Below are 53556 nucleotides of genomic sequence, written 5' to 3' on the forward strand. Positions count from 1 at the left end.
CTGAAGGAGAAGTTTGCTGAAGTGTAATCGTAATGGTCCCTAGTGGGTTGTTCACTTCGGACACAACCACATCTCCCTGTGCTCCAACCGATGCCGCGAAGTTGTCCTCGTCCTTCTCGCCTTCAACCATAGACCCCTCGGCAAAGCCGGTAATAAATGTCCCATCGACCGTGACTGTGACATCCATTGCATCATAATTCGTTGATGCTGCCATCTATCCTCACCTCACCCTTAAAATTTGATAGAGCCTTTTATTTTCACACTGTGTACCGCTCCGGCCAGTTCAAACTCAAAAGAACCCTCGTTGTATTCCCGCGTTGCCGAATGTCCGCCGGATCTCTTCGCGCTTTTTAAAATACACCGAATACAATGGCAATCCATTCTCGTCCGCCGCGATGATCCCGTTGTTGAAAGCATCCTTCAGTACGCTTGTGCATTGTCCTTCAATAAGAGCAATGCCCGCGTCCGTGAATGGGATTTTCGGCGTATTGTTGAGCAACTGCTGTAGCTGATACTCCATATTAAATTTCACGTAATCCTTGGCGTGGATGATATCAATGTATACCCCCGTGGATGTCTTGCCCTCACTTGTCCCGCCACGCCCGGCCTTTCGAACATATGCCACGGCTCCGGCGTCGTGGATTTCTTGAAGCTCCGTGGCTGAAATTTCAAGAGGGCTCAATCCTTTGATCTCTTTAAACTTCCATGTCACGGAACCAACGGGAGCCGCCGCAACTGCGCCAATCCATCCGGCCTCCGGGTAGGCATTGGCGCAGTTGTGATAGAATACAACGGTCCGCTCCATGGCTGCCGCCTGGATCGCCTTGGCGTCCTCGATATTGTCCGTCCGGGTGAAAAACATCTTCGAGCCATCCAATTCGATGACATCTGCGATCTTCAACACCTCTTCCCGGGCGTTGCTGGTACATATCAGAAAATACCAATCTTTATCGAGCAGCTTGGCGAGGTGGTCTGCAAAATACTGTTCTTCTTCGTTTGCCGTATCTCGGCATGCAATTGCGATTTTATCCGGCCGCTTGTCACCCTGAGCAAAGATCGACTTTGCGGCCAGATATTCCGGGGAAGTCTCCTGGAAGTCCTTCAGGACCGCATCCAACTCGTAATAATACTTGAAATCATGCCCCTTCGCCTTGGCGCCATAAATCAACGGCGTACCAAAGCCCAGCCGCCCAATCGGCTGGACAAGGTCAATAGTAACCGTTACATCCTTCAGTGCGCTCATCCGCCTCACTCCTTCATTTTGATTTTTTCGATCATGTCTTCGTCATATTCGATTACATCCACCATTCGCAGATGCACATCGAAGCCTATCCTGCGCTCGTAATCATAAGTAAGCAGCGTGTCACGCGCTGTCGTTGCTTCCAACTTGACGACGACAATGCCTGCATCCTTTAGCAGGTTGCGCCCGATACCCTGAAACCAGTCCCGAGCCTGTCCTGATATCCGGTAACCGTCTTGACTCGACTTTGCATAGCAGGTAATGGAGATGGTTACCCTAGCCAGTTTTTCGATCCTGTGCCTATCCTCGCGGATTGAATGAACACCATATGGCGACTGATCAACGTATGGCGCAACGAAAGTGAATCCGATGAATGGGTATGGAGGTTGCGGCACCGCCTGATCCTGCATTTGAACCGTCACCCCAAGATAGTTACGCAGCGGCCCCACGAAGGCGGTTTTAATCTGTTGATGGTCTATCAAATAAACTCACCCGCTTCAGCACGTAACGATTGATCGCCGTATACTCGGCGTAATCGTTTTTATCATGCACTTTGTACTTGAGCCCTCCATGTAGCACCTCCGTTTGTAAGGGGAGCTCGCGCTTCGTATACAGGTGTCTATCCTCTTCGGTGTACATGCCCCCTGATTGGATCACGGTGCGTTGCGGAAGGGCCACAATTGCCCCGTAGTCCGTGACCGTTTCCGACTCACCGCCGGGAATCCAATCCCCCGTGGATTGATCCAAGTGCCACTCCGTCTTCACAATCACCTGAAAAGGCTTCGAAAAGCGACGTAACAGCCCTTCAAACTGCCTTGGATTCATTGCATATGCACCTCGTATTCCAACGTGTCCATCAGCTTCTTTTCGTCTATCAGAGGATGATTCCCGCCCTTCAGCTTTTGCGTTAACTCCGAATTGGGCACGAAGGATCCTTTTTCAATGTGCGCCTGAATGTGCTTTTTGAGTTCCTTTGCTGCCCGCTCCAAAGCCCGCTCTGGCGTGATTGTGCCGGCCAAAGCTTGCCCGACAAGAGACTGCATAAGCCTCGCAAGCGCCCCTTCGTATGCGTCATATCCCGCACGTAAAAACGGCCGCTCAGGAATAGAAATGAAATGGGTGTCATCGCGTAGATGAACACCCATGGTAAGTAGTTTTTTTCTCATTTTGTCGGTTACCGGTATGTTAGCGCCGTACTCGTTAAATATCGCCTTGAGCACCTGTTCGCGGTCGCCTATCCAACCAACCTCGGCACGGGATCGCGAGAGTCTTTCCGCTTGCTGCTTATGCTTTCGAAATTGCTTCTTGTCCTCTTTTACCTTGAGTCGGATTCGCATCAGTACCACCGCCCAACATATGGGGAGATAAGCGCAGTTACTACAGGCGGCATGTCCTTTTCCGTCTGTTGTTGAGCATAGGTAACGGACATTTCCCCTAACTGCTCTTTCTGGATACCGACCGGGATGAATTGACGTTCATGAAGCGACTGAGCATACATCATACAAGCAAGCTCCAACGTTTCAGGCAATGTTCGCGGTTCCTCTTCCTTAGCATCTCCAGGCAATACATACCCACCAATATAGGTAACGGACAGATTGTGCTCGCCGCTAGGCCATCCATATGACCGATACAACCTTCCATCACCGACACTTTCGTAATCGGTAATATCACCGCCGCGAGAGGTTATGGACTCCACCTTGTGAATGGGATAGTTTCGCAAATTGATATACGGGGAACTGTCATACCCACTCAGGATCTCCGTGTAGGCCTGTTTACGAAAGGAGCGCCGGCAGTAATTTTCTATGCCTTGACTGGCGACCATCAAATATAATAGCAATTCATCGTCATTGGCTACATCGCCCATATGGCTCTTAAATCGTTCCAAGGTGCAAAGCATGGCTTATCCCCCTTTGCCAAGCTCTTCCCTAAGCTTTTTGATTTCCTGATCCACATAGGATTTATCAACCAATTCAATAGCCTTTCCATCTTTAGTTATCTTGCCGTCCTTGGTTTATCGCCAGTTCCCCGCCTATATATAAAATATCGCCGGTTGAATAGTTTTTGGTCATGTACCCCATGATGATTGCCCCTTTCCGGGAGGGCAAGCCCTCCCCTTATTTATTCGCTGACTGGTACATCGGTCAAGATAACAATTGCATCCTCGTTTGCCGGCTTTCCGTCGAATCGCTGAATCACGCGGGTAAGTGTTGTGTCATTTTCAAATGCATCGCCGCCCACGTCCGTCGTCTTAGCTTCTAACGACTTTCTATCGAAGAAATAGTAGCCGACCTCGAAATTGCCGAATGCAATCTTTGTCTTTCCGTTTTCATTCTTGATGTCGTCAAAGATCTCAACCTGGAAGCCGAACAGCGTAAATACATCCGCCTTCGTTGGATCAGGCACAAGGACACTTTTACCATCCGAATACTTAATGTCTGCAAGCGTCTCGGTGGCCGACGTGTTCATTACAAACTTAGCACCTGCACGATACGAAGCATCGACCATGTTTTTAAGCTTGCGGAGTGTTTTCACGTCAACCTCTGCAGGGCATTTCAGTGTACGATATTGCGTCGAAGTGAAGATGCCTTCGCAGTCGTCCTCACCGCCTGGGCCGTAGAAAACTTCGGCGTTTTTCGGTGTTAAGTGAAATCTCGCTGTACCAGTCCCGCAACTCCTCATCAATGCTTACAGCACTATCGGCCATAAGTTCGTTCGTCACCTCAAAAATACCGGCATACTTACGAACCTTATAGTTAATCTCACTGTATTGCGGCGTGTCCATTTCGTCAATTTTGGTCTTTTCTCCAACCTTCTTCATACGCATGTCTGTGCCGCGACGCTTCGGCCGGCTACCCGAAAGAGTGCCCACTGTCTTGACTCCAACTAGATTACGAACGGATCGCTTCGTCTTTTTCTGCTTGATAATATCGAACGAAATATCTTCCGGTACGAGAATGCCCCCACTTGCCTTCTCACCTTCCGACATCGAGCGAGCTTGAGTTTTCATTTCCTTCAGCGCTCGTTGTTCATCATCCGTCAGCTCTGCGTCTTTTCCCGTACTTGATGTACTTCTGGAATGCGCTGCGATACTCTTTTTTAATATCGAAAGATCGCTCATCATCGGCTTTTGGTTCATCGATAGGTGTAGTTTTTTCCGCCGGTGTCTGTTGCTCGCAACTCTTCATGTAGGTCAATTTGCTTTCGTAGTTCTTTGGCGGCATCCGCAGCAGCCCGGGCTTCCTCCAACTTCCCGCCATTCGTCAGGTTGCGGGCTTCATCCAACTTTGCCGCCAGTTTTCTGGCGTAACTCGCGTTCTTTTTCGTCCATTTCAATTCCTCGCTTTCTGATTTTGGGTATAAAAAAAATCGGCCCTTTAGATCCCCAAAAGGTCGATTTCAAGAAGTAACTTTTCTTGTTCTTGTTTCCTGCGTAGCTCATTTTGGTAACATTCCAAACTGCGGTTGGATACTAGCGATTCAGCTTGCACATAAGCCGCGTATGTGACGACACTAACATCAAAAACACGTTTTATTTTACGAATGGTTCGATTGTACAATCCTGATTTTTCGTCATAAATCCACTCGTCACCGTCATTCTCATAGTCGATCCTGAATGCGAAGCTTGACTGGTTGATATCGCCCCGCTTCATCACCTTGATAAGGTCGCTTGCGTATGTTGTATCTGGCGGATCAACCTCATATCGCAGCCCGAAGTCATCAACGGCCAGTCTCAAGGTGCCGGATGTTGTTCGCCCGAGGACTTTGCCGCTCTCATGGTCAATCAGACAGCGGACGTCGGACATGTCTGCCTCATTAATGGCCTTGGGATCTATCCGTTCGACAAATCCGCCAAGGTCCTGCGACCAAACATTGAACCGCAACCCGTATCCAACGATTCGCGGAGCTGATTCTTCATTATCTGCTCTTAATTCAACCTTGTTCGTCAGCATCCGGCGTTCCTTTTCCATCGTCCTCACCATCTTCACCTCCCCCCCTCTGTATCTTCGCTGTTCTTTATTCCTGCTTTCATGAGCTGGTACTGTTCTAAAATATCAAGTGTTGTGTAGTTCAAACTCATATAATGCTTGTCGCCTATAGGGCCGATGCCGTCTTCATCTTCCAATTCCAGCACCTTATTTATTGAATAAGGCCCGATCTGGATCATGTTCTTATAAAATTCTGCCCGACTCTTCGAATCGCCTCGCAGCTCACTGGTTACGTTGAACTTCGTATAATAAACCCGCCGTTCTGTACCAGTGAATAGCTTCCAGTCAATTTCCTGCTCCCAATTCGCAAAGATAGGCTGGAGAGTGCTTTTTACATACTCCAGGGAGAGGTTTTCCATATTGCTATATTTAGTGTCCGTAATCCCTAATTTGTAAGGCGGCACCTTATATATCTTGGCAACCTCTTTTATCCCTAATTGGGCCGGTCTCAATGAATTGAGCATCCGCCAATGGCATACCTAAGCTTTGATAGTCGAAGCCTGCATCCAATATCGCAATACGATGAGCATTAGTCAGCCCGGAATTCGCCTTCTGCATTCGTCTCGAACAACTTCCCGGGCAGGCTTATCAAGCGGCTTCGGAGTTTTGAGAATGCCCCTCGTCGTTGTCCCGCTGCTGTAAAAGCTGCCGATGAATTTTTTCTGTGCTTGCTGTACACCAATTTCCTCCCGGATGACTTGTATTGGAGTGATCCCCTGAGCCCCGACTTACTGATCGACTTGAAATGCAGTACATCCCAATGCGGCAACTTTCTCGTTTCTCCATTCGGCAAGGTTGTAATGTACCATACTTGTCCGGTTTGGGGATCAACGTGAACATCAGTTTTCGACGGGTTAAGGGGCCACAACGCCTTGGGCATGCCATTATATGGGCCGCTTGTATGCCACTCAATGTTGGCATATCCATTTCCCCAGGCCACAAACATGTACCATCATTAGTTCCTTGAAGATGTAAGCCGTCATGTATGGGTTGGGCCTGCTGCCAAGCAGTTCAGCGACGGGTGACTGCTATCCTTTTCGCGCCCGCCCTTCTTTTTCCGGTAGACATGGATCGGAAGTTTGCCGATATCACCGCCCAGGATGCTTGCACAGGTATAAACATTACTATTCATTAGGGCCGATTCGCTGGTGACACGCTCGCCGCTGGCCGTTTTCTTTCCCCCAAACAGGTCCAAAAACCATGACTTGGGATTCTTCAAGTCCGATGTATCTTCTGAACGTCTGTGAAGGAATTGAAACCAGCCCATACGAAAGAATCTATTTCGCCGCAATTCTTCACCCCCTCCCTAGAACGAGAAATCTTCACTTAATACATGCTTGTTCAAATCTTGCTCGTTACCCGAAATGTATACTCTGACATGTGCATTTATTAATGCGGCTGCCGGGTCGATACGTTCAACACTCTTTGCTTTGTCCAGCATTATATTATCCTGTGCATCCACTTTAACAATTGCGTTTGCCATCGCCCAACCAAGTACAGGATCGTTTTCATGAATGACCTGCCCCATGTAGACGCGCTCCTGAAATTTTGGTCGGAGCGTTCAGCGTTTTAATGCCCTGCCTAATCTCGATCATTACAAATCCTGCGTTTGCCATTGCCGTAGAGAATTGCGTTGCATTGTATGGGTCATAACATATTTCTTTGATGTTCCAGCCTCGCCGCTCTGCTTCTTGTGGGATATAGGCCATTACAAAGTCATAATCAACTACCGCGCCAGGCGTCACCGTTAGCCACCCTTCCTTTATCCATAGGTCATATGGCATCTTGTCCGACTGTTTACGTTCAGCCAGCTTTTCCTCTGGAATAAATGAGTGACTAAAGACGGCTAGACGTCCGTCCGGCAATTCTATGTCAAAGCTGCAACTGGTTAGGTCAGTTGTACGTGACAAATCGATTCCAACAACCGCATCTAGTCCGTTAGTGTCCGGCATCGGATTGTCCTTCGTGGTACCGCATGCTTTCCACTTGCCCATGTCCATGTAGCCGGATTAGTTTGGCGTCTACCCATACGTTCATGTTCTTAATTTTTGAACGCGACCATCTTTTCAGGATCTGCCAAGCGCCATTTTCAACTCGCTTCGCAGCATCTTGAGTCCAGCCGGGTAGCTTGCGACAATAGGGTTTGCTTTAATCCAGTTGCGTTCATCGGTAATGTCGTCATCTTCGTCCAACTCATTGACCATAGCAAAGTATTCGTCATTTTCTAGGTCAACATTTGGATCGAGCAGCTTTGATACAAAGTTGTACTCTATTCGATAACATGGATGGTTCAGATTTCGTCCCGCGGTCGTGATAATCATGAGTAACGGCTCTTCGCGGGCTATCATACCGGATGCTAAGACGTCGTAAAACTCCGTGGTTTTGTGTAGGTGATATTCATCCACAATCCCACATTGTACGTTTGTCCCGTCACCTTCTTTGCCATCCTCTTTCGAGAGAGCTTCCATAAAGGATTCTGATTTAAGGTGCTGGATCTGCCCGTTAGCTATCTTGATGGTTCCTCGTCTAATGAGTTCAGAGCAACCTTTTAGCATTGCGGCAGCTTCGTTCCAAACAATCTTGGATTGCTTCTTTTTCGTGGCAGCACAATAAACCTCGGAGGCATATTCCCCGAAGGCGATGGTTTCATATGATCCAACGCAGGCCAGTGACTGCGACTTGGCATTTTTTCGCGCTACCTGCCAGTAGGCTTTATTAAACCGCCGATATCCAGTATCGCGATGCACCCAACCGTAGATATTTCCGAATACAAACTTCTGTATGATATGCGGTTCAATATGCTGCCTTGCTAACGCGCCTTTACGGTGTTTGAAAAGCCGCATCCAGTCCAAAAAACGCTCCGCGTACTCTTCGACAAAGACATAGGGAAAATCGCCTGTATCTTGTCGTTCAAGGTCGCGCAGGAACCGCCTACACGCCTGTTTATGCTTCTTGCACGCTACTATTTCACCGCTTATGACTTGCTCGGAATACGAAACTAGCTCATCAAGAATCATATATCCACCGAAACGATCCGTCACCGGATCAGATTCTTTGGGCTTCTCGTCTTTAAGAGCTATTTTTGTTCTGTCATAAACGGTTAAACCGAACTTACTTTCATATGCTTGGAGTAGCTTGATGGTAGAATTCAAGGCCGTTAGCGCCGGATTCGTGACGTAGGTTATACCTCCGCGCGAATTTTCATTTACTAACGTATATCCCTTTTCCTCCACTTCGGTTCGAAGCTCCAGCATTCGGGCATGTAAGTCACAATATTGAGCAAGTCCATTTACATCTAAATTCGTCAGCAATTCGGTTTCTTCAAGCTGCTTTACCAAGTCTCGGAACATTTTTTTTGCCTTATCATTCAGCCAAGCAGGCGCTCGGATGCGATCCCTTCTTAAGCGGCTGCTTATTTTCTGTTCCTTGTCCTGTCGCTCAAACTTCTGCTTTTTCGTCAGATGTCCTTTTATCAAATGCAGCGGTTTCGGATTCCTCCCCATCGTCACGTCACCTCCTTGCGTACCCTAAATTTGATTTCAGGAAATTTTCGTGCGCTTGAGGGGGCAGCGCTCAACGCCTCATAGCCTCACGTTTTTGACCCTAGGGGGGCGTCATCGGAACCACGACGGACTGTATCAATCGCGGTTGGTCCCCCACACCTAGGACACCTCAAGCCATCTCGTACCTTGTGACTTCGTTCGACGTAACCACAATCCTTATCCAAGCAATAGTGAGTCGTGAGTTTTGTTTCACAATGTCCCTCCTTCCTATAACGCTCGTCTGCTTTCCTCCCGCTTTTCAGTAGCTCCTATCAAGTCAGTAACCCCTATCCTTCCATCACTACATGAATGCATCCCTATTAAGCCAACACTACCACCCCATTCTTTAGGTAGTGGCTCACCCATCGTTATGTTCACCAACGCAATCATGACATCAGGTACATGTACATTCTTTTCAACAACGCCGCACTGCCTGCACTTATATAACAAGGATCCCGAACTCAACCCCTAATCCCTCCATCCCCTCGAATAAAGAAGCTCCATTCAAAGCGCGTATGATGCTATGAGCAAGGCTGTGATCGCTGTTATTCTAGCTGCCCGCCCATAATTACGGGCATCTATTTGTTTTTCCAAATAGCGAGCATTGATTAATATAAGGATCACAATCGAAACCTTAATAGCAATCGTTGTATAGTCCATGACCGAAACCTCCGTCCTCTTTGGCCGTCTTCCTATCATGACATCGCTTGTTCATTGGTTGGTGGTTCTCTGGGTCCCAGAACAAGTTGTAATTGCCCTTGTGTGGTTTAATATGGTCCACTACATCAGCAGCCAAAGGAACCTCTTTCCCTTTGCATTCATCACATACACATAGCGGATGCAGGGCGAGGTACTGTTCCCGGTATTTTCGCCAGCGCCGTCCGTATAGTTTTGGCATATGAGCGGCTTGGCATCGCTTGTGAAGCTGCTGCCTTGTGCTTCTCGCAGCAGCGTTCTGTCGTCAACTCCGGGCACCCCGGCTTGCTGCAGGGTCGCTTAGGCTTGGGCGGCATCTTCATCCCTCCAACATCTCAGCGGTATCAGGCATGTTTGTGCCACTCCATCCCACTTGCCCCACGCGCAGCGCCGACACTTGTCTGGCTGTTCCCGCTCCGATGCACAATCAGGACAGTTCAGCTTTTCAAAGAATCGGATCTTCTGCTTCTCTTCATCTTCTCCCCTGAATATCTCAGTACGGTACTTCGTGTGTCCGCAAGCGTGTGTTATTTTGACACAACGCTGCAGCCTGTCATGTCTCTCTGCCATGTCTGCGTTCACCCCGGTTCCTTGGTGGTTCCGTTTCTCGATATGCTGTTACTCGTACAAGCCATTTAAGAAACTTCATACTCCCATTCCTTTCTATGCATAATAAAAAGCCGCTGAATAATCAGCGACCACGGAATCATGTAATGCTTGTAAAACGTATTCTCATATATAAGTGGCTTTTGTATGGGGTGAAAATCACCGTCTACTTATATGTGGCGATCGCACGACAAAAACACGGTTCCCGCTTCCACCACGACAACACGTGTAAAAACATTTGTTTTATTCTTTACACGTGTAATAACATGTGTTATAATATAATCAGAAAGGAGGTAAACATGGTCAACCTTGATAAAGCGTACTCATCAAGAGAAATAATCAAAATCCTAAAATCAGATGGTTGGGTACATAAGAATACAGAAGGTGACCACTGGCACTTTGTCCATCCAACCAAAAAGGGAAAGGTTTCTGTACCTCATCCCAAGAAAGATCTAAAACGGAGAACGACAAAAAGCATCTTCGAGCAGGCGGGGCTGATTTAAGCCCTGCCTCTCCCAAGGAGGTTAATCATATATGAGTAAGTACATTTATCCCGCTGTGTTCCGCCCAGGCGAGCCAGACGAAGGCGGATATACCGTGACGTTCCCTGACTTGCCGGGCTGCATTACCGAAGGTGATACCCTCGACGAAGCCTTGCATATGGCGAAGGATGCCCTTGGTGGACACCTTTACTTGATGGAAGAGGATGAAGACGATATCCCGCAGCCATCGAAGCCGGACTCTATCCAATTAGAAGCCGGTACATTTGTGTCTCTTATCCAAGTGAATACCGATTTCGTCCGCGAGCGTATCCGCAACAAGGCCATTAATAAGACACTCACAATTCCAAAATGGCTAAACGATGCTGCTGCCGAGGAAGGGATCAACTTCTCCCAGACACTTCAAGATGCATTGAAGGAGAAACTTGGTGTTAAGGACTTCTCTTAATGAGGAGTCCTTTTGATTGCAACAAAAAAAACACCCTCTCAGGTGCTTAATTCATTACTATATTCAGCCGCTTACTTTCCCTTGCTGGAACAAGTCGTATTTGCTTATGAAGTCTGTCCAGTACGACTCATCACCAACGACTGATTGGTCGTGCATCCAGATACGTCTTGAGTCACTTTCAACCTTAGTTACGTTTCCGAGATTTACTATTATTTCATCTGACACCGCAACGAATCTAGGATCATTCCTCACGTACATCATTGTCATTTCTTCATCCGGAATTAGTTGAAATAATCCCATGCTGGTTACAGCCATTAGAGCGCCGTCCACATTGATTAGATCCTCTATAATCTTGCCTGCAATCTCGCAAGGCTCCCCATCTTTAGAAATGGCCAACGTGTACTCCTTATTTGTTACATGGTCTTTATAGCGTGCCATTAGCTCTTGCTCTGTCATCCCCGGCATGATCTCACCTCTGATTACTAGATAGTATCAGTATAACCAAGAATGAAAGAGTTAGCACTTTGATTTGAGGCATATCCCGCTCCATCAAGCAACCACCAGAGCGGGTACATACCGACCAGGATTGCCCAATCCTTCCACAACCGTCAGATTGACGGATTAGGTTATCCCTTCCATGCCTACATATCGGCGTTTCCGCTGCGGCCTCTTTGTTGTGGCTCGATAATGTAGGGCTTACTGATCACCGCTGATTATGGGGGCTCAGTCGGCCAGCCTTTGCATACCGCATACTATGAGTACACGGCCCGGCGGACTCCGAGAACAAAGCTCCTTCAAAAGATGCTGTCCGTTTAATGGACATCATCAATTTGGGCACCCTTGTTTTAACCTCGCGCACGTCCGCACGGGCAGCGCCTTTACGCTACTGCCATAATACAATCATACAGGCTTTTTCTCCTAATGAACTGCAAGATATCTGCAAAATATCTGCAAAAAGTCTGCAATGATTTTTTACGGCTCCTTATAGACTTCCAACCGAAGCGCGAAAGCAAGCCGGTGCATTGCTTTGGACTTGGCGAGGTAATAGCTCCGCTCTGGCATTCCCATTTCGACATATACGTTAATGTCCGTTACTCCCTCATCGGTCAGATAACGCTGTTCTATGATTTCACGTTGTGTGTCTGACAACTGCCCTACGGCCCGCATAACTTGCTCGTACTCCCGCTGCAGCTTTTCCTCCCGGTCTACGTTGTATGTGGATAGGTCGCCTGTCTGGTCGCTTGTTACATTGGTGTTGCTTCGCGGCATGTCGCTGTATGTGGCCGTTACCTTGGCCTCGCGACGAATAAAGCCAAACCGCTTATAGAGCATTGCCGACTCCAACCGTTCCTCTACTCTTCTCCAAGTCTCATTTTCATCAAGAGTGAACATAGCGAGTTGTCCCATGCTCCCCTTTTCCGTTCCTTCCCGCTCCCTATTCGGCCCACTTTTAATCTTTATCTCCTCTCCGCCCGCACATTCCATGCATTGAAAATCATGCGGAGACTGGTTCCCAAACGTATACTTTGTTGCAGGTTTGCCGCATGCACACCACAGGCGAGAAACATTGTCACGTAACTGCTTTGTCCCGCCTTCTTGAGTCTCGTATGTGATCGGGCCATGTCCCATTTCTGGAATGGCGGACGTAATGACACGATCATTTTTCATCTCGTTCATTTATCCTCTTCCTTCCCATGGTAATGTTTATTGATTGTTACGAAGTTGAATCCATTCGTCAGGAATGCAATGGCCAGAATAATCAAAGGCCACTTCAACCATTCATACATCCCTTAGGCCCTCCAATTCTTTCATCTTGTCATACCACCAGTTCTTTACCTTCCTGTTCAGCGATCTTTGTTGTTGTGTATCTATAGCTCCATGTTCCTTCATCTGCTTTATAGCCAGCAACCAATAGTCTGAGTAATTGCCGATAACTTCACTATTCTTATAGACAGGTCCATTACTCATCCCCTGTACCTCCTGCGGTAAGGCATAAAGCGAACGGGCCAATATAAAATGCATGTTGTCGTCTTGCGCCGAACCCAAGCATCCAGTATCCGATGATCCAACGGAGAAGATTAAAATCAAACTCTACTTTCATGTCCGTTTCACTTCCTCCCGTATCAACTCTATGTCGGCCCCGAATCGCTTTTTAATCGCATTCACGAAGCCTTCCAATTCATCAAATGACCAATTTTCTTCTTCACGACTATTGATTGACTCCCATTTAACGCGGGTGCCTCTGCGGTTGGGTTTCGCCCACGAGACTGGTTTCATGCCGTTGTTCAGCATTTGTAGCCAAGCGGACATCTTCAAAGCAGAGTATTGCAAATCATCAAGTGCGACCTTATCCGTCATCGAGGAAAACCGCATTTCACCGCTCATCCGCACTAAATTTAACTCTCCTGTTGCGCCCATCTTATTCACCCTTCCCCTCAATAGCCCAATCAAAATTCGTCATTCTAAGCTCGTTCTCATCGTATCTCTTTCGGGCCTCCGTGATTCTGGCCTTTATCTCATCCACTCGTTCTTGTGCCCAATTCAAGTCCGATTCAAGTTCCATGATTTCATCAGTTATGCGGCCTTCTTCTTCCTCCAACGAGGCGAACTGTTTACTTTTCTGCTCCATCTTTTGACAATGATCGCACAGGTCCAAACCTTCTAAGGATTTCATTTCTTCTGCCGGCCGCTTCTCTCCGCATCCTTCGCACTCTTTTGGTTCAACGGCTTGTTGCCTCTTTATCCGTTCGCGTTCGTGATACTCACGGTACCACTCCCGCCACTCTGGGTTTTCTGTCAATCGGCCCCGACACTTAAAACAAACTGCAAATGTGATCCCTGGTAATTTGATCGACTTGGTTTTATTGCTGATAAATCCGCAGTGTGTGCATTTATATTGCTTCGGTACTACTACCCTAGCCATTGGCTTTCCCTCCGTCCTTTTGACTCAAGAATATTTCAGGAATAATTCACGTCGTTTTTGACAAGGAGGGCGAAATATAACCCTCCCCGCCACTGCCCACAAAATTGTGGTGAGTAATTTATCCATTCACTAGGCGATCAGCAATATAGAAGTTCCCCCATTGATCCCGCTCCGGGAGCAGCGTCTTAATATCCTGATATTCGCCCGTAGCAAGCCGTACAGCCAATTTTTGACCGCACTTGCGACAGCGGATCTCTATCTCGCCCCCACGGATATAATCACTTCCCTTATCCCGGCAATTCGGATTTTTACACCAGTACCGGCAGCGGTAGTGCGGCACCCCGTTCTTATACTTGATCCCGGTCTTCCACCATTCTGGCTCGTCTGCTGGAGCCGCTACAGCTTCCCCAATCGAAACACTAAGCGTGCGTTCCGAATGAAGCAGAGGCGGCTTGCTGACTTCTATCGAATCCCCGGCCGGCTCTTGTGGTTCGCTCCTTAGAACCGGCGCTGTCCTCGGCTTCGCCTCTGCCTTTTGCAGCAGAACATCAGGTTCCCGCCGGACTGCCTTCGCCTTTGATGTTGTTGGCTCCGCTCCCCCGGCCGCTCGCCCTGGCACTAGGCTGCTGAATATTCGCATGAACCCGCGAATCAGGGCCGACTTGTGCTCATGGCTCGCGTCCTCCATTTCAATCTGTCCGCTGGCTGCTCCGTTTTGAACATTTACTTTTATCCGACTCATTCAATACCCCACCTTTTCACGAATATATGTTCGATTCGATGCATGTGCGTATGCGCGCTCTACGGCCTCGTAGAGCCTCTTTGATGTCTGGATGATAATTTATACTAGATTGGATTTTAAATCGCTAGGATGCCCGCTCTCGTTAGCGTGGGCATTCATGTGTGGCTCTCACGCTCCCTACCTCTCTCAATGCTTGCCCGGAGCTGGTTGCAAAGGTCATCGTATTTTTGCATGGCCGCCTTATACTTGGGGTGATCTTTGCCTATGTCTTCTATGAACTCGGCCCCCTTAATAATTCTTTCCGATAGTCGATCTTGGAGATAATCAACCAATTGGCCGAACATGTCATAGAAATGGCGGTATACATCGTCAATTTCCTCGGCAGTACATGAATCGCTCATGAACCTTCGGTAAGCTGCTTCATCTATTTCGCCAAGTTGAAATCCAAGATTCACCTGACGGCTGAACATTTCCTGATAACGATTAATCAACTCCAACCTATCGGGTAATTTCGTAGATTCGTTGGCAGCTTCGGTCATATAACAACTCCACCGTTCCTAATTTTCCGTTTCTTTGCTTGGTAAAGTTCACTTCAAGAATGCTCTTCTTCTCCGTGTCACGATTGTAATACTCATCCCGGTACAACATTGCGATCACATCAGCAGATGTTTCAATCCCCGTACTGCCCGCAAGGTCTGCATTACCTGGCCGCTTATCCTGCCGATCATCTACGCCCCGGACTACCTGAGACAAGCCCATAACGTGACAATCGCATTCTTTTGCTGCTGCCCGCAGCTTGCGGCACACCCGAGCCAATGCGCTGCCGCCATTATCGTTCTGTTCCCCTCGTTCTTTAACATCCTGCAAGTAGTCGACGACAACGAAGTCTAGCCCTTGAGTTCGTTTAAGCCTGCGCATCGAATCGACAATATAATCAGCGCTAACACCGCGTGTGTCGTCTACATAGATGCTCTTTAGCTCGTCTTTCTTCTTCATCATCGTTTCGTAATGATTCCGGGCAAGTCGCCCAGTTCTGAACTGTTCGAAATTGACTTGCATGATACTGCTCATGAACCGGTTATAAAGCTGTCTTTTCATCATCTCTAGCGAGAAGATTCCGCACTTGTAACCACTTGCATTCAGGCGCTTAACTATCTCCAAAGTAAAGGCAGTCTTACCCATGCTCGTTCTTGCCCCTATGACCGAAAAGTATTGTCTATGAAATCCTGTTGTTATTGAATCAAGCGGCTGCAGCCCTGTCATAAGTCCGTACGCCTTGGAAGGATCATCGACTATGGTCATCATATACTCTGCCCACTCATCTACATCCTTCGCCGGGTCATGCATGCCGCTGCTCTCGCTCGTCTCAAGCATGAACACCTTGCTTTGTATGTCCCTTAGAATCTCGTCGCTGTCCTCACCATCTTGCACCTTCATGTATGTTTCATGCGCCAGATTAGTGATGTTCTCGGCCAGCTTCTCCTTCTTCAATTGGCGAATAAGCATGGGCACGCGGTTTTCGTTAAAGAAGGTTTTTCGCAACTCATGTAATATCGGAATTTGCTCAGTCTCACATTGGTTCACAATCCCTTTGAATGTCAGCCCTTCACTATCATGAACCTGCAGCAAGATCCGATAAAGCCATGCGTATTCTTGGAACAAATCAGCTGTTAAAACATGCCTGTTTGCTTCAAAGAGTGTTGGGTCCGTAAGAAAACCACCAAGCAACTCCTCATGCGGTTGTGTTTCTCTCGCGTTGCTTTCTGTGTAGCTGCTCAAGGTACTCCCTCTCTTCCTTACTTAGTTCAACCTTATCGATCTTTGTTTCGACTCTCTTAACCAAGTCAGCAGGCCGCGGCATGTATTCTGATTGCTGTAGGCACTCAATAAGAGCCTTCTTTGCAACTTCATAATCCATGTGCCCTATCACTTCGTGCCACGCTTCGAGCTTATTTCGTGTAATGTCTATAGCGTAAAATTCCCCGATTCTCTCGAGCAGCGCATTCACTTCTGTGAGCTTCAATCCTTACTGCCCCCTTTCAAGAGCTTGGAGTTCTTCCGGACTTAACCGCCCTCTTGCTCTTGGTTGTTGATTATTCATCCTCTGCAACTTCTGCTTGGCTTCCTCATCAGTTGCCCCTCTTAATATTCCGAAGGTATAATCCTCTTTCGCTTTACTCAATTTCTCACTGCCCATATGTGTCTTTATTGCATATTCAACTCGGATAGGAGAATAGCGGGCGAACTGCTCGTAAACTTTTATGAATATTCCATCGCTTAATTTCTTCCCTTTCCTCATGTTCGCTATAAACTCAAAATAGCTGTCGATGAGTTCTAGCAATTCCGGGTTGTAGCGGGAGCGGAAATTTTCAATTTGCGCGGATATATTATTATTCTTTTCATTCTTATCATTCTTGTTTATATCCAACGACTGTTTCCCGACTGTTACTTTCATGTCATCATCAGCCTGATAAATGTCCCATGATACAAGGGAAATCATTGTATATTTCCTGTTACCCGAATCGACCGTTATCATGCCCTCTTTCTCGAGCCACTCCAGGACCGATGAGACAGTTTTAACGTTGGGTTCCTTCCATATGCCGCGCTCATACCAACCAACACCCTTGGCAATGTTTCTGAGGGATGTCATATGTTGCCCAGGGAAAACTTTGACCCTGTTTCCGTCCCTCATCGGGATCTCGTTTTCGTGATGGTTAACCATGTATTTCAGGTATTGCCATATCCGGTGATAGAGAGGGGGCATTGACCAAATATCACTTTCAAGCTCCTGCCTGTAATCTTTAATCCACCCCGCCATTCAATCACCTTCTGTCCCAGTTAGATTTAAGTAGAACCCTATTCACTTTATCCTCCAAAGGCAGCTTCAAATAAGCGCTCCATTGCGCTCTCGTCCTTGTCCAGGATGCGATACACGATCTGAGTGAGCATAGAAGTCGTAACATTCCTCTTTATCAACGCCTTGCAAGGCAGAATAGAGCCCGTTTGCAAGAGACTCAAGATCCCCCTTTAGCGGGAAGGCTCGCCAATTGAATCCAAGGTGATGATACTTGCCCTGGAACTCTGCTGTATCCCGCTTCGGATATGGGTTCATGAAGTAGAGAAGCTCAATTGTTTTTGCCCGCTCCAGTCCCGCCGTCATTTCGAGGTTCCCCCTTCATCGGCAGTCGAGAGAAGGGCTGCTTCCTGAGATTTCATTATTTTCCTTAGATAGAAATACCCTTTAACAAAACCATTTACGAAGTATTCCTCGTGTTCAAAACTAGCGAGATTGTTTATCTTGTCCTCTAGATCAAAAGATTGCTCTCCAATATCTTTGTCCACTAAATTAGAGAGATTATCTAAAGCTGAATACAGTTCAGCCTTCGCTTCTGCAACGGCTGGACATGTTCTTCCTTCTACCTTTCCTACATCTCGAAACATTGCTGTAGCGATTTCTCGAATCAACATTTCAGTTTCAAAATCTATAATTACCGAATTATTCCCCATTATCGACACTCTCCCGTATGGGTTCCCCTTGCACAACATGAAATGATTATGTATAATGTTGCGCAAAGGGATACCTTGATTATTGTTCGTCGCCTTAACGTCCCGCCAAAGACAGGTTAAGGTGATTTTTATTTTGTGCTGGAAGCACGCCAATATAGATATGATCAATAGAAATCCTATACAGTTCGCACAATTTTCTGAATGTAGGGTAATGCATTTTTCGGTTATCTTCCTCGTATTTTTCGATACTGCTTACCGAAATGCCGGTCTTCTCTGATACCTGCTTGTAACTCAGGCCCACGTTTTGACGCGCTTCGCGGAATGTTATCTTGCCTTTCGGAATGATTCTCGCCCACTCTTTCAATTCCGCTTCCAGTTCTGCAATATCCCTGTCTATCGTTTCCGGAGATGTACCCAGAGCCTTCATGTCCTTTATGATCTCATCAATGGATCGCATCGTTTTTTTCTTCCTCCTCCTCGTTAATGCCTCGTCATACCATCTCTTCAGGACGACTAAGGGTAAAGTAAATATTCCCGTCATTGTCTCTATTGTCGCAAAATTTATCAAATTCCCATCCGTCATGCATGAGATCCGCCAAAGTTTTAAATCTTTCCGCGACATTCTGGCGTATATCAATAGCAAAATTCATGTACTCTTCTTCCGGGCAGATATGATTACGGAAGTCCTTGTTTGCCTCTCCCAGAACATCAGCAAGATGCAACAGGTTTTCGGCTCTTTCTTTAAAGTCGGTAGAGTTGATTGTCTCACCTTTTTTCGAAGCAATTATTGCCTGTTCAGCTGCTTTTTCGCTTTCTTTTCTGATCCCTTCAGTGGCATCTAACAAATCCTCAAAGCATAGTCCTCTTACAAGTTCAATCAACGCACGTTCTTGTTTAGTCAGTTCCATAGGTTTCATTTCTCCTTTTATTGCGCAGCTGCTTGCTGCTGATTTTTATTGCGAATATTGCGGACGATAATTGCATGCTGCATAGGGCTACGGTTGAACCAAAGGCGGGCCAACTCTTGTAAAGTCATGACTGCTCACCGTCAATATAACCTACTGTCAACACCTGCTCGCCGCCGCCCAAGACTTTTACGTTCTTAACGACTCTACCTTCCTCGATCAGTTGTTTCATGTAGTCTAGTTCTTCATAAAAATCCGGTGATAATACGTTCAACTCAATAACCTTATCTTCAAATTCCCCGGAAGTATCATCGTAGTCCTTAGCCTTTTCAATGGCTTCTTGCGGTAAAGCATCGCTGTTGAACCATGCGGCGTAATCGTCGCCCATGATGCAAATCAGAATCTGACAGTCAGTGACCTCCTTAGCAAACGAATGAAAAGCTAGGTCAAACGATAATTCAGTTTCCCCTAGAGTCACAACAAATGTGTCTCCCTCTTCTCCTCCTTCAATATAGTCTGTAGACACGTCCCCAGGGCCGGACCCGATAAAAGGATCGCTATATCTGGTCATGTTTAATTCCAAACTGCACTGTACGTTGTATTCCTTCATCACTTCAAACAAGTGCATAACTTCGCCAGCATTTGATTCTTTCAATTGAATTGTCGACATGTGAAAACCCCTTTTCCGTTTATTTGTAGATGGTAATCAAAACAATGTTTGCCCATTTGTTTCCTCAATTTTTCGCAAAAGATTATTTGAAGGAGTCCACAAAGGAACATATTTTAATCCTCGTTCAAAGTCCTTTAGGTAGGTGTTGCTATAGGAATTTACTTTGAAATACTCCTTATAATCGTTCCATAAAGCCGTATATACTTCGCTTCTCAGACTTCTATCACGGTATGCGTTTGACTTCTTACCGCCTATGATGTTTACGACTCTAGCGTTACCAGCCTTCTTTAACTCTTGTTGTTTCGCATAATCAATGGTTGTCTTGTTCTCCAAATTATCAACGCGAGCATCTAGCTTTTGAATCTTTACATCTTGAATAAAAATGGCTTGCAGCTCAGGGCTTAGATTCTCTGGTCTGAAAGCATCCGGCAAGAAGGCTTCAGCAAGCACATCCTTAGCTCGTAGTTGGTATTCGATTAGACGCCGTGCAACTTCTGGTTGTCGTTCCTGTATGTTAGGAGTGATTGAAATCTTAGCAAGCCACAAAGGAAGGAAATCAAGTTCAATGACTAATACTTCCTGCAATCCGCCATTGGTAGGGAGCGTCATATTTGACGCGCCTTGATTCAGCACGACATCAGATTGTATTTTTTTGACTTGAGTATCGGAATGATTCTTATCAAACCCGATTCCACGACAGACCCATTTAACCCCTATATATACCTTTCCATCATTTGCTCTAACTCCCAAAATCTCAGCCCCGTGAAACGGAACCATCTTTTGTTCTACCGGGTAGATACTGCTTGCTTCTTTTTCCTGCTTGTCCATCCAGTTATTCATGGACTCATTGAATTGATCCTTGTTCAATTTCCTCTCCCCTTTCTATTTAGTCCGCGATCGATTAGGTCGATAGCGAATTAATTTCAACTCAATTTTGAGTTCAACGCCGCCTCATTTTTCGATCTCATGTATCTTTCAGGCGGTACAAAATGAGAAACCCCTCCGGCTCTTCGCTTTTCGGCCTTTATCTGCTTGAGAATGCATGAAACCCTATTGCATACCAACGCCGGGCCGATTTCCCATACCTCCTGACCGAATACAATAGCCCTGCCGCATGCCGGGCAGAAGTCGATTATCTCTTCTACGACAGCCGTATCCTGTACATCTGGCAACTGCATCATTTCTATAGTCCTCCCATCGATTGAATTAGGCGCTCAACCAGCCCGCATAGGCTTTCCGTTAAGCTCCTGAAAATGCTTGTCCAAGAATGCCCTCATTCCTGCAGCCCTGAACATCCAGCGGCCGTTGTCGCAGCCGTTCGAGATTAGCTTCATCTCTTTCTTGAATCGTGGGTTAAGCAGAATGTTCTCGATAAGCCAATCTCGCTTGCGGCATGTTTCGGCTTCAAGCCGTTTTAGATCCCACCATGTACCGCCGCCAGCTTCTTCAACCAAGCGTTTGACCTCTTCTTTAGCAAGTCGCTGAACAAAATCTTTGTCTACGATTACTTGGAATAAAGGGGATGATTCCACACTATCTCCTCCCTCAGCACACTCTAGAACCATGACAACTTTCCACGAATTGCGTCAGAGGTATATCAAGCCCAATCGCCAACTTCTCCAATATCTCGAATGACGGACTGTGTTTATTCTCTTCCAATGCTGTTAAGTATGAATAAGAGACCCTGCTTTTTTTGCGAGTCGATATCGAGACATCCCCCTTTCTTCGCGTAATTGAACTATCGCCTTACCCATTGTTTGACTCATATCATCGCCTCCACAGTGTCACTATATAACGATTTATTGTCATATTCAATCTTCGTTATATTTTGTTTTCGCCATAAAAACATACGTTTGCTTTTGCTCTCTTCGAATATCTTGACATTTCGCTATAATTTAGATACTATAACGATATAGTGATATACCGAAATAAAATGATAATGAGGGATTTCCATGGATATCATCCAAAAAATCGAAAAGTTAATGGACCAACGGAAAATGACAAAATATAGGTTGGCAAAAGAATCAGGGCTTCCTCAATCCACAATTACATCTATAATGAGCGGGAGAATTAAGAATCCTTCGATTGAATCCTTGACTAAAATAGCGGATGCATTAGATGTTCCAATATCTCATTTTCTTGGTTTTGATCAACAATATTTCGAAATAGTTGTTCCTAATCCGAAAGATGATCTATCTGAAATCGACGAGGACGTTCGTGCATTAGCTCGAGAGATTCAGGATTTAGATTCCGGGGATAAAGATTTATTGAAAGCAATGATTAAGACAATGCGCGACCGCGGGAGAGAGGCGAGAGATAGATAATGTCTTTTCCTAAATCACCACGATATAAAAAAGTGATGATGTCAGTACAATCTTTCATGGTAAAGGAAAAAATATGCGAGTTCCCAATAGACCCTCTGGAATTTATTCAAAAAAATAAGTGGGGATTAATAACTTACACCGAACTAGCAAGAATGCACGGTGTAACCATTCCCCAAGTCATAAACGCCTTTCAAAGTGAGGATGGATACACAATTGCTGACGAGGTTGGCTATACGATTGCATATAACGATACAATTTCCAATAAGGCCAGAATTAGGTTCACTTTAATGCATGAAATAGGGCATATCTATTTAGAGCATTTAAAAGAATTTGATGAAACCATATTGCGGCGAAGCACATTAACCGAGCCCCAATATAGAGTATTAGAGCAAGAGGTTAATTGCTTCGCTCGCAATGTCTTAGCACCAGCTCCAATCATCAAAAAGCTGGGACTAAAAAAAGAACAGGAACTGGTACATCATTTCGAAATTTCTTTTCATGCTGCTGCCGTAAGGTTGCAGTTTTTGGAATGGGATTTAAAAAGGTCACTGAATTATCTTTTAATACAAGCCAAAGATTACATATACAGAGCCCTGAATGAAAGAAGTTGCCCTCAATGCAGCCATTACTTCATTCAAGGCTCAGCAAAATTCTGCCCGATTTGCGGAAATGATGCTCTTTTAAAAAGAAAGGTGGTTGAGCCGGTGATATATCATTCCTATACATTGGACGAAAATGGAAAGCCCTCCATTTGTCCTACCTGTGAAAATGAGCAGATTGATATAGAAGATATTTTTTGTGCAATTTGTGGTACCGAACTTCAAAATAGATGCACACGTATCGTTGACTGGAATCAAGTTGGTTATCGAGAAGAACCTATATATTGCGATGGAAAAGTATCTGGATATTCAAGATATTGTACAAAATGTGGAGAAAAAACGACCTATTTTGAAAACGGTCTTCTTCTCCCCTGGAGAGAAGAATATAAAGACAATCGGAAGGCTGAGCGGAGGCATGAGCTTGAACTAATCGAAGAGGAAATAGAGGAAGAGCTTGAAGAAGAGCGAGAGGAACGAAACAGGGAAAAGCTTAGGGCAATGGCAACTATGTTTTCGGATATTTAATCAGTTTTTCACACCCTTGAACCGAACATACATTCTGTTAAAGGGTTTTAACACCATAATTAATATCATAAATATTGAGGAGGGGCCGTAATGGCAAGTTTCCAGAAGTACAAAACTAAAGACGGTTGGAAATGGATGTATAAATACTATTCATCCATTGATCCACTAACCGGCAAAAAGAAGCCATCAACAAAGAGGGGGTTTGACACAAAAAAGCAAGCGCAGCTTCATGCAGCGCAAACAGAGCAAGACATAGCAAATGGGACATTTATAGAAGACTCAAAAAACCCGACCTTTGAAGCTGTATATAAGCAGTGGTATGCAACACATTCATTAACATTAAAGCCACCAAGCAGGAGGGCGGTTCGTTCTAAGTTCAAGCAACAAATACTTCCCCACTTCGGAAAACTAAAAATGAAAGACATTACTAAGCCCTATTGCCAGGAAGTTGTGAACAAAATAGCTGAAAAAATAAAATCAGTTGATAATATGCGAATGTATGCCAATCAAGTTTTTGACTATGCGATAAAAATGGACATTATTCAAGCGAATCCAATGGCGCATGCTGTAATCCCAAGGAAAGATACAGAGTTTGACGCGGAAGCCGTAGAACTTGCTGAAAAGCGCGATTATTGGGAAAAGCACGAAATCAAACAGTTTCTTAACATTCTAAAAAAAGACTACCCATTAATGGACTATGTAATGTTTCACTTATTGATTTACACAGGTGCCCGGAAAGGCGAAGTCTTAGCGCTGCATGAGTCTGACATCGATTCCAAGAACAAAACCCTTACCCTAAATAAAACATTGTACCAAGAGAATAACGTATATACCTTTCAGACGCCCAAAACGGCATCTTCTAGGCGTTCTATAAGCTTGGATGAGGTAACATTCAAGTTACTCAAAAAATGGATTACAAGCGAAAAGAAGCGGTTTTTAGAGTTAGGTCAAAAATGGAATGATAAGCAGCTGCTTTTTACCCGACAAGACGGCACGCCGTTAAGACTTGCATACCCGAACGACAAGCTTAAAGAAATCATTAGAAAACATAATATTCACCCAATAACGGTACATGGCCTACGCCATACACATGCATCTTTACTCTTTGAAGCCGGGGCCAGTATAAAAGAGGTTCAGGAGCGTCTAGGACACTCTAATAGCAAAATGACGATGGACATCTATACCCATCTAACAAAGACAGTCAAAGAAAGAACAGCGACGCTTTTCGGGGAATTTATGAGGTCATGACCTTAAATCCCAAAAAATATGGTCAAAATATGGTCACGGCAGTTCCTTTGATAAAATTAACGCCCCTGACCAACAAGGGCCAAGGGCGATAATCGTTGATATAACAGGCTTCTTAACGCTTCGAGAACTGAGGCGCGCGGCGAGCCGCTTTGAGGCCGTATTTTTTACGCTCTTTCATGCGCGGATCGCGAGTCAGGAATCCGGCTTTCTTCAGCGAAGAACGGAGTTCCGGATCTGCTTTCAACAGCGCACGGGAAATGCCGTGACGGATAGCTCCAGCTTGTCCGGAGATTCCGCCTCCGTGAGCCAATACGATTACATCATATTTGCCAAGAGTCTCGGTAAGGTTCAGCGGCTGCTTTACAATCAGCTTCAACGTTTCCAAACCGAAGTATTCGTTAATGTCACGTTTATTAATCACGATGCGGCCTTCGCCCGGTACGAGACGAACACGTGCTACCGAGTGCTTGCGACGACCTGTCCCATAGTATTGTACTTGTGCCATGAAACTGTCCTCCCCTTTCTATTATCCGCGAAGTTCGTAAACTTCAGGTTGTTGTGCTTGATGCGGGTGTTCTGCGCCGGCATATGCTTTGATGCGAAGCTTCATTTTGTTGCCCATGCGCGTCTTAGGCAGCATGCCTTGAACCGCAAGTTCAATCATGCGCTCAGGCTTCTTGTTCAGCATTTCCTGTGCGCTTGTCACTTTCAGACCGCCTGGATAGAGGGAGTGACGATAGTATTTCTTGTCTTGCAGCTTGTTGCCGGACAAGACGATTTTCTCTGCGTTGATAACAACGACGAAGTCGCCGCCGTCAACATGGGGTGTAAATGTCGGCTTATGCTTGCCGCGGATAAGAGCCGCTGCTTCAGAAGCAAGGCGACCGAGTGTCTTGCCAGTTGCGTCGATAACGAACCATTTGCGCTCAACTTCAGCTGGCTTCGCCATATATGTGGTACGCATGAAACATCCTCCTCTGATGACCTTCGATACAGTGTGAACGGCACACTGCGTCATATCACAATCATTATTGATTTACCATCGTTACGATAGTTCGTGTGTATATTCGTTCAGTACGTTCGTTCTCTTGATCTGTGAAAAAATCTGCCAAAAACTGCCCAGAGGCAGCGTGATTTCTTTGCGGGGCCGTGGGAAAGCCTAAAGAAACACAGATGTTATTTTACCGTATTCGGTTCTATTATGCAAGGTCTTTTTTCCCTTCGGCAAGAACCGGCGCGGCCTTATCCATCCGGTCTTCTCCGTCATATTCAACACTCCACAGCGTCAGGCCGTGGGGCACCGCCGTCGGTCCTGCGGCCTCCCGGTTTTTCGCTGCAAGAATGGGCACAATATCATCAGGAGAGAACTTGCCTTCGCCCACCCAGATCAAGGTGCCCGCAATGATGCGTACCATGTTGTACAAAAAGCCGTTCCCCGTCACGAACAAATGAATCCGGCCCCGGCCGGGCTCCTGGTTCGCGTTCGGCTCATGCTCCAATCGCGCCTCGTAAATCGTGCGCACATTGGTCAGTTTCGGTGATTTGGGCGATGCGACTGACGTAAAATCATGCTCTCCGACGAAGTGCTGAAGCGCCTGACGCATCGCCTCAATATCAAGCGGTGCGGGATGATGGAATTCCACATTGCGCCGGAAAACATCACGCGTCCGCTCCGCCAGGATTGAATAACGGTACGTCTTGCGCTTCGCTGAGAACCGGGCATGGAACGATTCGGGAGCTTCCCATGCATCCCGGATGACGATGTCATCGGGCAACCGCGAGTTCATCGCGGCGCACCAACGTTCGATGGGTATCGATGACTCGGTCGCGAAGTTAACCACCTGCCCAAGCGCATGCACGCCGGCATCCGTACGCCCGGAAGCCGTAACGGCCGCATGCTCCTTCGTTAACATGTGAATCGCTTCTTCGATGCGTCCTTGTATCGTGTCCCGACCCGGCTGCGTCTGGTAACCGCTGTATGCCGTGCCGTCATAGCTTAACAGCATTCCAATGTTACGCATAAAGCACCTCCGTGGTGAACCGCATGCATGGCAGCGGGGTGCCTGGTCCACTGACGACCGCGTCCCGAGGCGATTAAAAAGAAAAGCTCCTCATGGGAGCCTTCTTTCACGCCGCTGCTGCGTCGTTATCGTATCGCTAAACAGGACCGCGAACTTACGCGCGGTCAACCAGTTCCAAGTACACCATAGGCGCAGAATCGCCGCGGCGCGGTCCCAATTTCATGATGCGGGTATATCCGCCTGGACGTTCTGTGTAGCGTGGAGCAATATCCGAGAACAACTTCTGGATTGCATCCTGTTCTCCGTTCAGAGTCTCGCGGCGAACGAATGCAGCCACCTGACGGCGAGCATGCAGATCCCCACGTTTCGCCAGCGTAATGAGCTTCTCCGCGATGGAGCGAACTTCTTTCGCTTTCGCTTCCGTCGTCTGAATGCGCTCATACAAGAACAAATCAGTTACCAAGTCGCGGAACAGTGCTTTACGGGCACTGGAATCACGACCCAACTTTTGGTATGCCATTGCTATTTCCCCTCCTTCTAAGCCAAGTTCCTGTTAGTCTTCCATGCGAAGGCCCAAGCCGAGTTCTTCGAGCTTCTCTTGAACTTCCTCCAAAGATTTGCGGCCCAGGTTCCGGACCTTCATCATATCTTCTTCGGTCTTCGTAATCAGCTCTTGAACCGTATTGATGCCTGCACGCTTCAAGCAGTTGTAGGAACGAACGGAGAGATCGAGCTCTTCGATTGTCATCTCAAGCACTTTCTCTTTTTTGTCTTCCTCTTTTTCAACCATAATTTCCGCGTCTTTCGCTTCATCCGTCAATCCGACGAACAGCATCAAGTGCTCCGTCAAAATCTTCGCACCGAGGCTCACCGCTTCTTCTGGTCGAATGCTTCCATCCGTCCACACTTCAAGGGTTAACTTGTCGTAGTTCGTCACTTGGCCGACACGCGTATTCTCCACGTTGTAGTTCACGCGGGAGATCGGCGTGTAAATCGAGTCCACCGGGATAACCCCAATCGGTTGGTCTTCCCGTTTGTTCCCGTCAGCCTGCACATAGCCACGACCACGATTTGCGAAGATTCGCATATGGAGTCTGGAACCTTGCGCTAAAGTTGCAATGCGGAGATCCGGGTTCAAAATTTCCACATCGCTGTCCGCTCGAATATCGCCAGCCGTTACAATCCCTTCGCCATCCGCATCGATCTCGAGAACTTTCTCTTCATCGGAGTGGATTTTGAGCGACAGGGCCTTCAAGTTCAAAATGATTTCCGTTACGTCTTCATAGACTCCCGGAATCGTCGAGAACTCGTGCAGGACACCGTCGATTTGGACGGACGTCACCGCAGCACCGGGCAAGGAGGAGAGCAGAATACGGCGCAAGGAGTTGCCTAGCGTCGTTCCGTATCCTCGCTCCAGCGGTTCTACGACAAATTTGCCGTATGTGCCTTCCTCATTGACGTCCACGGTCTCAATTTTCGGCTTTTCGATCTCAATCACTGTATAACCCTCCTTCAAACGTCGCTGGCGTTTTCCAACGTCAAACACCTACGGTCGGTCGATTCATGCAGTATGCCTAAACAACCATTATTCCCAACAGGCGCTAGCTTAATACTACACGCATCGGTGTGCCATCATTATACGCGACGACGTTTTGGCGGGCGGCAGCCGTTGTGCGGGATTGGCGTAACGTCTTTGATCATGCTGACTTCCAAGCCTGCAGCTTGCAGAGAGCGGATGGCAGCTTCACGACCTGCGCCAGGACCCTTAACCATTACCTCAACCGACTTCATGCCGTGTTCCATTGCCGTTTTGGCAGCGGATTCCGCAGCCATCTGCGCTGCGAATGGCGTCGATTTACGGGAACCTTTATAGCCCAAATTCCCGGAACTAGCCCAAGAAATAGCGTTGCCGTGTGGATCCGTGATCGTTACGATCGTGTTGTTGAACGTAGAACGAATGTGAGCCACACCACTCTCGATATTTTTACGGTCACGACGTTTTGTGCGTACGACTTTTTTCGCTTTAGCCATTGCTAGTTATCCCCCCTTATTACTTCTTCTTGTTCGCTACGGTACGACGAGGGCCTTTACGCGTACGAGCATTTGTCTTCGTACGTTGCCCACGAACAGGCAATCCGCGGCGATGGCGGATTCCGCGATAGCATCCGATTTCGACCAAACGTTTGATGTTCAAAGAGATCTCGCGGCGGAGGTCGCCTTCTACTTTCACATTCTTGTCAATCGCCTCACGGATTTTGTTCACTTCGTCTTCCGTCAAATCGCGAACGCGAGTATCCGGGTTGACACCTGCTTGCGCAATGACTTTCTGAGAAGTCGATTTTCCGATTCCGAAAATGTATGTTAAGGCGATCTCAACGCGTTTATCACGTGGCAAGTCCACACCAGCTATACGAGCCATTAACGCTACACCCCCTTCTTTTATCCTTGTTTTTGTTTATGCTTCGGATTTTCACAGATTACCATAACGTTGCCTTTGCGTCGAATGACTTTGCATTTCTCGCAAATCGGCTTAACAGAAGGTCTTACCTTCATGCTGAATACCTCCTAGTTATCAAGTTGCACCCGTCTCTCCAGCCCGCGTCTGACGGCCTGCAAGTGCATGCAAGTGCTCCTCGGCGATAGCCGGGCGCTACTTCCGATATGTGATGCGACCTTTGCTCAAATCGTATGGCGAAAGTTGCACGACCACTTTGTCCCCTGTCAGAATACGGATGAAGTGCATCCGCAGCTTGCCGGAAACATGGGCTAAAATTTGATGACCGTTCTCCAACTCAACTCGAAACGTTGCATTCGGCAACGGCTCAATGACCGTGCCCTCCACCTCAATTACATCTTCCTTGGCCAACGTCATTCTCCTTTCTGTTCAACATCTGCAGCGGCTGACTCTTCCGCAAATTTCGTCAGGACGTACCGGAGCTTACTGTTCGTAACCCGGCCGCTCTCCTGTAAACTTCGGACAACTTCATGGCTGATCTCGGGTAGCACCTCGAGATGAAGCAAGTTTTTTCGCTTAGGCTGGTCAAACTTCCGTTTGTCCCCATCCGCTATATTGACGTAGCGCGATTCTTCAATGCCGATGATGACTGCGAGCTTGCCCGCATCACGACCTCGAAGCACCTTGACGAATTGGCCGAGACGAGGGGTTGATAGTTCATTCATCTTCCATCACCTACTCAACCAGCTTCGTCAAAATTTCGCAACCTTCCGGCGTTACGGCTACCGTATGCTCGAAGTGAGCGCACAGCGTTCCGTCCGCCGTCACTACCGTCCAGTTGTCTGCGAGCGTCTTGACATACCGCTCACCGACAATGACCATCGGCTCTATCGCAAGCGTCATGCCCGGTTTGAGACGCGGGCCGCGGTCCGGAATCCCGTAATTCGGGATTTGCGGTTCTTCGTGAAGATCCGTTCCAATCCCGTGCCCAACGTATTCTCGCACGACCGAAAAACCTGCATCTTCGATTACGCGCTGGATCGCATGGGATATCGTGTAAAGACGCGTATCCGGCTTGACCAGGGCGAGCCCTGCATAGAGCGATTGCTCCGTAACCTCGAGCAGCCGCCGGGCTGTCTCCGAGATCGTGCCGACGCCATAGGTCCAGGCCGAGTCTCCATGATATCCACGGTATTCCGCACCGATATCGATGCTGATGATGTCGCCTTCGTTTAACTTGCGTGTGCCGGGAATGCCGTGCACCAGTTCTTCGTTGACTGATACGCAGATGCTGCCGGGAAATCCGTTATAACCTTTGAACGAAGGTGTCGCCCCTTGGCTGCGAATGAACGTCTCTGCAATAGAATCGAGTTCACGAGTCGTGATCCCTGGCTTAATGGATTGGGCCAGAAGACGATGCGTTTCCGCTACAATTCGCCCAGCTTCTCTCATGAAGCCTAATTCTACTTCGGACTTACAGATGATCATCTTTTTAACCTCGCAGTAAAGATACGATTTCAGACGTCACCGTATCGATTTCCTTCTCCCCGTCAACCTGACGCAACAAGCCCTTGTTCCCATAATATTCGAGTAAAGGAGCCGTTTTGTTGATATATTCGTCAAGGCGCGTGCCGACCTTCTCCTCGGTATCATCCGAGCGCTGGTACAGCTCGCCTTGGCACTTATCGCAAACGCCTGCTTGCGTGGGCGGGTTAAATATGACATGGTACGTCGCGCCGCAAGACTTGCAGATACGTCGTCCCGTAAGACGAGCCAGCAATAAATCGCGGTCAACGCTCAGATTAATGACATGGTCCAGCTTGCGGCCCAGCTCCGTCAGGATGCCGTCCAGCGCCTCGGCTTGCGCCAATGTGCGCGGGAAGCCGTCCAGCAGGAAGCCGGCTTCGCAATCCGGCTGCGCGAGCCGTTCGCGAACGATGCCCACGGTCACGTCATCCGGAACGAGCAGACCTTGATCGATGTACTGCTTGGCTTTCAACCCGATAGGGGTGCCTTCGTTCATCGCTTTGCGGAACGCATCACCCGTAGAAATATGGGGGATTCCGAACTCGGCAACAATGCGTTCGGCCTGCGTCCCTTTCCCTGCCCCAGGAGGCCCCATGAATAGAATGTTCATCGAATGTCACTCCCCTTTATGCAAGCACAGGCTTAACTTCGCCGGAAGTGGGGTGCTTCGATGCCATTCGTTAAGCCTCTGCTATACAAGAAACAGCACAATAGGTGCCGATGAGCACAAAGCCTCATCAGAACCTATTGCCTATTTATTGATGAAACCTTTGTAATGGCGTTTAATCAATTGGCTTTCAATTTGCTTCATCGTGTCAAGCGCGACGCCGACGACGATAAGAAGCGAAGTTCCGCCGATTTGAACGGAACGAGGCAATCCGGCGAGTGATCCGAAGAACACCGGTATGATAGATACCAACGCCAGGAAGAGTGCTCCTGCCAGCGTGATGCGAGTCATGACCCGCGTCAAATATGTGGCTGTCGCTTTCCCTGGACGGATGCCCGGGATGTAACCACCGTTCTTTTTCATTTGATCCGCCATTTGTTGCGGGTTTAACTGTACGAACGTATAGAAGAACGTGAAGCCGATAATCAACAGCACGTACAACACCATGCCCAATGACTTGTCAACGGACATATGGTTGATAATCCATTGGGCCCACGGTTTATCAGCCCAGAATTGTGCTATCGTAACCGGGAACATCACCAGCGATACCGCGAAAATGACCGGAATTACCCCTGCGCCGTTCACTTTCAGCGGAATATGCGTATTCTGTCCGCCGAACATTTTGTTGCCGACCACACGCTTCGCGTATTGGACCGGAATTTTGCGGTTACCTTGCTGAATGAAGATAACCCCGACGATGATTAGAACGATGAACAGCGCAATGATGATCATCTTAATGATGTTTAAGAACAGCTGACTACCTTCAACGAACTGATCCTGCACGATCTCGCGGATATGCGTCGGAATGCCTGCCACGATACCGGCGAAGATGATAATGGAAATCCCGTTGCCGATTCCCTTCTCCGTAATCTGCTCGCCAAGCCACATCAAGAACGCTGTACCCGCCGTCAATACGATGGCGATTAGGATGAAGTCCGTATACGTGGCATTCGGAACAAGTTCCATGCCATATAGCCGGTTAAATCCAATCGCAGTACCGAATGCTTGGATCAGACCCAGTATCACAGTGCCGTAGCGAGTAATTTGGGCCAGCTTGCGCTTGCCGACTTCTCCTTCTTTGGCCCATTCCGCGAACTTCGGAATGACGTCCATGGTGAGCAGCTGCACGATAATCGATGCCGTAATGTACGGCATGATACCGAGCGCGAAGATGGAGAATTTGAACAACGCGCCGCCGGAGAACGTGTTCAGCAAGCCGAACAGTTCCGTGCCTTGGTTCGCTGTAGCAAAGACCGATGTATCCACACCGGGAACCGGGACAAAGGATCCGATGCGATAAACGATCAAGACCATGAGCGTAAAAAGAATTTTACGTCTCAGATCCTCGACTCGCCATATATTCGATACGGTCTTAAACATTAAATCACCTCGGATTTGCCGCCGGCAGCCTCGATCTTCTCCACCGCAGATTGAGAGAACTTGTTCGCTTTCACTGTCAGCTTGACAGTCAATTCACCGTTGCCCAATACTTTGATGCCGCTCATTGGGTTTTTCACGATGCCTTGTTCCATCAACAGTTCCGGAGTAACTTCAGTACCAGCCTCGAAGCGGTTCAATTCCGTAACGTTCACTACCGCATACTCTTTGCGAGTTGGGTTGATGAATCCGCGTTTAGGCAAACGACGGTACAGCGGGTTTTGTCCGCCTTCGAAGCCTGGACGTACACCACCACCGGAACGAGCGTTTTGACCTTTGTGACCGCGGCCAGCCGTTTTCCCGTTACCAGTACCGATACCGCGTCCAACACGGCGCTTGCTTTCTTTACGGGAGCCAGGAGCCGGAGAAAGTTCATTCAACTTCATCGTTCGTCGCACCTCCTTAGTTATTTATGACTCTGCTATTTGTTGTCGCTATTGCGTGCGTTGCGATTGAAGCATGCATGAAGGAAGCTTACGCTTCGACTTCTTTGACGTCAACCAAGTGCTTCACTTGGTCAACCATTCCGCGGATCGCTGCGTTGTCTTCATGGACAACCGTCTGATTGATTTTGCGAAGACCCAATGTTTTCACCGTTGTACGATGTGTCTCTGGGCGACCGATCAGACTGCGAACGAGGGTAATTTGCAACTTCGCCATTGTCGTCCCCTCCTTATCCTAACAGTTCCTCGACGGATTTGCCGCGCAGTTTCGCTACTTGCTCTGCCGTCTTCAGACGGGACAGACCTTCGAGCGTCGCGTTGACCATGTTGATGGAGTTCGAGGAACCGAGCGATTTCGTCAAGATGTCGCCTACTCCCGCCAATTCCAACACGGCACGTACTGGACCGCCGGCGATAACCCCCGTACCTTCGGATGCTGGCTTCAAGAGAACTCTGCCTGCGCCGAAATGTCCGATGACTTGGTGAGGAATCGTAGTGTTCACGAACGGAACATGGATGAGATTCTTTTTCGCGTCTTCGATGCCTTTGCGGATTGCGTCAGGTACTTCGGATGCTTTACCGATGCCTGCACCAACCCAGCCTTTGCCATCGCCGACGACTACGAGTGCACTAAAGCTGAAACGGCGTCCGCCTTTAACGACTTTAGCAACACGGTTAATTTGCACAACTTTTTCAGAAAGTTCTAACGTGTTAGGATCAACTCGCAAGTCGTTTACCTCCTTCGATTGAATTCTTAGAATTCAAGGCCGGCTTCGCGTGCTGCTTCAGCCAATGCTTGAATTCGGCCATGATACAAGTAACCGCCGCGGTCGAATACGACGTTATCGTGTCCTTGCGCCTTGGCGCGTTTTGCGATCAATTCGCCTACTTTGCGCGCAGCTTCGACGCTGCCGCCGTTTTTGATCTCTTCGCGAAGCTCTTTGTCCATCGTCGACGCAGCTGCGAGCGTTACGCCTTTAACGTCATCGATAAGCTGAGCGTAGATGTGCTTAGAGGAACGGAATACGTTCAAACGCGGACGTGCCGATGTACCTTCGATTTTCTTGCGGACACGAAGGTGTCTTTTCAGACGCGCTTTATTTTTATTCGCCTTAGTAATCATCTGATAGATTCACTCCCTTCGGAATAACCGTTAAGCTGCTAAGACAAGCGAGCTAGGCAAGATCTTATTTCTTCTTGCCTGCTTTACCTTCTTTGCGGAGAATGCGCTCGCCTTCGTACTTGATCCCTTTGCCTTTGTAAGGTTCTGGTTCACGTACGGAGCGGATTTTTGCCGCATATTCACCAACGCGCTCTTTGTCGATGCCTTTGACGATGATTTTCGTCTGAGCAGGCAGTTCGAACTCGATGCCCTCTTCTGGTGTAATCTCAACCGGATGGGAGTATCCGACGTTCAACACGAGTTTGTTGCCGGTCTTGTTCGCACGGTAACCGACACCAACCAGCTCCAATGTTTTGGAGAAACCTTCCGTTACCCCGTTAACCATGTTGCTGATGATGCTGCGAGTCGTGCCGTGCAAAGAACGGTGAAGTTTATTGTCAGAAGGACGCTCTACATGAATCACGTTCTCTTCAATGGACACTTTCATGTCCTTATGAAGTTCACGGGATAAGATTCCTTTTGGTCCTTTGATAGTAATCACGCTATTGTCCAGAGTGACAGTGACGCCGCCTGGAACTGTAATTGGCTTACGACCAATACGAGACATGTGTTGTTGCACCTCCAATCTTATGCGAATGGTTTACCAAACGTAGCAGATAACCTCGCCGCCCGTTTTTGCTTGGCGAGCTTCTTTGTCAGTCATAACGCCCTTGGACGTCGAGATGATAGCAATCCCGAGGCCACCCAGAACGCGTGGCACCTCAGTGGACTTCGTGTACACGCGCAGTCCTGGCTTACTGATGCGCTTCAAGCCTGTGATGACACGCTCGTTGTCGGCACCATATTTCAGGAAAATGCGGATAAGCCCTTGTTTGTTGTCTTCGATATATTCTGCATCGCGGATAAATCCTTCGCGCTTCAAGATTTCAGCAATTTGCTTCTTCATCGTCGAAGCAGGCATCTCCACGGTCTCATGACGTACTGTGTTAGCATTGCGAATGCGTGTAAGCATATCAGCAATCGGATCGGACATAACCATTAGTGTAAACCTCCTTCCCGCAACAGGGTTGATTACCAGCTAGCTTTTTTAACGCCAGGAATCTGGCCTTTGTATGCCAATTCGCGGAAACAAATTCTGCAAATTTTGAACTTACGTAATACAGAGTGTGGACGGCCGCAGCGTTCACAGCGTGTGTATGCCCGTACTTGAAACTTCGGTTTGCGTTGTTGCTTGATTTTCATCGAAGTTTTTGCCACGTGAGTTGACACCTCCTAAATCGTGTCCAAGATATCGATTCATGGAATCGTTCCGTTCGTACTACCTTGTTCGCCTTCGTTGCGAATTACTTCGCGAAAGGCATGCCGAGTTGCGTCAACAATTCGCGGGACTCTTCGTCCGTTTTCGCGGTGGTTACGAAAACGATGTCCATACCGCGCACTTTGTCTACTTGATCGTACTCGATCTCTGGGAAGATGATTTGCTCCTTCAGACCGAGCGTGTAGTTGCCGCGGCCGTCAAATGCTTTGTTCGAGATACCGTGGAAGTCACGGACACGAGGAAGCGTGACGTTGAACAATTTGTCCATGAAGTGATACATACGCTCACCGCGCAAAGTCACTTTCACACCAATCGGCATTCCTTCACGAAGCTTAAAGCCTGCGATAGACTTTTTCGCACGTGTAATTACTGGTTTTTGACCCGCGATCAATTGCAGTTCAGCAACAGCGGAATCCAAAACTTTGGAGTTTTGAACAGCCTCACCCATACCCATGTTGATGACGACTTTCTCCACTTTTGGCACCTGCATAACGGATGTATAGTTGAACTTCTGCATCAGAGCAGGAGTAATTTCGTTCAAGTAACGTTCTTTCAGACGAGCTGCCATAAGGCACAGACCTCCTTTCTTAGCGATTAGTCGATGATTGCGCCAGAGCGCTTAGCGACGCGCACTTTTTTGCCGTTCTCTACTTTGTAACCGATGCGCGTTACTTTACCGGACTTCGGATCCACGTGCATGACGTTGGATACGTGGATTGGCGCTTCTTGCTCGATGATGCCGCCTTGCGGATTCGCAGCGTTCGGCTTCTGGTGCTTCTTCACCATGTTGACTCCTTCAACGAGAACACGGTTCTCGCGCGGATACGCAGCAATAACGCGGCCTTTTTTACCTTTGTCCTTACCCGTGATGACGATGACTGTATCGTCCTTCTTCACGTGCAGCTTATTGTTATGCGACTCGAGAATTTTCTTCAGTCGTGGCATGTGTCACACCTCCTGCTTCTTGCCCGGCCGGCAAGTTGATTAGATCACTTCCGGAGCCAGGGAAACGATTTTCATGAAGTCTTTCTCGCGAAGTTCACGAGCAACCGGTCCGAAAATACGAGTTCCGCGTGGGCCCTTGTCTTCTTTTACGATAACTGCCGCGTTTTCGTCAAACGAGATGTAAGATCCATCTTTCCGGCGAACCGAGCGCTTCGTACGAACGATTACAGCTCTTACAACGTCGCCCTTTTTGACAACGCCGCCTGGTGTTGCTTGTTTTACAGAACATACGATCAAATCACCAATGTGAGCCGCTTTGCGTCCGGTTCCGCCCAACACGCGAATACACATCAATTCTTTCGCACCAGAGTTATCTGCGACCGCCAAACGTGTGAATGGTTGAATCATTCGATTGTCCTCCTTTCGTTGAAGCTATTCGCTGCTTAAACGATGACTGCTTTTTCTACGATTTCAACGAGTCTCCAGCGCTTGTCTTTCGACAACGGGCGAGTCTCCATGATTTTCACAGTGTCGCCGATTTTTGCTTCGTTGTTCTCGTCATGCGCTTTGAACTTCTTCGTATAACGGATGCGCTTGTGATACAGGTCATGCTTTTTGTATGTTTCGACCGCGACAACAACGGTTTTGTCCATTTTATCGCTCACGACTTTGCCGACTTGCACTTTACGAGCGTTACGTTGTTCACTCATGAGTGTTGGGCCTCCTTCCTGCATACAGGATCTCTATATTCCGATTCGACATCAAGGTCGATTAACTAGTAATCCCAAGTTCTCTTTCACGAAGAACCGTATGTGCGCGGGCAATCGCTTTGCGTACATCACGGATACGAGTCGGGTTGTCAAGCTGTCCGGTAGCCAATTGGAAACGGAGGTTGAAAAGTTCTTCCTTGAATCCGGCAATCTTTTGTTCAATTTCAGCAGTGGTCAAGTTGCGGAATTCACTAGCTTTCATTATGCTTCACCACCCATTTCTTCACGTTTCACGAACTTCGTCTTGACTGGCAGCTTGTGAGCGGCAAGACGCATTGCTTCGCGAGCTACTTCCTCGGAGACACCAGAAAGTTCGAACATGATCTTGCCTGGTTTAACCACAGCTACCCATTTCTCAACGTTACCTTTACCGCTACCCATCCGAACCTCAAGCGGCTTCGCCGTGATTGGCTTGTCAGGGAAAATTTTAATCCATACTTTACCGCCACGCTTGATGTAACGAGTCATCGCGATACGGGCAGCCTCGATTTGACGGTTCGTGATCCACGCCGGTTCCAATGCCTGGAGACCGAAATCGCCAAAGTTAAGCGTTGTGCCGCCTTTCGCTTGACCTTTCAAGCGCCCTTTGAATTGCTTGCGGTGTTTTACACGTTTAGGTACCAACATGATTAGTTGCCTCCTTCCTGAGCAGCCTTTTTCTTAGCCGTAGGAAGTACCTCTCCACGATAGATCCATACTTTTACGCCCAGACGACCGTAAGTAGTATGCGCTTCGGCTGTGCCGTAGTCAATGTCAGCGCGAAGCGTATGAAGTGGCACAGTCCCTTCGCTGTAACCTTCCGAACGAGCGATTTCAGCACCGCCCAGACGACCGCTAACTGCAGTTTTGATTCCTTTTGCACCGGCACGCATCGAGCGTTGGAGCGCTTGTTTCAGAGCGCGACGGAACGATACGCGGCGCTCCAGTTGTTGTGCAATGCTCTCAGCGACGAGGATTGCATCTAGGTCTGGAGTTTTGATTTCCGAAATGTTGATGTGCACTTTTTTGCCGCCGGCGATAGCTGTTACTTCGCGACGAAGGGCTTCAACTTCGGAACCGCCTTTACCGATGACCATGCCCGGCTTGGCAGTGTGGATCGTCACGTTCACGCGGTTAGCCGCGCGTTCGATTTCGATGCGGGATACGGCTGCATCCTTCAATTTGTTTTTCAAATACTCACGAATCTTTACGTCTTCGATAAGCAAGGTACCGAAGTCTTTTTCCGCGTACCATTTGGATTCCCAATCGCGGATGATACCAACTCGAAGTCCGACTGGATTTACCTTTTGACCCACTCGTTATCCCTCCTTATTTTTCAGATACCACGATAGAAATGTGGCTGGTTCTCTTATTGATACGGCTTGCACGTCCCATAGCGCGCGGACGGAATCGTTTCAAAGTAGGACCTTGGTTCACGTACACTTGCTCGACTACGAGCTTGTTCACGTCCATTTGATAGTTGTGTTCTGCATTGGCAATCGCCGAGTTGAGCAGCTTCTCCACTACCGGAGATGCCGATTTAGGCGTGTGGCGCAGAATCGCGATCGCTTCGCCCACTTGCTTGCCGCGGATCAAGTCAATCACCAGCTTGACCTTGCGCGGAGAAATGCGAACATTATTCGCATGTGCCTTCGCTTGCATGGAAGTACCTCCCCTCAAATGCTATATAGTCAAAATTAGCGTCTAGTTTTTTTGTCGTCGTTCGTGTGGCCTTTGTACGTGCGCGTCGGCGCGAATTCGCCGAGCTTGTGTCCGACCATATCTTCCGTCACGTACACTGGCACGTGCTTGCGTCCATCATAGACACCGAACGTATGACCGATGAATTGAGGGAAAATCGTGGAGCGGCGCGACCAAGTCTTAACGACAGCCTTCTTGTTGGACTCGTTCATTTGCTCGACTTTTTTCATCAAATGACCATCGACGAATGGTCCTTTTTTCAAACTGCGACCCATGTGTGAATCCTCCCTTCACAAAACCTTATGCTTGCGTGCGTTACGCCGCAGAGTATGCAGTCGGGTAAATATTATTTCGTGCGATGACGTACGATATATTTATCGGAATGCTTACCTTTTTTACGCGTTTTGTAACCGAGCGTCGGTTTGCCCCATGGAGACATAGGCGTTTTGCGGCCGATAGGAGCTTTACCTTCACCACCACCGTGAGGGTGATCAACCGGGTTCATGACGACACCGCGGACGGTAGGACGTTTGCCCAACCAGCGGCTGCGGCCGGCTTTACCGATTTTGATAAGCTCATGGTCGCCGTTGCCTACGGAGCCGATAGTCGCGCGGCACACTTTGAGGACCTTGCGAACTTCGCCAGAGGACAGGCGAATCGTAACGTATTTATCTTCTTTACCGAGCAATTGAGCTTCCGTACCGGCTGCGCGAACCAATTGGCCGCCCTTGCCTGGCTTCAGCTCGATGTTGTGGATAACTGTACCTACTGGAATGTTCTCAAGCGGCATTGCATTGCCTGTCTTGATGTCGGCTCCAGGACCGGATACGATCACATCGTTCACTTTCAGGCCTTTTGGCGCGATGATGTAACGCTTCTCACCGTCTGCATAGTGAATCAACGCGATGTTGGACGTACGGTTCGGATCGTACTCAATCGTAGCAACGCGGCCTGGAATGCCATCCTTGTTGCGTTTGAAATCGATGATCCGGTATTTACGCTTATGTCCGCCGCCGTGGTGACGAACCGTGATTTTACCTTGGTTGTTGCGTCCTGCTTTTTTGCTCAATGGAGCGAGCAGGGACTTCTCTGGCACATTCGTTGTTATCTCTTCGAACGTAGATACGCTCATGCCGCGACGAGCCGGAGATGTCGGTTTGTACTTTTTGATAGGCACTGGTTTTCCCTCCTTACTTGTACGAGTGTGTCATTATACCGTCTCGAAGAATTCAAGCGGCTTGCTGTCTTTCGCCAGCGTGACGAATGCTTTCTTCCATTCGGTTGTATATCCGGAGTAGCGGCCATAGCGCTTCGGCTTGGCTGGTACGCGAAGCGTGTTCACGTTCGCTACTTTCACTTTGAAAATCGACTCAACGGCTTGCTTGATTTCCGTCTTATTCGCACGGATATCGACTTCAAATACATATTTCAGGTCGTTCATCATGTCGGCTGTGCGTTCAGTGATGATAGGACGCTTAATGATATCGCGAGGGTCTTTCATTACGCGAACACCTCCTCTACCTTCTGAACCGCATCCTTCGTAATGATGAGCTTCTCATGGCGAAGAACGTCATATACGTTCACGCCGTCAGCCGCAACGAGCTTCACAGAAGGAATGTTGCGAGCGGAGAGTGCCACATTGTCATTGTACTCAGGCACAACGACCAACGCTTTGCGGTCCACTTTCAGATTGTTCAAGATTGCAGCGAATTCCTTCGTCTTCGGCGCATTCATCGTCAATTGATCCAATACGATGATTTGCTCTGCCAGAACTTTGGAAGACAGCGCGGATTTGATTGCCAGACGGCGAACTTTCTTAGGAAGCTTATACGCATAGCTGCGTGGCGTAGGACCGAATACCGTACCGCCGCCTTTCCATTGTGGCGAACGAATGGACCCTTGACGCGCGCGTCCAGTTCCTTTTTGTTTCCAAGGCTTGCGGCCACCACCGCTAACTTCAGAACGGGTTTTCACTTTGTGCGTACCTTGACGCATCGATGCAAGCTGCATAACAACCGCATCATGAAGCACGTGCTTGTTCGGTTCGATACCGAATACCGTGTCAGCCAGTTCGATCTCGCCGACTTGCGCACCGCTGATGTTGTATACTGCTACTTTTGGCATTCTGAGCTCCTCCTTTCCTTACGGATTACTTTTTAATTGCTTGTTTTACGTTAACGAAGCTGTTTTTCGGACCCGGAATGGAACCTTTTACGAGGATGACATTGCGTTCTGCATCCACTTTCACAACCTCGAGGTTTTGAATCGTTACGGTTTCGCTTCCCATGTGGCCTGGAAGGCGTTTGCCTTTAGGCACGCGGTTCGCTTGAATGGAACCCATGGAACCAGGGCCGCGGTGATAACGGGAACCGTGAGCCATTGGTCCGCGGCTTTGTCCCCAGCGCTTGATTACGCCTGCGAATCCTTTACCTTTGGAGATACCTGTAACGTCAACGAACTCACCTTCTGCAAAGATGTCGGCCTTCAGCTCCTGGCCAACTTCATATTGAGAAAGATCCACACCACGAAGTTCTTTTACGTAGCGCTTAGGCGTTGTGTTAGCTTTCTTCGCGTGGCCGACTTCCGGCTTCGTCGATCTCTTTTCCTTTTTATCAGCATAGCCGATTTGGATAGCTTCATAACCGTCGTTCTCTGCGTCTTTCTTCTGAAGAACGACGCAAGGACCTGCTTCGATAACAGTTACCGGCACAACGTTACCTTCAGCGGTAAACACTTGAGTCATGCCGAGCTTTTTACCTAAGATACCTTTCATGTTGACACCTCTTTTCGTTCCTTAATCCGAATCAATGTAATGCAAAGCTTACAGCTTAATTTCGATATCTACACCGGACGGCAAGTCCAGACGCATCAGCGCATCCACCGTTTGCGGCGTTGGATTCACGATGTCGATCAGGCGCTTGTGCGTGCGCATTTCGAACTGCTCGCGGGAATCCTTGTACTTGTGCACCGCACGAAGAATCGTGATAACTTGCTTCTCCGTTGGCAACGGGATTGGCCCGGATACTCCTGCACCGGAACGTTTTGCCGTCTCAACGATTTTCTCAGCGGATTGGTCAAGAATTCTGTGATCGTATGCTTTCAAGCGGATACGAATTTTTTGCTTTGCCATTTTAGTCCCTCCTTTTATCGCCCAATTTTGCATCGGACATACTCCGTGAAAATTTTCCGACCGCACCGCCATGGCAAAGGGGCCGGGTGTGTCGGTAACCTCTCACTTCATCGCAACGTCGACGAACAACATTCACTATTATAAATAAATGTCCCGGCTTTTGCAAGCTTTTTTCATAACTGTTTTCGTATCCATGCTTGAGACGCCAAAACAGCATAAGCTTCGGGTCTTAACGGGTTCCGCATATGCCGATTTCCCCGTTCAATCTATTCATTTTCCCCTATATAATAGATAGACTTGTTGCCGAGATTCAATTACAACTCAAGCGCGGTCTCATTCAGCCTCTCTGCTGAAGCCGGGCTTGCTTACTTCCTTCGCCACAATGGCAAATCCGGCGCCCTGCGCCCCCCGCCCTTGCGGCCTCGATGGAGGCATTTAGGGGCCAGCAGCCCCGTCTGGTCGGCAATCTCCTTCACGGCGCCTACAATCGAACGGATACGGAGCGATGCCTTCTTCAATTCCGTGATCTGAGCATGCATCTCCTGCGCATTGTGATCGATAGCCTGATCCCGTCCGAAAATTGAACGATTCGCTCCATCCCTCTGTGCGCCTTCTCCTGCGTCTGAGCAGCCGATTGTGCGGTCAGGACGATTTTGTCCTTCATCTCCAGTCCTTTGCGCATGAACAGCTGAATCGTCTCATTCGTGCCGGCCGTCAAGCGGGCCAGCTCCACGCTCAATTGCGCGACGCTTCCCTTCAGCTTCTCCTGAAAGGTTCGGCCGCCCGCACTGAAAAAGCCCTTCACTCCGAAGAGTGAAGGGCCGGGACCGCCGGCTCGCGCCGGCAGTTCATTATTTAATGATGGATGCAACCGCACCTGCACCTACTGTACGGCCACCTTCGCGGATAGCGAAGCGAGTACCTTCTTCGATCGCGATAGGAGCGATCAGTTTTACAGTAACGGTGATGTTGTCGCCAGGCATAACCATTTCAGTGCCTTCTGGCAGTTCAATGATACCTGTTACGTCCGTTGTACGGAAGTAGAATTGTGGACGGTAGCCAGTGAAGAAAGGCTTATGACGGCCACCTTCTTCTTTCGTCAATACGTACACTTGAGCAGTGAACTCAGTGTGCGGCTTAACGGAGCCTGGCTTAGCCAATACTTGACCGCGCTCGATTTCTTTACGGTCAACACCGCGGAGCAATGCACCGATGTTGTCGCCCGCTTGAGCGGAATCCAGAAGCTTACGGAACATTTCAACGCCCGTAACAACGGATTTTTTCGTTTCTTCTTGGATACCAACGATTTCGATCTCGTCGCCGACTTTAACCGTACCGCGCTCAACACGGCCAGTAGCAACCGTACCGCGGCCTGTGATGGAGAATACGTCCTCGACAGGCATCAGGAATGGCTTGTCAGTGTCGCGCTCTGGAGTCGGGATGTAAGAGTCGATTTGCTCGAACAGCTCGACGATTTTGTCAGCCCAAGGACCGTCTGGGTTTTGCAGCGCTTCACGCGCAGAACCGCGAATGATTGGAGTGTCGTCGCCTGGGAATTCGTATTCGCTCAGAAGGTCGCGAATTTCCATTTCTACCAGTTCGAGCAACTCTTCGTCTTCAACCATGTCGCATTTGTTCATGAATACGACGATGTAAGGTACGCCTACTTGGCGGGAGAGCAGGATGTGCTCACGAGTTTGCGGCATTGGGCCGTCAGCTGCGGATACGACGAGAATCGCGCCGTCCATTTGCGCAGCACCCGTGATCATGTTCTTAACGTAGTCGGCGTGACCTGGGCAGTCTACGTGTGCATAGTGACGATTAGCGGACTCATACTCAACGTGGGACGTAGAGATTGTGATACCGCGCTCGCGCTCTTCTGGAGCTTTGTCGATATTCTCGAAGGCGATTGCCTCGCCACCGCCATACTTTTTCGTCAATACTGACGTGATTGCAGCTGTCAACGTCGTTTTACCATGGTCAACGTGACCGATCGTACCGATGTTAACGTGCGGTTTCGTACGTTCAAACTTAGCCTTTGCCATTGGAAACAGTTCCTCCTTAATAAGTGGAATAAGTATGTTGCGGCGGGCACACGACGTATCATGTGCGCCAGCCGTTGCAAACATCAGGTCGGCGAATTAGACGCCTTTGCTCTTCGAAATGATCTCTTCCGAGATATTCCGTGGAACTTCTTCATAGTGAGAGAGTTCCATCGAGAATACACCGCGGCCTTGCGTACCGGAACGAAGCGTTGTGGAATATCCGAACATCTCTGCGAGAGGCACCTTGGCACGGATAATCTGTGCGCCTGCACGGGAATCCATACCTTCGATGCGGCCGCGACGGGAGTTCAGCATACCCATTACGTCGCCCATGTACTCTTCCGGAACGGTAACTTCGACCTTCATGATTGGCTCGAGAAGAACAGGATTACACTTGTCCTTCGCTGCTTTAAGCGCCATGGAACCGGCAATCTTAAACGCCATTTCACTGGAGTCGACATCGTGGTAAGAACCGTCGACAATCGTTGCTTTGATGTCTACGAGCGGATAACCGGCCAAGACACCGTTCTGCATCGCTTCTTCGATTCCCGCTTGTACCGGTGCAATGTATTCGCGCGGTACAACCCCACCGACGATCTTGTTCTCGAATGCAAATCCTGCGCCTGGCTCTTGTGGTTCGAACTCGATCCATACGTGACCGTATTGACCGCGACCACCGGACTGACGCACGAACTTACCTTCAACCCGTGCCGGTGTACGGAATGTTTCGCGATAAGCAACTTGCGGGTTACCGATATTCGTTTCTACCTTGAACTCGCGGCGCATACGGTCGATGATGACGTCAAGGTGAAGCTCACCCATACCGCCCAGGATCGTTTGACCTGTTTCTTCGTCCGTGTGAGCGCGGAGCGTTGGATCCTCTTCCGTCAGCTTCGCCAAGGCTACGCCAAGTTTGTCTTGGTCCGCTTTGGTCTTCGGCTCGACGGCAATATGGATAACCGGCTCAGGGAAGTTCATGGATTCCAGAATAATCGGGTTTTTCTCGTCGCACAGCGTGTCGCCTGTGCCCGTATCTTTCAAGCCAACAGCAGCTGCGATGTCTCCGGAGTAGACGATTTCGATCTCTTCGCGGCTGTTCGCGTGCATTTGCAAAATACGGCCGATGCGCTCGCGCTTGCCCTTCGTTGCATTCAATACGTAAGAACCGGACTTCAATACGCCGGAGTATACGCGGAAGAATGTCAGCTTACCGACGTAAGGGTCTGTCATAATCTTGAACGCCAGTGCCGAGAACGGCTCTTCGTCCGAAGAATGACGAACCGCTTCCGTTCCGTCTTCGAGATGACCTTGGATATCAGGCACATCCAGCGGAGACGGCAGGTAGTCGACGACAGCGTCGATCATCATTTGAACACCTTTGTTGCGGTAGGAAGAACCGCAGACAACCGGGAAGATTTGAACGCTGCATACCCCTTTGCGGAGAGCGGCTTTCAGTTCAGGAACCGAAATCTCTTCGCCTTCGAGGTATTTCATCATCAAGTCTTCGTCGAGCTCTGCAATCTTCTCAACCATTTCCAGACGGAGTTCTTCGGCTTTGTCTTTCAACTCAGCCGGGATTTCCGTCTCTTCCACTTCTTTTCCGAGATCGTCTTTGAAGATGTACGCTTTTTCCGTCATCAAATCGACGATACCTACGAAATCATTCTCTGCGCCGATAGGCAATTGAATCGCTACGGCATTCGCTTGCAGACGGTCTTTCATGGACTGGATGACGTTGAGGTAATCAGCGCCGATGATGTCCATTTTGTTAACGTAAGCAATACGAGGTACGCCGTAACGGTCAGCTTGACGCCATACCGTCTCGGATTGTGGCTCAACGCCTTCTTTTGCAGAGAAAACGCCTACGGCTCCATCCAATACGCGAAGGGAACGCTCCACCTCTACCGTAAAGTCAACGTGGCCCGGAGTGTCGATAATGTTGACGCGGTGACCTTTCCATTGTGCGGTCGTTGCCGCCGATGTAATCGTGATACCGCGTTCTTGTTCTTGCTCCATCCAGTCCATTGTTGCGGCACCTTCATGAACTTCACCGATCTTATGGGTACGACCGGTGTAGAACAAAATACGCTCCGTTGTCGTTGTTTTACCGGCATCGATGTGAGCCATAATCCCGATATTACGCGTATTTGCCAAGGAGAACTGTCTTGCCATGGAGTGATCTCCCTTCAAATTGGGTTAGGTAACTCAATAATCGAGACCCGCTCAGCTGAATTCTACCAGCGGTAGTGAGCATACGCTTTATTCGCTTCAGCCATTTTATGCGTATCTTCGCGCTTCTTAACAGCAGCGCCAGTATTGTTGGAAGCATCGATAATCTCTGCTGCCAGACGTTCTTGCATGGTCTTCTCTCCGCGGTTGCGAGAGTAGTTGACCAACCAGCGCAATCCCAACGAAGTGCGGCGATCCGGCTTCACTTCGATAGGCACTTGATAGTTCGAACCGCCGACACGGCGAGCCTTAACTTCAAGGACCGGCATGATATTCTTCAATGCTGCTTCAAACACTTCCATAGGATCTTTCCCCGTGCGTTCTTGAATGAGCGCGAAAGAATCATATAGAATTGTTTGAGCAACACCACGTTTTCCGTCGATCATGATGCGGTTAATCAGGCGAGTAACCAGCTTGCTGTTATACACCGGATCCGGCAGCACGTCGCGCTTAGGAACTGGACCTTTGCGTGGCATGTGAATCCCCCTTTCCAAATAACTTCACAAGCAGAAGCGAGTCCGTCTTCCTCTCCCGAGGAAAGCGTCTCTTTCTGTAACGGAATAAGATAGATTGCCCTACCCTACTCCCGGTGATCGCGATTAGGATTTCTTCGCTTTCGGACGCTTCGTACCGTACTTGGAACGAGCTTGCATGCGGTTGTTCACCCCAGCAGTATCCAATGCACCGCGAACGATGTGGTAACGAACCCCTGGAAGGTCCTTAACCCGGCCCCCGCGCACGAGTACAACGCTGTGCTCTTGCAGGTTGTGGCCGATACCTCCGATGTAAGCAGTAACCTCAACACGGTTCGTCAAGCGAACACGGGCATACTTACGAAGTGCGGAGTTCGGTTTCTTCGGTGTCATCGTACCTACACGAGTGCAGACACCGCGTTTTTGAGGCGCGCTCAAATCCGTTTCTTCACGCTTCAGAGCGTTGTATCCTTTTTGCAAAGCTGGGGATTTGGATTTTGTTACTTTATCTTTGCGGCCTTTACGTACCAATTGGTTAATTGTTGGCATGTTGGCACCCCCTTCCTATAAGTTTCAACACCTTTTACAATTCATTCATTTAAGCCCACAGATCCAGGTGGTTCATAAATGAACAAATGAAATGTTTTTGCCATAGGACTTCCCCCGACAAAAACAATAGGTTTGCTTATGAACTCGTGTTGACGACAGCCACTGCAGCCGCGCCGACCTCGATACCGCATGCTTTGCCAAGCTCGCGCATCGTCTGGACATACGTCAGCTTGATGCCCTGCCTCTCGCACAGCGTGATAATCCTCGAAGTCACCCGCGCATCGGCGTCTTCCGCCACATATACTTCGGCGGCTAAGCCTTGCTCTACTATCTTCAGTGTCTGCTTGGTCCCAATCTTAATCTTCTCATCCTGTAACCCTTTATCATAAGACATGAATCATGTTCCTCCAAAAGTACAGGTCATTGCCTTGGGCACACTACGATATAGTAGCACTTTCAATTTCATGTGTCAAGAAGTTATTTTTAGTTGAATGAGAGCCCAAAAAACGGCACCGTGAAAGCATGCCGCCAAGCCGTCCCTCTAGCGGGCGCGGCCGGCGGCATGTTGCACGATTCTATTATTCGGCGACGCCGACACCGGCGGTGTCAAGCGCTTCTTCCGTCTCTTCTTCCATCAGCGGGTTGATCAGCTTCACGCTGCGGTAGCGGTTCATGCCCGTGCCCGCCGGGATCAGCTTCCCGATAATGACATTCTCCTTCAGGCCGAGCAGCTGGTCGACCTTGCCCTTGATGGCGGCGTCGGTCAGGACACGTGTCGTCTCCTGGAACGATGCGGCCGACAGGAAGGAATCGGTCTCCAGCGACGCCTTCGTGATACCGAGCAGCACCGGCTTCGCGACAGCCGGCTCTTTGCCGGACAGGATCGCTTCCTTGTTCGCTGCTTCGTACTCGTGAAGGTCGACGTACGAGCCAGGCAGAAGGGTCGTGTCTCCCGCGTCGACGATGCGGATCTTCCGCAGCATCTGCTTAATCATAACCTCAACGTGCTTGTCGTTGATTTCTACCCCTTGGTTCCGGTATACGCGCTGAACTTCCTGAAGGATATAGTTCTGCACGCCGCGGATACCTTTGATGCGCAGCATCTCTTTCGGGTCGATGGAGCCGTCCGTAATCTCGTCCCCGGCTTCGATGGCCATGCCTTCGGTGACACGGATGCGGGAGCCGTAAGTGACGGAGTATACTTTGGTCTCCGCTTCGCCTTGAACCTCTACCTCGCGGCGGTCCTTCGCTTCGCGGATCTCTTTGACGACGCCGTCGATCTCGGAAATGATCGCTTGCCCCTTCGGATTGCGCGCCTCGAACAGCTCCTGGATACGCGGCAAACCTTGGGTAATATCGTCTCCGGCGACGCCCCCGGTATGGAACGTACGCATCGTGAGCTGGGTTCCCGGCTCACCGATCGATTGCGCGGCGATAATGCCGACCGCCTCTCCGATCTCGACGTGCTTGCCTGTCGCCAGGTTGCGGCCGTAGCAGATTTTGCAGACGCCGTGACGGGCGCGGCAGCTCAGCACGGAGCGAATCATCAGCTTCTTCACGCCGGCCTTGACGATCGCTTCGGCCTTGTCGGTATCGATGAGCTCGTTCCGGTTCACGAGCACTTCGCCCGTCTCCGGATGACGCACCGTCTCGAACGAATAACGTCCCTCGATGCGGTCATACAAGCCCTCGATGACTTCCTTGCCGTCGGAAATATTGCTGACGAGGAAGCCTTTGTCCGTGCCGCAATCGTCCTCGCGCACGATCACGTCCTGGGCGACGTCGACGAGACGGCGGGTCAAGTAACCTGAGTCCGCGGTACGAAGCGCGGTATCCGCGAGACCTTTCCGCGCGCCGTGCGTCGAGATGAAGTACTCCAAGACAGTAAGGCCTTCGCGGAAGTTCGATTTGATTGGCAATTCAATAATCCGTCCGGACGGGTTGGCCATGAGACCGCGCATCCCGCCGAGCTGGGTAATCTGCGATTTGTTACCCCGCGCCTTGGAATCGACCATGAGCATGATGGAGTTGTAGCGATCCATCGATTTCATGAGGATATCCGTGATGCGGTCCTTCGTATCCGACCAGATCTCGATGACACGGTCATACCGCTCGTCGTTCGTAATCAGACCGCGACGGTATTGATTCGTAATCACTCTGACCTTCTCTTCGGACTCCTTGAGAATCTCCGCCTTCTCCTGCGGCACGATAACGTCCGCCACCGCGATCGTAATCCCCGCGCGGGTGGAGTAGGTGAATCCAATCTGCTTGATGCGGTCCAGGATGACCGAAGTAAGCGTCGTATGGAATATATCGAAGCAGCGGGCAATAATTTGACCGAGATAGTCTTTGCCTACCGCGCCCGATTGCGGAATGCTCTGGAGAATCTCCTGAATATTCGCGCCTTTTTCGTGTATAAAGTAGAGATCCGGCGTTCCCTCGAACAAGTTGCGCTTGGTAGGCTCGTTGATATAAGGGAATTCCGGCGGGAATATTTCATTGAAAATGATACGTCCCACCGTCGTCACGAGCAGCGCTTGCTGCTGCTTCTCCGTGAACGAGGTCTTGTTCAGCGCTCTGGCCGGAATGACGACGCGCGCATGCAAGGAGGCCGTTCCGCGCTGGTAGGCGGATACCGCTTCATTGACAGAGGCGAAGATCATGCCGGAGCCTTTGGCTTCCTTGTTGTCCATCGTCAGGTAGAACGATCCGAGAACCATATCCTGAGATGGCGTAACGACCGGCTTGCCGTCTTTCGGGTTCAAGATGTTGCCGGACGCCAGCATGAGCAGGCGGGCTTCCGCTTGCGCTTCCGCGGACAACGGCACGTGAACCGCCATCTGGTCGCCGTCGAAGTCGGCGTTGTACGCCGTACAGACGAGCGGGTGAAGACGGATCGCGCGGCCTTCGACCAGAATCGGCTCGAACGCCTGGATGCCGAGACGGTGAAGCGTAGGAGCGCGGTTCAACAGAACCGGATGCTCGCGGATCACTTCTTCAAGGACGTCCCATACTTCCGGGCTGACGCGCTCGACTTTGCGCTTCGCGCTCTTGATGTTATGCGCCAAGCCTTTGTTCACGAGCTCCTTCATGACGAATGGCTTGAACAGCTCCAGGGCCATTTCCTTCGGCAGACCGCATTGATACATCTTCAAATACGGGCCGACGACAATAACGGAACGTCCGGAATAGTCAACGCGCTTCCCGAGCAGGTTCTGACGGAAGCGGCCCTGCTTCCCTTTGAGCATATGGCTGAGCGACTTGAGCGGACGGTTCCCCGGTCCGGTAACCGGACGGCCGCGGCGCCCGTTGTCGATCAGGGCATCGACGGCTTCCTGCAGCATCCGCTTCTCGTTCTGCACGATGATGTCCGGCGCGCCCAGATCGAGCAACCGCTTGAGGCGGTTGTTCCGGTTGATGACGCGGCGGTACAGATCGTTCAAGTCGGAGGTCGCGAAGCGTCCGCCGTCCAATTGGACCATCGGACGAAGCTCCGGCGGAATGACCGGCAGCACGTCGAGGATCATCCATTCCGGCGCATTGCCCGAATTGCGGAACGCCTCGATGACTTCCAGACGCTTGATCGCGCGGTTGCGGCGTTGGCCTTGAGCCGTGCGCAGCTCTTCCTTCAGCATCGTCAGCTCTTTTTCCACGTCCAGATCCTGCAGCAGCTTCTTGACGGCTTCCGCGCCCATGCCGGCCTGGAATGCATGGCCGTACTTCTCGCGGTAGCTGCGGTATTCCTTCTCCGACAACAATTGCTTCTTCTCCAGCGGCGTATCGCCCGGATCCGTCACAACATAGGAGGCGAAGTAAATAATCTCTTCCAGCGAGCGGGGCGACATGTCGAGGGCCAAGCCCATCCGGCTCGGAATGCCCTTGAAATACCAGATATGCGAGACCGGCGCAGCCAATTCGATATGGCCCATCCGTTCGCGGCGCACTTTCTGGCGGGTGACTTCAACGCCGCATCGATCACAGACGACGCCTTTGTAGCGTACCCGCTTATACTTGCCGCAGTGACATTCCCAGTCTTTCGTCGGTCCGAAGATCTTCTCGCAGAACAGGCCTTCTTTTTCCGGCTTGAGCGTGCGGTAGTTGATTGTCTCCGGCTTCTTGACTTCGCCACGGGACCAAGAGCGAATCTTGTCGGGAGAGGCGAGCCCAATCTTCATATATTCAAAATTATTGACGTCCATCAAGGAGCGACCCTCCTTAATTTGTACTAGAGTTCGCCGCTGTTGCACTTCACACAGGAGCGGCAGGCTGTGTTCCAATCTATAGGGGCTGACGGTGGCCAGCAGCGGCTGTATTCAGCGCGGCTTCCGGCCACCGTCGATACCAACGTGTCCTGATGCGGTTGCGGCGGCTTATTCCGCCACGTATTCGTCATCCATGCCAAGGTTCAGCTTGTCTTGCGGAATATCATCGTCATCGTCGAATTCGCGCATTTCGATTTCTTCCTCGTTCTCCGTCAAAATCTTGACATCCATACCCAAGCTTTGCAGCTCTTTGATCAAGACCTTGAAGGACTCTGGAACACCCGGCTCCGGCACATTCTCGCCCTTGACGATCGATTCATATGTCTTCACCCGGCCGACAACGTCGTCGGATTTGACAGTAAGGATCTCTTGCAGCGTGTAGGCGGCGCCGTAAGCTTCAAGCGCCCATACCTCCATCTCCCCGAAGCGCTGTCCGCCGAACTGGGCTTTACCGCCGAGCGGCTGCTGCGTAACGAGCGAGTATGGACCTGTGGAACGGGCGTGGATCTTGTCGTCAACCATGTGCGCGAGCTTAATCATGTACATGACGCCGACCGTAACTTCACGCTCGAACGGCTCGCCTGTGCGGCCATCGTACAGGATCGTCTTGCCGTTGCGCTGCATGCCGGCTTCTTCCATCGTGTCGAATACGTCGTACTCAGTCGCTCCGTCGAAGACCGGCGTAGCCATATGCATGCCGAGGTAACGGGCAGCCATGCCCAAGTGAACCTCGAGCACCTGACCGATGTTCATCCGGGAAGGAACGCCGAGCGGGTTCAATACGACTTGAACCGGCGTGCCATCCGGCAGGAACGGCATATCCTCTTCCGGCAGAATGCGGGCGATGACCCCTTTGTTACCGTGGCGTCCCGCCATTTTATCCCCTTCGGATATTTTCCGCTTTTGGGCAATATAAGCACGTACGAGTTGGTTGACGCCTGGAGGCAGCTCATCGCCGTTCTCCCGCGTGAACACCTTCACGTCCACGACGATCCCGTCGGTTCCGTGCGGAACGCGCAGGGACGTGTCGCGCACCTCGCGCGCTTTTTCGCCGAAGATCGCGTGCAGGAGACGCTCTTCCGCCGTCAGCTCGGTAACCCCTTTTGGCGTTACTTTACCGACGAGAATGTCGCCAGCCTTGATCTCGGCGCCGACACGGATAATGCCGCGCTCGTCGAGATTCTTCAGCGCTTCTTCCCCGACGTTCGGGATATCGCGCGTAATCTCTTCCGGCCCCAGCTTCGTGTCGCGGGCTTCCGACTCGTATTCTTCAATATGAATCGAAGTGTAGACGTCTTCTTTGACCAATTTCTCGGACAGCAGAATCGCGTCCTCGTAGTTGTAGCCTTCCCAAGTCATGAAGGCCACGACGACGTTGCGTCCCAGCGCCAGTTCGCCCACCTCCGTGGACGGACCGTCCGCCAAAATATCGCCCTTCTTGACGATATCGCCTTTCTTCGCGATCGGACGCTGGTTGATGCACGTTCCTTGGTTGGAACGCATGAATTTTTGCAATTTATATTTGACGAGGTCGCCCTTGACCTCTTTGCCGTCAATCATTTCAATGCGGCGGACTTGAATCTCGTTCGCCGTAACGCGCTCCACGACGCCGTCCACTTTGGACACGATGCAGACACCGGAATCCTTCGCGGACTTGTGCTCCATTCCGGTTCCGACGAACGGCGCTTCCGGCACCAGCAGAGGCACCGCTTGCCGCTGCATGTTGGAACCCATCAGCGCACGGTTGGAGTCGTCGTTCTCGAGGAACGGAATGAGCGCGGTCGCAACCGACACGACCTGCTTCGGCGAGACGTCCATATAGTCGACGCGTTCGCTCGGCATCGTCAAAATATTGTCGGACTGCTTATTGTAGCGGACGATAACCATATCGTCCTGGAACGAGCCGTCTTCATTCAGCAGCGCGTTCGCCTGGGCGATGACATAGTTGTCTTCCTCATCCGCCGTCATGTAATCAATCTGTTCCGTGACCTTGCCGGTCTTCGGATCGACCCAACGATACG

The 53556-nt window shown here is 49.4% G+C and carries 80 protein-coding genes and 2 pseudogenes (1 of these 82 only partly in view); 5 read left to right on the forward strand and 77 right to left on the reverse strand.

All coding sequences use genetic code 11. From position 1 onward, the window contains the following. From OCY70_RS34625 to OCY70_RS34700, 16 genes and pseudogenes are all read right to left on the reverse strand, one after another. Positions 1-214: DUF3277 family protein (locus tag OCY70_RS34625; protein WP_261948959.1), on the reverse strand; the 214-nt coding region annotated here is incomplete at its 3' end. Between the two features lie 75 nt (positions 215-289). After that, positions 290-1243 (reverse strand): DUF3383 domain-containing protein, encoded by a 954-nt coding sequence (locus tag OCY70_RS34630; RefSeq protein ID WP_261948960.1) that lies wholly within the window; start codon positions 1241-1243, stop codon positions 290-292. Between the two features lie 5 nt (positions 1244-1248). Further along, entirely contained in the window at positions 1249-1722 is a 474-nt protein-coding gene (locus OCY70_RS34635) for a phage neck terminator protein (RefSeq protein WP_213430766.1), read from the reverse strand. Further along, entirely contained in the window at positions 1700-2065 is a 366-nt protein-coding gene (locus OCY70_RS34640; RefSeq protein WP_213430765.1) for a hypothetical protein, read from the reverse strand. The genes OCY70_RS34635 and OCY70_RS34640 overlap by 23 nt, the downstream gene beginning before the upstream one ends. Next, positions 2062-2577: a hypothetical protein gene (locus OCY70_RS34645; protein ID WP_213430764.1), complete on the reverse strand. Its 516-nt coding sequence runs from the start codon at positions 2575-2577 to the stop codon at positions 2062-2064. Before OCY70_RS34645 ends, OCY70_RS34640 begins: the two co-directional genes overlap by 4 nt. Next, on the reverse strand, positions 2577-3137 hold the full coding sequence (locus OCY70_RS34650) for a phage gp6-like head-tail connector protein (RefSeq protein ID WP_213430763.1): 561 nt from the start codon (positions 3135-3137) through the stop codon (positions 2577-2579). The genes OCY70_RS34645 and OCY70_RS34650 overlap by 1 nt, the downstream gene beginning before the upstream one ends. A 221-nt stretch (positions 3138-3358) precedes the next feature. Then, positions 3359-3919: a phage major capsid protein gene (locus tag OCY70_RS34655; protein WP_261948961.1), complete on the reverse strand. Its 561-nt coding sequence runs from the start codon at positions 3917-3919 to the stop codon at positions 3359-3361. Further along, positions 3840-4361, reverse strand: coding sequence for a phage major capsid protein (locus tag OCY70_RS34660; RefSeq protein ID WP_261948962.1), 522 nt, complete (start codon positions 4359-4361; stop codon positions 3840-3842). The genes OCY70_RS34655 and OCY70_RS34660 overlap by 80 nt, the downstream gene beginning before the upstream one ends. 11 nt (positions 4362-4372) lie before the next feature. Beyond that, complete coding sequence (locus tag OCY70_RS34665) at positions 4373-4573, reverse strand: hypothetical protein (protein ID WP_261948963.1); 201 nt, start codon at positions 4571-4573, stop codon at positions 4373-4375. A gap of 41 nt (positions 4574-4614) precedes the next feature. Beyond that, on the reverse strand, positions 4615-5208 hold the full coding sequence (locus OCY70_RS34670) for an HK97 family phage prohead protease (RefSeq protein WP_213430760.1): 594 nt from the start codon (positions 5206-5208) through the stop codon (positions 4615-4617). A 14-nt stretch (positions 5209-5222) separates the two neighbouring features. Continuing rightward, positions 5223-5678: a phage portal protein gene (locus OCY70_RS34675; RefSeq protein WP_261948964.1), complete on the reverse strand. Its 456-nt coding sequence runs from the start codon at positions 5676-5678 to the stop codon at positions 5223-5225. Between the two features lie 527 nt (positions 5679-6205). Beyond that, complete coding sequence (locus OCY70_RS34680; protein ID WP_261948965.1) at positions 6206-6445, reverse strand: hypothetical protein; 240 nt, start codon at positions 6443-6445, stop codon at positions 6206-6208. Positions 6446-6532: 87 nt separating this feature from the next. Next, a pseudogene (locus OCY70_RS34685) lies at positions 6533-8243 on the reverse strand (terminase large subunit). A 30-nt stretch (positions 8244-8273) separates the two neighbouring features. Continuing rightward, positions 8274-8729 (reverse strand): annotated as a pseudogene (locus OCY70_RS34690) (phage terminase small subunit P27 family); the annotation flags it as partial. Between the two features lie 543 nt (positions 8730-9272). Further along, complete coding sequence (locus OCY70_RS34695) at positions 9273-9428, reverse strand: hypothetical protein (RefSeq protein WP_213430757.1); 156 nt, start codon at positions 9426-9428, stop codon at positions 9273-9275. Next, complete coding sequence (locus OCY70_RS34700; RefSeq protein ID WP_261948966.1) at positions 9403-9666, reverse strand: HNH endonuclease signature motif containing protein; 264 nt, start codon at positions 9664-9666, stop codon at positions 9403-9405. Before OCY70_RS34700 ends, OCY70_RS34695 begins: the two co-directional genes overlap by 26 nt. A 703-nt stretch (positions 9667-10369) precedes the next feature. On the opposite strand from OCY70_RS34700, the gene OCY70_RS34705 reads away from it, so the two are divergent. Then, entirely contained in the window at positions 10370-10573 is a 204-nt protein-coding gene (locus OCY70_RS34705) for a type II toxin-antitoxin system HicA family toxin (protein WP_213430755.1), read from the forward strand. Positions 10574-10604: 31 nt separating this feature from the next. Next, complete coding sequence (locus OCY70_RS34710; protein WP_213430754.1) at positions 10605-11018, forward strand: type II toxin-antitoxin system HicB family antitoxin; 414 nt, start codon at positions 10605-10607, stop codon at positions 11016-11018. 63 nt (positions 11019-11081) lie between these two features. Here the strand turns inward: OCY70_RS34710 and OCY70_RS34715 are convergent, their stop codons facing one another. The 19 genes from OCY70_RS34715 to OCY70_RS36495 form a co-directional block, all read right to left on the reverse strand. Further along, on the reverse strand, positions 11082-11474 hold the full coding sequence (locus tag OCY70_RS34715; RefSeq protein ID WP_261948775.1) for a hypothetical protein: 393 nt from the start codon (positions 11472-11474) through the stop codon (positions 11082-11084). A gap of 516 nt (positions 11475-11990) precedes the next feature. Beyond that, positions 11991-12695 carry an ArpU family phage packaging/lysis transcriptional regulator gene (locus tag OCY70_RS34720; protein WP_249725665.1) on the reverse strand — a complete coding sequence of 235 codons (705 nt, stop codon included), beginning with the start codon at positions 12693-12695 and terminating at the stop codon, positions 11991-11993. A 102-nt stretch (positions 12696-12797) separates the two neighbouring features. Next, a complete protein-coding gene (locus tag OCY70_RS34725) occupies positions 12798-12986 on the reverse strand; it encodes a hypothetical protein (RefSeq protein WP_213431292.1) in 189 nt (62 codons plus the stop codon). A gap of 129 nt (positions 12987-13115) precedes the next feature. Then, positions 13116-13436: a hypothetical protein gene (locus OCY70_RS34730; RefSeq protein WP_213431291.1), complete on the reverse strand. Its 321-nt coding sequence runs from the start codon at positions 13434-13436 to the stop codon at positions 13116-13118. A 1-nt stretch (position 13437) separates the two neighbouring features. Continuing rightward, positions 13438-13941: a hypothetical protein gene (locus OCY70_RS34735; protein WP_213431290.1), complete on the reverse strand. Its 504-nt coding sequence runs from the start codon at positions 13939-13941 to the stop codon at positions 13438-13440. A gap of 118 nt (positions 13942-14059) precedes the next feature. Beyond that, a complete protein-coding gene (locus tag OCY70_RS34740; protein WP_213431289.1) occupies positions 14060-14683 on the reverse strand; it encodes a hypothetical protein in 624 nt (207 codons plus the stop codon). A 155-nt stretch (positions 14684-14838) separates the two neighbouring features. Continuing rightward, on the reverse strand, positions 14839-15222 hold the full coding sequence (locus OCY70_RS34745; protein ID WP_213431288.1) for a hypothetical protein: 384 nt from the start codon (positions 15220-15222) through the stop codon (positions 14839-14841). Then, positions 15182-16462, reverse strand: coding sequence for a replicative DNA helicase (locus OCY70_RS34750; protein WP_261945399.1), 1281 nt, complete (start codon positions 16460-16462; stop codon positions 15182-15184). The genes OCY70_RS34745 and OCY70_RS34750 overlap by 41 nt, the downstream gene beginning before the upstream one ends. Continuing rightward, positions 16416-16706 carry a hypothetical protein gene (locus tag OCY70_RS34755; protein ID WP_213431286.1) on the reverse strand — a complete coding sequence of 97 codons (291 nt, stop codon included), beginning with the start codon at positions 16704-16706 and terminating at the stop codon, positions 16416-16418. Before OCY70_RS34755 ends, OCY70_RS34750 begins: the two co-directional genes overlap by 47 nt. Before the next feature lie 3 nt (positions 16707-16709). Continuing rightward, the gene (locus tag OCY70_RS34760; protein ID WP_213431493.1) at positions 16710-17501 is read right to left on the reverse strand and encodes a hypothetical protein; all 792 of its coding nucleotides are present in this window, start codon (positions 17499-17501) and stop codon (positions 16710-16712) included. Between the two features lie 66 nt (positions 17502-17567). Beyond that, the gene (locus tag OCY70_RS34765; protein ID WP_249725695.1) at positions 17568-17843 is read right to left on the reverse strand and encodes a pyruvate-formate lyase-activating enzyme; all 276 of its coding nucleotides are present in this window, start codon (positions 17841-17843) and stop codon (positions 17568-17570) included. Beyond that, on the reverse strand, positions 17840-18190 hold the full coding sequence (locus tag OCY70_RS34770; RefSeq protein ID WP_261945016.1) for a hypothetical protein: 351 nt from the start codon (positions 18188-18190) through the stop codon (positions 17840-17842). Before OCY70_RS34770 ends, OCY70_RS34765 begins: the two co-directional genes overlap by 4 nt. 94 nt (positions 18191-18284) lie before the next feature. Then, a complete protein-coding gene (locus OCY70_RS34775) occupies positions 18285-18647 on the reverse strand; it encodes a helix-turn-helix domain-containing protein (RefSeq protein ID WP_213428390.1) in 363 nt (120 codons plus the stop codon). Between the two features lie 34 nt (positions 18648-18681). Then, positions 18682-19098: a hypothetical protein gene (locus OCY70_RS34780; RefSeq protein ID WP_213428389.1), complete on the reverse strand. Its 417-nt coding sequence runs from the start codon at positions 19096-19098 to the stop codon at positions 18682-18684. A 124-nt stretch (positions 19099-19222) separates the two neighbouring features. Then, positions 19223-19765, reverse strand: coding sequence for a hypothetical protein (locus tag OCY70_RS34785; protein ID WP_213428388.1), 543 nt, complete (start codon positions 19763-19765; stop codon positions 19223-19225). A 36-nt stretch (positions 19766-19801) separates the two neighbouring features. Then, the gene (locus tag OCY70_RS34790) at positions 19802-20632 is read right to left on the reverse strand and encodes an ORF6C domain-containing protein (RefSeq protein ID WP_213428387.1); all 831 of its coding nucleotides are present in this window, start codon (positions 20630-20632) and stop codon (positions 19802-19804) included. Positions 20633-20688: 56 nt separating this feature from the next. After that, positions 20689-20946 carry a hypothetical protein gene (locus OCY70_RS34795; RefSeq protein ID WP_213428386.1) on the reverse strand — a complete coding sequence of 86 codons (258 nt, stop codon included), beginning with the start codon at positions 20944-20946 and terminating at the stop codon, positions 20689-20691. Positions 20947-20979: 33 nt separating this feature from the next. Beyond that, the gene (locus OCY70_RS34800) at positions 20980-21297 is read right to left on the reverse strand and encodes a DUF771 domain-containing protein (RefSeq protein ID WP_213428385.1); all 318 of its coding nucleotides are present in this window, start codon (positions 21295-21297) and stop codon (positions 20980-20982) included. 13 nt (positions 21298-21310) lie between these two features. Beyond that, positions 21311-21499, reverse strand: a complete 189-nt coding sequence (locus OCY70_RS36495) for a helix-turn-helix domain-containing protein (protein ID WP_390955208.1) — start codon at positions 21497-21499, stop codon at positions 21311-21313. 218 nt (positions 21500-21717) lie between these two features. Between OCY70_RS36495 and OCY70_RS34805 the strand changes: the two genes are divergently transcribed. The 3 genes from OCY70_RS34805 to OCY70_RS34815 all read left to right on the forward strand — a co-directional run bounded on the left by OCY70_RS34805 (position 21718) and on the right by OCY70_RS34815 (position 24461). Then, the gene (locus OCY70_RS34805; RefSeq protein WP_213428383.1) at positions 21718-22089 is read left to right on the forward strand and encodes a helix-turn-helix domain-containing protein; all 372 of its coding nucleotides are present in this window, start codon (positions 21718-21720) and stop codon (positions 22087-22089) included. Beyond that, positions 22089-23213 (forward strand): ImmA/IrrE family metallo-endopeptidase, encoded by a 1125-nt coding sequence (locus OCY70_RS34810; RefSeq protein WP_213428382.1) that lies wholly within the window; start codon positions 22089-22091, stop codon positions 23211-23213. The genes OCY70_RS34805 and OCY70_RS34810 overlap by 1 nt, the downstream gene beginning before the upstream one ends. 90 nt (positions 23214-23303) lie before the next feature. Then, the gene (locus OCY70_RS34815) at positions 23304-24461 is read left to right on the forward strand and encodes a site-specific integrase (protein ID WP_213428381.1); all 1158 of its coding nucleotides are present in this window, start codon (positions 23304-23306) and stop codon (positions 24459-24461) included. 112 nt (positions 24462-24573) lie between these two features. Here the strand turns inward: OCY70_RS34815 and rpsI are convergent, their stop codons facing one another. From rpsI to rpoB, 42 genes are all read right to left on the reverse strand, one after another. Next, complete coding sequence (rpsI, locus tag OCY70_RS34820; protein WP_006284382.1) at positions 24574-24966, reverse strand: 30S ribosomal protein S9; 393 nt, start codon at positions 24964-24966, stop codon at positions 24574-24576. A 21-nt stretch (positions 24967-24987) separates the two neighbouring features. Continuing rightward, entirely contained in the window at positions 24988-25425 is a 438-nt protein-coding gene (gene rplM, locus OCY70_RS34825; protein WP_006676520.1) for a 50S ribosomal protein L13, read from the reverse strand. A 235-nt stretch (positions 25426-25660) separates the two neighbouring features. Continuing rightward, positions 25661-26482 (reverse strand): tRNA pseudouridine(38-40) synthase TruA, encoded by an 822-nt coding sequence (gene truA / locus OCY70_RS34830; protein WP_213428380.1) that lies wholly within the window; start codon positions 26480-26482, stop codon positions 25661-25663. Positions 26483-26636: 154 nt separating this feature from the next. Further along, positions 26637-27002, reverse strand: a complete 366-nt coding sequence (rplQ, locus tag OCY70_RS34835) for a 50S ribosomal protein L17 (protein ID WP_006676518.1) — start codon at positions 27000-27002, stop codon at positions 26637-26639. Positions 27003-27035: 33 nt separating this feature from the next. Then, on the reverse strand, positions 27036-27980 hold the full coding sequence (locus tag OCY70_RS34840; RefSeq protein ID WP_006676517.1) for a DNA-directed RNA polymerase subunit alpha: 945 nt from the start codon (positions 27978-27980) through the stop codon (positions 27036-27038). A 137-nt stretch (positions 27981-28117) separates the two neighbouring features. Beyond that, positions 28118-28513 carry a 30S ribosomal protein S11 gene (gene rpsK, locus OCY70_RS34845; protein WP_006676516.1) on the reverse strand — a complete coding sequence of 132 codons (396 nt, stop codon included), beginning with the start codon at positions 28511-28513 and terminating at the stop codon, positions 28118-28120. Between the two features lie 19 nt (positions 28514-28532). Beyond that, a complete protein-coding gene (gene rpsM, locus OCY70_RS34850; protein WP_111154675.1) occupies positions 28533-28901 on the reverse strand; it encodes a 30S ribosomal protein S13 in 369 nt (122 codons plus the stop codon). Between the two features lie 20 nt (positions 28902-28921). Next, entirely contained in the window at positions 28922-29035 is a 114-nt protein-coding gene (rpmJ, locus tag OCY70_RS34855) for a 50S ribosomal protein L36 (RefSeq protein ID WP_003333770.1), read from the reverse strand. Between the two features lie 97 nt (positions 29036-29132). Beyond that, positions 29133-29348 (reverse strand): translation initiation factor IF-1, encoded by a 216-nt coding sequence (gene infA, locus OCY70_RS34860; RefSeq protein WP_006676514.1) that lies wholly within the window; start codon positions 29346-29348, stop codon positions 29133-29135. Between the two features lie 2 nt (positions 29349-29350). Continuing rightward, positions 29351-29662 carry a KOW domain-containing RNA-binding protein gene (locus OCY70_RS34865; protein ID WP_213428379.1) on the reverse strand — a complete coding sequence of 104 codons (312 nt, stop codon included), beginning with the start codon at positions 29660-29662 and terminating at the stop codon, positions 29351-29353. A 10-nt stretch (positions 29663-29672) separates the two neighbouring features. Continuing rightward, on the reverse strand, positions 29673-30425 hold the full coding sequence (gene map / locus OCY70_RS34870) for a type I methionyl aminopeptidase (protein WP_168182384.1): 753 nt from the start codon (positions 30423-30425) through the stop codon (positions 29673-29675). A gap of 4 nt (positions 30426-30429) precedes the next feature. Next, positions 30430-31074 carry an adenylate kinase gene (locus tag OCY70_RS34875; protein WP_213428378.1) on the reverse strand — a complete coding sequence of 215 codons (645 nt, stop codon included), beginning with the start codon at positions 31072-31074 and terminating at the stop codon, positions 30430-30432. A 141-nt stretch (positions 31075-31215) separates the two neighbouring features. Then, entirely contained in the window at positions 31216-32511 is a 1296-nt protein-coding gene (gene secY / locus OCY70_RS34880) for a preprotein translocase subunit SecY (protein ID WP_213428377.1), read from the reverse strand. Next, positions 32511-32954, reverse strand: coding sequence for a 50S ribosomal protein L15 (gene rplO / locus OCY70_RS34885; protein WP_213428376.1), 444 nt, complete (start codon positions 32952-32954; stop codon positions 32511-32513). The genes secY and rplO overlap by 1 nt, the downstream gene beginning before the upstream one ends. Positions 32955-33042: 88 nt before the next feature. Further along, entirely contained in the window at positions 33043-33228 is a 186-nt protein-coding gene (gene rpmD / locus OCY70_RS34890; protein WP_213428375.1) for a 50S ribosomal protein L30, read from the reverse strand. Positions 33229-33241: 13 nt separating this feature from the next. Next, the gene (gene rpsE, locus OCY70_RS34895; RefSeq protein WP_006284361.1) at positions 33242-33739 is read right to left on the reverse strand and encodes a 30S ribosomal protein S5; all 498 of its coding nucleotides are present in this window, start codon (positions 33737-33739) and stop codon (positions 33242-33244) included. A 26-nt stretch (positions 33740-33765) separates the two neighbouring features. Then, complete coding sequence (gene rplR / locus OCY70_RS34900; protein WP_168182389.1) at positions 33766-34134, reverse strand: 50S ribosomal protein L18; 369 nt, start codon at positions 34132-34134, stop codon at positions 33766-33768. A gap of 64 nt (positions 34135-34198) precedes the next feature. Further along, entirely contained in the window at positions 34199-34741 is a 543-nt protein-coding gene (gene rplF / locus OCY70_RS34905; RefSeq protein ID WP_261945398.1) for a 50S ribosomal protein L6, read from the reverse strand. A 33-nt stretch (positions 34742-34774) separates the two neighbouring features. After that, positions 34775-35173: a 30S ribosomal protein S8 gene (rpsH, locus tag OCY70_RS34910; RefSeq protein ID WP_168182391.1), complete on the reverse strand. Its 399-nt coding sequence runs from the start codon at positions 35171-35173 to the stop codon at positions 34775-34777. A 32-nt stretch (positions 35174-35205) separates the two neighbouring features. Continuing rightward, positions 35206-35391, reverse strand: coding sequence for a type Z 30S ribosomal protein S14 (locus OCY70_RS34915; protein WP_006676503.1), 186 nt, complete (start codon positions 35389-35391; stop codon positions 35206-35208). An 86-nt stretch (positions 35392-35477) separates the two neighbouring features. Continuing rightward, on the reverse strand, positions 35478-36020 hold the full coding sequence (gene rplE, locus OCY70_RS34920; protein ID WP_168182392.1) for a 50S ribosomal protein L5: 543 nt from the start codon (positions 36018-36020) through the stop codon (positions 35478-35480). 26 nt (positions 36021-36046) lie between these two features. After that, positions 36047-36397 (reverse strand): 50S ribosomal protein L24, encoded by a 351-nt coding sequence (rplX, locus tag OCY70_RS34925; RefSeq protein WP_087444235.1) that lies wholly within the window; start codon positions 36395-36397, stop codon positions 36047-36049. A gap of 39 nt (positions 36398-36436) precedes the next feature. Next, positions 36437-36805: a 50S ribosomal protein L14 gene (rplN, locus tag OCY70_RS34930; protein WP_006284354.1), complete on the reverse strand. Its 369-nt coding sequence runs from the start codon at positions 36803-36805 to the stop codon at positions 36437-36439. A gap of 35 nt (positions 36806-36840) precedes the next feature. After that, a complete protein-coding gene (rpsQ, locus tag OCY70_RS34935) occupies positions 36841-37107 on the reverse strand; it encodes a 30S ribosomal protein S17 (protein WP_006676499.1) in 267 nt (88 codons plus the stop codon). Between the two features lie 61 nt (positions 37108-37168). Then, positions 37169-37369, reverse strand: coding sequence for a 50S ribosomal protein L29 (gene rpmC, locus OCY70_RS34940; RefSeq protein ID WP_006676498.1), 201 nt, complete (start codon positions 37367-37369; stop codon positions 37169-37171). Beyond that, positions 37369-37794 (reverse strand): 50S ribosomal protein L16, encoded by a 426-nt coding sequence (gene rplP, locus OCY70_RS34945; protein ID WP_213428373.1) that lies wholly within the window; start codon positions 37792-37794, stop codon positions 37369-37371. Before rplP ends, rpmC begins: the two co-directional genes overlap by 1 nt. 2 nt (positions 37795-37796) lie before the next feature. Next, positions 37797-38462 carry a 30S ribosomal protein S3 gene (rpsC, locus tag OCY70_RS34950; protein ID WP_168182393.1) on the reverse strand — a complete coding sequence of 222 codons (666 nt, stop codon included), beginning with the start codon at positions 38460-38462 and terminating at the stop codon, positions 37797-37799. A 13-nt stretch (positions 38463-38475) separates the two neighbouring features. Further along, a complete protein-coding gene (gene rplV, locus OCY70_RS34955) occupies positions 38476-38808 on the reverse strand; it encodes a 50S ribosomal protein L22 (protein WP_006676495.1) in 333 nt (110 codons plus the stop codon). A gap of 35 nt (positions 38809-38843) precedes the next feature. Next, positions 38844-39122 (reverse strand): 30S ribosomal protein S19, encoded by a 279-nt coding sequence (gene rpsS / locus OCY70_RS34960; RefSeq protein ID WP_006284347.1) that lies wholly within the window; start codon positions 39120-39122, stop codon positions 38844-38846. A 71-nt stretch (positions 39123-39193) separates the two neighbouring features. Beyond that, complete coding sequence (rplB, locus tag OCY70_RS34965) at positions 39194-40024, reverse strand: 50S ribosomal protein L2 (protein WP_168182394.1); 831 nt, start codon at positions 40022-40024, stop codon at positions 39194-39196. A gap of 33 nt (positions 40025-40057) precedes the next feature. Then, positions 40058-40348, reverse strand: a complete 291-nt coding sequence (gene rplW, locus OCY70_RS34970) for a 50S ribosomal protein L23 (protein WP_006676493.1) — start codon at positions 40346-40348, stop codon at positions 40058-40060. Next, the gene (rplD, locus tag OCY70_RS34975; RefSeq protein ID WP_006676492.1) at positions 40348-40971 is read right to left on the reverse strand and encodes a 50S ribosomal protein L4; all 624 of its coding nucleotides are present in this window, start codon (positions 40969-40971) and stop codon (positions 40348-40350) included. Before rplD ends, rplW begins: the two co-directional genes overlap by 1 nt. 25 nt (positions 40972-40996) lie before the next feature. Continuing rightward, positions 40997-41620, reverse strand: a complete 624-nt coding sequence (rplC, locus tag OCY70_RS34980; RefSeq protein ID WP_213428372.1) for a 50S ribosomal protein L3 — start codon at positions 41618-41620, stop codon at positions 40997-40999. A gap of 48 nt (positions 41621-41668) precedes the next feature. Further along, positions 41669-41977 carry a 30S ribosomal protein S10 gene (rpsJ, locus tag OCY70_RS34985; RefSeq protein WP_006676490.1) on the reverse strand — a complete coding sequence of 103 codons (309 nt, stop codon included), beginning with the start codon at positions 41975-41977 and terminating at the stop codon, positions 41669-41671. Between the two features lie 514 nt (positions 41978-42491). Further along, positions 42492-42848 (reverse strand): hypothetical protein, encoded by a 357-nt coding sequence (locus OCY70_RS34990; protein ID WP_213428371.1) that lies wholly within the window; start codon positions 42846-42848, stop codon positions 42492-42494. Then, entirely contained in the window at positions 42829-44022 is a 1194-nt protein-coding gene (tuf, locus tag OCY70_RS34995; RefSeq protein WP_213428370.1) for an elongation factor Tu, read from the reverse strand. Before tuf ends, OCY70_RS34990 begins: the two co-directional genes overlap by 20 nt. Positions 44023-44118: 96 nt before the next feature. After that, positions 44119-46194 (reverse strand): elongation factor G, encoded by a 2076-nt coding sequence (gene fusA, locus OCY70_RS35000; protein ID WP_213428369.1) that lies wholly within the window; start codon positions 46192-46194, stop codon positions 44119-44121. 62 nt (positions 46195-46256) lie between these two features. Then, on the reverse strand, positions 46257-46727 hold the full coding sequence (gene rpsG / locus OCY70_RS35005) for a 30S ribosomal protein S7 (protein ID WP_006284340.1): 471 nt from the start codon (positions 46725-46727) through the stop codon (positions 46257-46259). 123 nt (positions 46728-46850) lie between these two features. Further along, positions 46851-47273 (reverse strand): 30S ribosomal protein S12, encoded by a 423-nt coding sequence (rpsL, locus tag OCY70_RS35010; RefSeq protein WP_143802307.1) that lies wholly within the window; start codon positions 47271-47273, stop codon positions 46851-46853. Positions 47274-47409: 136 nt separating this feature from the next. Continuing rightward, positions 47410-47667: a ribosomal L7Ae/L30e/S12e/Gadd45 family protein gene (locus OCY70_RS35015; RefSeq protein WP_213428368.1), complete on the reverse strand. Its 258-nt coding sequence runs from the start codon at positions 47665-47667 to the stop codon at positions 47410-47412. Between the two features lie 184 nt (positions 47668-47851). After that, on the reverse strand, positions 47852-51475 hold the full coding sequence (gene rpoC / locus OCY70_RS35020; RefSeq protein WP_213428367.1) for a DNA-directed RNA polymerase subunit beta': 3624 nt from the start codon (positions 51473-51475) through the stop codon (positions 47852-47854). A gap of 168 nt (positions 51476-51643) precedes the next feature. Beyond that, a protein-coding gene (rpoB, locus tag OCY70_RS35025; RefSeq protein WP_213428366.1) for a DNA-directed RNA polymerase subunit beta crosses the window boundary here: on the reverse strand, positions 51644-53556 show its 3' portion. The gene runs 1630 nt beyond the window's last position; 1913 of the gene's 3543 nt are visible here — the last part of the coding sequence; its start codon lies off the right edge, out of view; it ends in the stop codon at positions 51644-51646.

This window comes from Paenibacillus melissococcoides (assembly GCA_944800085.1).
Lineage (GTDB): Bacteria > Bacillota > Bacilli > Paenibacillales > Paenibacillaceae > Paenibacillus_B > Paenibacillus_B melissococcoides.

What these genes read in the sequence shown, in the direction of transcription:
- OCY70_RS34780 (WP_213428389.1), bottom strand. Translation starts at nt 19,098, where the DNA reads ATGGAACTGACTAAACAAGAACGTGCGTTGATTGAACTTGTAAGAGGA.
- OCY70_RS34775 (WP_213428390.1), bottom strand. Translation starts at nt 18,647, where the DNA reads ATGCGATCCATTGATGAGATCATAAAGGACATGAAGGCTCTGGGTACA.
- rplQ (WP_006676518.1), bottom strand. Translation starts at nt 27,002, where the DNA reads ATGGCATACCAAAAGTTGGGTCGTGATTCCAGTGCCCGTAAAGCACTG.
- rpsH (WP_168182391.1), bottom strand. Translation starts at nt 35,173, where the DNA reads ATGGTTATGTCCGATCCGATTGCTGATATGCTTACACGCATTCGCAAT.
- OCY70_RS35015 (WP_213428368.1), bottom strand. Translation starts at nt 47,667, where the DNA reads ATGTCTTATGATAAAGGGTTACAGGATGAGAAGATTAAGATTGGGACC.
- OCY70_RS34725 (WP_213431292.1), bottom strand. Translation starts at nt 12,986, where the DNA reads ATGAGTAATGGACCTGTCTATAAGAATAGTGAAGTTATCGGCAATTAC.
- rplO (WP_213428376.1), bottom strand. Translation starts at nt 32,954, where the DNA reads ATGAAGTTGAATGAACTTTCTCCGGCTCCTGGCTCCCGTAAAGAAAGC.
- tuf (WP_213428370.1), bottom strand. Translation starts at nt 44,022, where the DNA reads ATGGCAAAGGCTAAGTTTGAACGTACGAAACCGCACGTTAACATCGGT.
- OCY70_RS34815 (WP_213428381.1), top strand. Translation starts at nt 23,304, where the DNA reads ATGGCAAGTTTCCAGAAGTACAAAACTAAAGACGGTTGGAAATGGATG.
- rplF (WP_261945398.1), bottom strand. Translation starts at nt 34,741, where the DNA reads ATGTCTCGTATTGGTCGTAAGCCAATTACAGTTCCAGGCGGCGTCACT.
- OCY70_RS34655 (WP_261948961.1), bottom strand. Translation starts at nt 3,919, where the DNA reads ATGAGGAGTTGCGGGACTGGTACAGCGAGATTTCACTTAACACCGAAA.
- OCY70_RS34720 (WP_249725665.1), bottom strand. Translation starts at nt 12,695, where the DNA reads ATGAACGAGATGAAAAATGATCGTGTCATTACGTCCGCCATTCCAGAA.
- OCY70_RS34805 (WP_213428383.1), top strand. Translation starts at nt 21,718, where the DNA reads ATGGATATCATCCAAAAAATCGAAAAGTTAATGGACCAACGGAAAATG.
- rplC (WP_213428372.1), bottom strand. Translation starts at nt 41,620, where the DNA reads ATGAAAGGTATCTTAGGTAAAAAGCTCGGCATGACTCAAGTGTTTACC.
- OCY70_RS34630 (WP_261948960.1), bottom strand. Translation starts at nt 1,243, where the DNA reads ATGAGCGCACTGAAGGATGTAACGGTTACTATTGACCTTGTCCAGCCG.
- rplE (WP_168182392.1), bottom strand. Translation starts at nt 36,020, where the DNA reads ATGGCAGCTCGTCTGAAAGAACGTTACTTGAACGAAATTACTCCTGCT.
- OCY70_RS34695 (WP_213430757.1), bottom strand. Translation starts at nt 9,428, where the DNA reads ATGGACTATACAACGATTGCTATTAAGGTTTCGATTGTGATCCTTATA.
- rpmD (WP_213428375.1), bottom strand. Translation starts at nt 33,228, where the DNA reads ATGGCGAAGTTGCAAATTACCCTCGTTCGCAGTCTGATCGGTCGCCCA.
- rplM (WP_006676520.1), bottom strand. Translation starts at nt 25,425, where the DNA reads ATGCGTACCACATATATGGCGAAGCCAGCTGAAGTTGAGCGCAAATGG.
- rplR (WP_168182389.1), bottom strand. Translation starts at nt 34,134, where the DNA reads ATGATTACTAAGGCGAATAAAAATAAAGCGCGTCTGAAAAGACACCTT.
- rplD (WP_006676492.1), bottom strand. Translation starts at nt 40,971, where the DNA reads ATGCCAAAAGTAGCAGTATACAACATCAGCGGTGCGCAAGTCGGCGAG.
- rplP (WP_213428373.1), bottom strand. Translation starts at nt 37,794, where the DNA reads ATGTTGGTACCTAAACGTGTAAAACACCGCAAGCAATTCAAAGGGCGC.
- OCY70_RS34715 (WP_261948775.1), bottom strand. Translation starts at nt 11,474, where the DNA reads ATGACAGAGCAAGAGCTAATGGCACGCTATAAAGACCATGTAACAAAT.
- OCY70_RS34710 (WP_213430754.1), top strand. Translation starts at nt 10,605, where the DNA reads ATGAGTAAGTACATTTATCCCGCTGTGTTCCGCCCAGGCGAGCCAGAC.
- OCY70_RS34705 (WP_213430755.1), top strand. Translation starts at nt 10,370, where the DNA reads ATGGTCAACCTTGATAAAGCGTACTCATCAAGAGAAATAATCAAAATC.
- rpsQ (WP_006676499.1), bottom strand. Translation starts at nt 37,107, where the DNA reads ATGAGTGAACAACGTAACGCTCGTAAAGTGCAAGTCGGCAAAGTCGTG.
- OCY70_RS34660 (WP_261948962.1), bottom strand. Translation starts at nt 4,361, where the DNA reads ATGATGAGCGATCTTTCGATATTAAAAAAGAGTATCGCAGCGCATTCC.
- rpsI (WP_006284382.1), bottom strand. Translation starts at nt 24,966, where the DNA reads ATGGCACAAGTACAATACTATGGGACAGGTCGTCGCAAGCACTCGGTA.
- OCY70_RS34875 (WP_213428378.1), bottom strand. Translation starts at nt 31,074, where the DNA reads ATGAACATTCTATTCATGGGGCCTCCTGGGGCAGGGAAAGGGACGCAG.
- secY (WP_213428377.1), bottom strand. Translation starts at nt 32,511, where the DNA reads ATGTTTAAGACCGTATCGAATATATGGCGAGTCGAGGATCTGAGACGT.
- rpmC (WP_006676498.1), bottom strand. Translation starts at nt 37,369, where the DNA reads ATGAAAGCTAGTGAATTCCGCAACTTGACCACTGCTGAAATTGAACAA.
- OCY70_RS34765 (WP_249725695.1), bottom strand. Translation starts at nt 17,843, where the DNA reads ATGACGGCGGGACTGGAGCGGGCAAAAACAATTGAGCTTCTCTACTTC.
- rplX (WP_087444235.1), bottom strand. Translation starts at nt 36,397, where the DNA reads ATGCCACGACTGAAGAAAATTCTCGAGTCGCATAACAATAAGCTGCAC.
- rpsJ (WP_006676490.1), bottom strand. Translation starts at nt 41,977, where the DNA reads ATGGCAAAGCAAAAAATTCGTATCCGCTTGAAAGCATACGATCACAGA.
- truA (WP_213428380.1), bottom strand. Translation starts at nt 26,482, where the DNA reads ATGCGTAACATTGGAATGCTGTTAAGCTATGACGGCACGGCATACAGC.
- OCY70_RS34640 (WP_213430765.1), bottom strand. Translation starts at nt 2,065, where the DNA reads ATGAATCCAAGGCAGTTTGAAGGGCTGTTACGTCGCTTTTCGAAGCCT.
- rplW (WP_006676493.1), bottom strand. Translation starts at nt 40,348, where the DNA reads ATGAAAGACCCTCGCGATATCATTAAGCGTCCTATCATCACTGAACGC.
- OCY70_RS34650 (WP_213430763.1), bottom strand. Translation starts at nt 3,137, where the DNA reads ATGCTTTGCACCTTGGAACGATTTAAGAGCCATATGGGCGATGTAGCC.
- OCY70_RS34745 (WP_213431288.1), bottom strand. Translation starts at nt 15,222, where the DNA reads ATGACCGAAGCTGCCAACGAATCTACGAAATTACCCGATAGGTTGGAG.
- OCY70_RS34740 (WP_213431289.1), bottom strand. Translation starts at nt 14,683, where the DNA reads ATGAGTCGGATAAAAGTAAATGTTCAAAACGGAGCAGCCAGCGGACAG.
- OCY70_RS34760 (WP_213431493.1), bottom strand. Translation starts at nt 17,501, where the DNA reads ATGGCGGGGTGGATTAAAGATTACAGGCAGGAGCTTGAAAGTGATATT.
- rpsS (WP_006284347.1), bottom strand. Translation starts at nt 39,122, where the DNA reads ATGGGTCGCAGTTTGAAAAAAGGACCATTCGTCGATGGTCATTTGATG.
- fusA (WP_213428369.1), bottom strand. Translation starts at nt 46,194, where the DNA reads ATGGCAAGACAGTTCTCCTTGGCAAATACGCGTAATATCGGGATTATG.
- OCY70_RS34810 (WP_213428382.1), top strand. Translation starts at nt 22,089, where the DNA reads ATGTCTTTTCCTAAATCACCACGATATAAAAAAGTGATGATGTCAGTA.
- rplV (WP_006676495.1), bottom strand. Translation starts at nt 38,808, where the DNA reads ATGCAAGCGAAGGCACATGCGAATAATGTTCGCATTTCTCCGCGCAAG.
- OCY70_RS34670 (WP_213430760.1), bottom strand. Translation starts at nt 5,208, where the DNA reads ATGGAAAAGGAACGCCGGATGCTGACGAACAAGGTTGAATTAAGAGCA.
- rpmJ (WP_003333770.1), bottom strand. Translation starts at nt 29,035, where the DNA reads ATGAAGGTAAGACCTTCTGTTAAGCCGATTTGCGAGAAATGCAAAGTC.
- OCY70_RS34700 (WP_261948966.1), bottom strand. Translation starts at nt 9,666, where the DNA reads ATGCCAAAACTATACGGACGGCGCTGGCGAAAATACCGGGAACAGTAC.
- OCY70_RS34645 (WP_213430764.1), bottom strand. Translation starts at nt 2,577, where the DNA reads ATGCGAATCCGACTCAAGGTAAAAGAGGACAAGAAGCAATTTCGAAAG.
- OCY70_RS34785 (WP_213428388.1), bottom strand. Translation starts at nt 19,765, where the DNA reads ATGTCGACAATTCAATTGAAAGAATCAAATGCTGGCGAAGTTATGCAC.
- rplN (WP_006284354.1), bottom strand. Translation starts at nt 36,805, where the DNA reads ATGATTCAACCATTCACACGTTTGGCGGTCGCAGATAACTCTGGTGCG.
- OCY70_RS34730 (WP_213431291.1), bottom strand. Translation starts at nt 13,436, where the DNA reads ATGGGCGCAACAGGAGAGTTAAATTTAGTGCGGATGAGCGGTGAAATG.
- rpsM (WP_111154675.1), bottom strand. Translation starts at nt 28,901, where the DNA reads ATGGCTCGTATAGCTGGTGTGGACTTGCCACGTGATAAACGCGTTGAG.
- OCY70_RS34735 (WP_213431290.1), bottom strand. Translation starts at nt 13,941, where the DNA reads ATGGCTAGGGTAGTAGTACCGAAGCAATATAAATGCACACACTGCGGA.
- OCY70_RS34795 (WP_213428386.1), bottom strand. Translation starts at nt 20,946, where the DNA reads ATGATGCAGTTGCCAGATGTACAGGATACGGCTGTCGTAGAAGAGATA.
- rpsG (WP_006284340.1), bottom strand. Translation starts at nt 46,727, where the DNA reads ATGCCACGCAAAGGTCCAGTTCCTAAGCGCGACGTGCTGCCGGATCCG.
- rpsL (WP_143802307.1), bottom strand. Translation starts at nt 47,273, where the DNA reads ATGCCAACAATTAACCAATTGGTACGTAAAGGCCGCAAAGATAAAGTA.
- map (WP_168182384.1), bottom strand. Translation starts at nt 30,425, where the DNA reads ATGATCATCTGTAAGTCCGAAGTAGAATTAGGCTTCATGAGAGAAGCT.
- rpsK (WP_006676516.1), bottom strand. Translation starts at nt 28,513, where the DNA reads ATGGCTAAAGCGAAAAAAGTCGTACGCACAAAACGTCGTGACCGTAAA.
- OCY70_RS34770 (WP_261945016.1), bottom strand. Translation starts at nt 18,190, where the DNA reads ATGGGGAATAATTCGGTAATTATAGATTTTGAAACTGAAATGTTGATT.
- OCY70_RS34865 (WP_213428379.1), bottom strand. Translation starts at nt 29,662, where the DNA reads ATGAATGAACTATCAACCCCTCGTCTCGGCCAATTCGTCAAGGTGCTT.